Raw genomic sequence first — 55357 nt, forward strand, 5'->3', positions numbered from 1 at the left:
CGCGTGGTCGAGCCCCTGGGCTATCTGATCGAGATTATTGAGTGGTGGCAGGACGTGCCGGCCGGCGTACCGGGCACCTTCAAGCTCAAGGTCGGGGTGCTGGAGACCGGTATCACCGAAGAGATGTATCAGGAACTGACCTTCCTGATCGATGACGCCAAACCCCGTAGCCGTCACCTCACCGGCCTGGCCATCAGCCTGGAAACCACCGGCAGTTTCTATATCGGCGCCTGCGTCAGCGAAGGCGATGAACTCAGCGTTTACCCACCGACCCAACGCGACATCGAAGTCAGCGGCTATCTGCGCCTGGGCGGTCGCGAACATCACATTGATACGATGGACATCCTCCCATGATCGACCAGAACAGCCAGTTTCAAGCCATTCTCACGGCCGTCGGCGAGGCCAAGCAGGCAAACGCGGACGCCCTGGGCATCCCGTGGACGTTCGCGCAGATGGGCGTGGGTGATGCCAACGGCACAGACCCGTTCCCCGACCGCCTGCAAACCAAGCTGATCAACGAGCGCCGTAAAGCTCCGCTCAACCAGCTCAAACCCGACCCGAAGAACCCCGGTATCATCATTGCCGAGCAGGTCATCCCGGAAACCGTGGGCGGGTTCTGGATTCGGGAAATCGGACTGTATGACCAAGACGGCGATCTTGTGGCTGTCGCCAACTGCGCCCCGACGTTCAAGCCGTTACTAGGCCAGGGGTCTGGACGAACGCAGATCATTCGAATGAACCTGATCGTTTCCAGCATCGCCAACATTGTGTTGAAGATTGATCCTGCAGTTGTTTTGGCAACTCGGGAATACGTTGATCTATCCATAGATGCTGTGGTGCCAGCAAATAAGCCCGCTGGCAGCTATCGAAAAGTCACTATTAGCTCGAGAGGGATTGTCACCTCTGGAAGTAACCCGACCACCCTGGATGGATACGAAATTACCGATGCCATCAAAAAGGGCCAGTATGGATTAGGGGCCACGGATCTCATTGAGTCAGCAAGTGATGTTATAGGCCGGCCTGGTGGCTTTTACTTTTTCGGGGAAAGCGATAACACGTTTGTCCAATACGCAAGCGTACTTAATCTGCCTTACGGTGCCAGTAACTCGGCGCAGTTAGCAATCCGTCAAGGCGCTGCGAAAGCTTCTGCCGCGATACGATCCGTTAATGCCCAAGGGGGCTGGACAGGCCTAGCTGAGCTATGGACGGATGCTAACTTTACTCCAAGTACCAAAGCCGATAAGGCAACAACTCTTGGTGGGTATGGAATTTCCGACGCCTACACCAAAACTCAGACTGACTCAGCGATCAACTCTGCCATCAGCGGAAAGGCTGATAAAGCAACAACACTCGTCGGATATGGAATTTCAGACGCATACACCAAGAGCCAGACGGACTCAGCAATTAACTCTGCAACCAGCGGAAAGGCTGATAAAGCAACAACACTTGTCGGATACGGAATTTCAGACGCATACACCAAAGGCCAGACGGACTCAGCAATTAACTCTGCCACCAGCGGAAAGGCTAATAAAGCTACAACACTCGGCGGCTATGGCATTACAGACGCGTACACACGAACAGAGGTGAATTCAGCGCTCGGTGGAAAACTTGATAAGTCGGGCGGCACCATCGCCGGATCAATCTACGTGGTCTCGGGGCAGAGCTTGTCTGCCCCTGCGCTGAGCATAAACACCGATATCGCTGGTAACTCTTTGACCTTGCTTAGGCTTCTTTGCCCGGACAGCGGCGTATTGCTGGGCCATGCAAACGGGACAAGCACGCTATCTGTGTTAACCGCTGCAGGCGGCGCAGCAACCATATCGGCTGGAGAGGTTTTGTCTGCGGGCTCGCCTTGCCATACCGCCGCGAGCTTCATGAAGCCTGTTGCCGGTCAGTGGATTTCGCTAACAGGCGGAGCAATGCTTCCTGCGGGTGGGACGTGGGCCTATCAGGTTTTAACCTTCAATAACACCGGCACTCTCATCGCCGGCAGCACTGCCGGACTGGTGCCTGGCGGCACACAATTAGGTCACGCCACCTCTATAGGCTTTGCATGGAGAGTCCAATAATGATTGCGAAAGTTAGCGATTTAATCGAGCAAGAAAATCCGGACGCGTATCTGCCTAAGATTGAAAACATCCAACGACGTGCGGACGGTACATACGTTATCGCTTTTGGCGGGGCGCCGTACCATGTCACGAAAGATGTAACGCCAGATGTTTATGATCGAGTGCTGGTCAAAATCGAAGGAGGGGCTGTTGTCACTGATTACGTCGAGGCCGAAGTTTCAAAACCTGATCCTTTGGCGGAGGCGGTAGATGAATCCAACCGTCTACGCAAGGCCGCTGACTTCACGATAGCCCCGCTTCAAGATGCAGCCGACCTGGGAGCAGCCACCCAATCGGAGTTGCATTCGTTGTCAGCGTGGAAAATGTACCGTATCGCGCTGAGTCGCGTGCAGACCCAACAAGGGTATCCCCAAAGCATCGAGTGGCCCGTCGCTCCGGCGTGACCCAAGCGTATTTGTATACCGCCCCTCTACAACCCGCCGCGCTAGCCCAACCGGCGCGCGCGCGGCAGCCTGTGCACTGTCATTCCATCACAGCGCAGGCAACCACCCATGGCCGGTTCAGACTATCTCCACGGCGTGCGGGTCATCGAACTCAACGACGGCACCCGCCCCATTCGCACCATCTCCACCGCAGTCATCGGCCTGGTTTGCACGGCTGAGGATGCAGACCCCCTGATGTTTCCGCTGGACACCCCAGTCCTGCTGACCAATGTGCAAAGCGCCATTGCCAAAGCCGGTGTCAAAGGCACCCTGGCGAGCAGCCTGCAAGCCATCGCCGACCAGACCAAGCCCTACACCATCGTGGTGCGGGTCAAGGAAGGCGCCGACGAAGCCGCCACCACCAGCGCCCTGATCGGCACCACCACCGCCGATGGCAAGTACACCGGCATGAAAGCCTTGCTCGCTGCCAAAGCCCGTGTGGGCATGACTCCGCGCATTCTCGGCGTGCCAGGCCTCGACAGCCAGCCGGTAGCCACTGCATTGGTATCGATTGCCAAGGACCTGCGCGCCTTCGCCTACGTCAGTGCTTGGGACTGCAAAACCAAGGAAGAGGTGGTCGCCTACCGCGAAAACTTCGGCGCCCGTGAGCTTATGGTGATCTGGCCGGAGTTCCAGCACTGGAGCACCGTCACCAATGCGACCGTCACCGCCTCGGCAGTGGCGCGCGCCCTGGGCCTGCGGGCCAAGATCGATCAGGAAACCGGCTGGCACAAGACCCTGTCCAACGTCGCCGTCAATGGCGTGACCGGCATCAGCGCCGACGTGTTCTGGGATCTGCAAAACCCGGCCACCGATGCCAACTACCTCAACAGCAACGAAGTCACCACGCTGATCAACGAGGGCGGCTTCCGCTTCTGGGGCAGCCGTACGTGCAGCGACGATCCGCTGTTCGCCTTCGAAAACTACACCCGTACCGCGCAGATCCTCGCCGACACCATGGCCGAGGCGCACATGTGGGCGGTCGACAAGCCCATGCACGCCTCCCTGGTGCGGGACATCATCGAAGGTATCAACGCCAAGTTCCGCGAGCTGATTGCCCAGGGCTACCTGATCGGCGGCAGTTGCTGGTACGCCGAAGACATCAACGACAAGGACACCCTCAAGGCCGGCAAGCTGACCCTGGACTACGACTACACCCCAGTGCCGCCCCTGGAAGACCTCACGCTTCGCCAGCGCATCACCGACCGTTACCTGATGCAGTTCGCCAGCCAGATCAACAGCTAAACCGGGCCTCCCCGCAAGGGGAGTTAACCCTGTGCCATACCCCCGGAGAACACCGCCATGGCCCTGCCCCACAAGCTCAAAAACCTCATGTTGTTCAACGACGCCAACATCTACCGTGGCTTGGTGAAGTCCGTCACCTTGCCCGCCCTCGGCCGCAAGATGGAAGCCTATCGCGGCGGCGGCATGAACGGCCCGGTCAAGGCAGACCTGGGCTTTTCCGATGACGGCATCCAGTTGGAATGGAAAACCGGCGGCCTCGATCTGATCAGCCTCAAACAGTTCGGCGCAGTCAACGCCTCGGGTGTGGCCCTGCGCTTTTCCGGCGCCTATGAGCAGGACGACACTGGCGAAGTCAGCGCCGTGGAAATCGTGGTGCGCGGCCGTCACGAAACCATCGAAATGGGTGACGCGCAGCCAGGCGAGGACACCGAGCATTCCATCACCACCACCTGCACCTACTACAAGCTGACAGTCGACAACGAAGAAATCATCGAAATCGACCTGCTCAACTTCATCGAGAATGTCGGTGGCAAGGACATGCTGGAGAAACAGCGCAAGGCCATCGGGGTCTGATCCCCGCCCTCGATCGACAACCCCACACGTTCATCACCAGGAGCTTTTCCAATGAAACCAGCAGCCACCGAACAACCCGACGTCCAGCCACTGGCCGACGAAAACACCGTCGTCCTCGACTCCCCGATCCGTCGCGGCGTCACCACCATCGACAGCATCACCTTGCGCAAACCCAGCTCGGGCGAGCTGCGCGGCGTGAGCCTGGTGGAACTGCTGCAAATGGACGTCGCCAGCCTGATCAAGGTCGTACCGCGCATCAGCAGCCCAACCCTCACCGCTATTGAGGTCTCCGGCATGGACCCGGCCGATCTGCTCGCCCTCAGCAGCAAGATCAGCGGTTTTTTGTTGCAGAAGTCGGCGAAGACGGATGCATCCCTCGTCGCGTAGAGGACGCCATGGCCGATCTGGCCGTGGTTTTTCACTGGGCACCGGCTGATATGGATCAGTTGCGCCTGCAAGACCTGATGGACTGGCGCGAGCGTGCCAGGGTGCGGAGCTCCACCGATGGCAAATGATCTGAAACTTCAGGTGCTGCTCAGTGCCATCGACAAAGCCACCCGCCCGCTGAAGCAAATCAACAACGGCAGCCTGGAGACCGCCCGCGCGCTCAAGGCTGCCCGCGACCGCCTGAAGGAACTCAACACCCAGCAGAAAGACGTCACCGCCTGGCGGTCGCAGCGTGCAGCTGTCGAGCAGACCAACGAGGCGTTGAATGCAGCGCAGGCCAAAGTCAAAGCCCTCAGCCAGCAGTTTGCCGCGACCGGCGTGCCGACCAGGGCAATGGCGAAGGATTTTCGAACGGCCGTGCGCGAGGCCCAGCGCCTGAAACAGCAGCACCAACAGCAGAGCGAGCAGCTCCAGGGGCTGCGCTCACGACTGTATGACGCGGGGATCAGCACCAAGAACCTGGGCACACACGAACGCCAGCTGCGCGAGCAAATCAGCGCCACCAACGCCAGCATCAGCGCGCAGGGTAAGCGGATGGCCGAGCTGACCGCCCAGCACAAGCGCGCAGCGACGGCCCGCAGTGCGTATGACAAGGGGCAGCAGTTCGCCGGCAGCGCGGCTGTCGCAGGTGGTGCCAGCCTGGGTGTGGCCTACGCGGCCAGCCGCCCAGTCATCGGCGTGGTCAAGGAATACGTCGACTTCGAAAGCGCCATGATGGGCGTCGCCAAACAGGTGGACGGCGCGCGGGACGACAACGGCAAACTCACCAGCACCTACTACGAATTTGCAGACGCGATCAAAGCGGCCAGCAACGAAATGCCCATCGCCACGACCGAATTTGCCGCCCTGGTCGAAGCCCAGGCCCGGGCCGGTATCCAGGGCAAAGAAAACCTCCTGACCATGGCAAAGGTTTCGGCGACCGCAGCCGTGGCCTTCGATTTGCCCGCCGAACAGGTCGGCGAAGACATGGGCCGGATCGCCGGTTTGTACAAAGTGCCGATCAAGAACATCGCCGAGCTGGGTGACGCACTCAACTACCTGGACGACAACACCCGCTCCAAGGGTGGCGACATCATCGAGACGTTGACTCGTATGAGCGACGTGGCCGACAAACTCGACTACCGCAAGGCAGCAGCGCTGGGGAGTACGTTCTTGTCCCTGGGCTCTGCGCCCGAGGTCGCCGCCAGCGCCTCCCGGGCAATGGTGCGTGAGCTGGCTATCGCCACCATGCAGGGCAAAAAGTTCCAAGAAGGCATGGCAATGGTCGGTCTCGACTCAAAAGCTGTGCAGACCGGCATGACCAAAGACGCCATGGGCACGATGATGGGCGTACTTGAACGCATCAAAAAGCTGTCTCCGGAGCAGCAAACTGAAGCATCCACACGGCTATTCGGTAAAGAGTTCGGCAAGGACGCAGGCAAGTTGGTCAACAACCTGGAAGAACTGCGGCGCCAACTCACACTGGTGAATGACGCTGCGGCCAACGGCTCCATGCAAAAAGAAATGGACATCCGCGCCGACGCTATCGAAGGTCGTTGGCAGGTGTTACAGAACAAGCTGTTCAACACCAAGAGCGGCGCAGGCGGAGCGGTACGGGCCACGATGGTCGATGTCATGGATGCAATCGGCGGTGTGCTGGACAAAGTCAATGGATGGGTCAAGGAAAACCCCGTCCTAACCGCATCCCTGTTGAAGATTGTCGCCAGCGTGGCTGTACTGTCCGCAGTGTTCGGCGGTCTCGCCCTAACGCTCGCGGGCATTCTCGGGCCGTTCCTGATGCTGCGTTTCGGCCTGGCAATGTTCGGTATCAAACTGCCAGGCATCATCGGGATCTTCAAAGTTTTTGGCACAGTCCTGCGCACGCTGGGCGGCATTCTGATAGGCCCACTTGTGACCGCCCTGCGCACCGTCGGCATCGCGCTATGGGGGCTTTCGGCCAACCCGATTGTCCTGGTCATCGCCGCCGTTGTCGCCGCCCTGGCCGCAGGCGCCTACCTGATCTACACCAACTGGGACGCGGTGAAGAACTACTTCGCCAGCGCCTGGACGGAGATCAAAGCAGGCTTCAGCGGTGGGATCGTCGGCATCATCAACACCCTGGCCAACTTCAGCCCCATCGGCCTGATTTACCAGGCCTTCGCCGGCGTGCTGAGTTACCTGGGCGTGGACTTGCCCAGCCGCTTTACCGAGTTCGGCAACATGATCGTCAATGGCCTGGTCAACGGGCTACTGGCCGGACTGGGCAGCGTCAAAACTGCCATCAGTTCAATCGGCGACGCCAGCATCGGTTGGTTCAAGGAAAAGCTCGGCATCCACAGCCCGTCGCGGGTGTTCGCCGAGTTGGGAGGGTTCACCATGGCGGGCCTTACCAAAGGTCTGGAGGGCGGACAGAAAGGCCCGCTCGACGCACTGAGTAGCATGGGCAAGCAACTCACAGCGGCCGGCACCCTGGCCCTGAGCGCCACCGCTCTGCCGGCGCTGGCCGTGGATGACCGCCCGCCCATCAGCAGTTCACCGGCAGCGACCACGTACGACAGCCATGACGTGTATCAAATCACCCTGCCAGCGTCGCCAAGCATGGACCTGCAAAACCTAGAAAAGAGCCTGCGCGCCATGCTCAACAAGATCGAAAACGAAAAAAAGGCGCGTCAGCGCAGCAAACTTTCTGACCGGGAATAATCACCATGATGTGTGCCCTCGGCATGTTCGTGTTCAGCCTCTCCACCGCCGCTTACCAGGAGCTGCAGCGCCAAACTGATTGGCGCCACGCCAGCAACAACCGCGTCGGCGCCGCTCCTGCGCGGCAGTTCGTTGGCCGTGGTGACGACTCCATCACCCTCCCCGGCATCATTTTCCCGGAGCTGGCCGGCAGTGCCCTCAGCCTGGACGCCCTGCGCCTGATGGCAAACACCGGCAAGGCCTGGCCCATGGTCGAAGGCAGTGGCCGGATCTACGGCCTGTGGGTGATCGAAAGTCTCAGCGAAACCAAAACCATTTTCTTCAGCAACGGCACGCCACGGCGCATTGAGTTCACCCTGAGCCTTAAACGCACCGACGATGACCGTATCGATCTGCTCGGCGCTGCCACCAACATCGGTGTCAACATCCTGCGGGGGCTGCTGTGATCGAGGCCGCTCTGTCCAAGGTCACCGGCTACCTCAAGGAGACCGCACAGCGCTTCATCCGCGACGCGGCCTACCCGGTGCCGGCGTTCCGTCTGTCCGTGGACGGCCTCGATATCGCCCAGAAGATCAGCCCGCGGCTGATGAGCATGGAGCTGACCGACAACCGCGGCGTCGAGGCCGATCAACTCACGATCACCCTCAGCGACCACGACGGCCTGCTGACCATCCCGCCCAAAGGCGCAGTGTTGCGGCTGTGGCTGGGTTGGAGTGACACAGGCCTGGTAGACAAAGGCACCTACACCGTCGACGAAACCGAACACAGCGGCGCGCCGGACGTCCTGAGCATCCGCGCCCGCTCGGCGGACCTGCGCAAGGGCCTGAAGACCAAACGCGAACGCAGCTGGAGCAACACCACCCTCGGCGAGGTCCTGGGCGATATCGCCATGGGCAACAACCTCACCGCCACCATTGCCGGCACCCTGGACGGGTTGCCCATCCTGCAGCTCGACCAGGCCAACGAGTCCGACGCCAACCTGATCAGCCGCCTGGGCGAAGAATTCGACGCGGTAGCCAGCGTCAAAGCCGGCTGCCTGCTATGCCTGCCGGCCGGTGGCGGCAAGACCGCCAGCGGCCTGGATCTGCCACACATCACCCTGACCCGCATCGACGGTGACCAGCATCGCTACCTGCAAGCCGACCGCGACAGCTACGACGGCGTGCGCGCCTATTACTACGACGTCAACAGTGCAAAGAAACAGGAAGCCATTGCCGGCGGCGGCGACAACCTCAAAGACCTGCGCCACACCTACAGCGACCAACAATCAGCCCTGCGTGCTGCCCGTGCCGAATTCCGGCGCCTACAACGCGGCAGCGCCACCCTCAGCTATACCCTCGCCATGGGCCGGCCGGACCTGATTCCCGAATTGACCTACACGCTCCAGGGCGTGAAGGCGGAAATCGACGAGATCATCTGGTACGGCGGGAATGTGCAACACAGCCTCACTGCTGACGGAGGCTATACCGTGAGCCTGGAGCTGGAGAGCAAGTTGCCCGAGGACAATGTGGAGGATCTGGCAGAGGACAACGCAGGGGATTACACGGGGATCATTGCGTACTACCGGGATGAAAAAAGCGGTAAGGAGAAGACGATAACGGCGGGCGATCAGGCAAAGCCGAGACGCTTAAGGTGGTTGTATGCCAGTGAGAAGACGGCCAAGCGGGCTGTGGATCGGGAGTGGAAAAAGGCACAAGCCGACAAGTTGGCTTAAACCCCGGCACTCGGCCGGGGTCCGTGGGCACTATTCAGGAGCTTGCAAGAACACTTCCAAAAGTCGCATCACATCATTTTGCCGCTGGACACTTATGGCCCGAAACAGCGCCAACAACATGACTTCTTGCTCACTCAGGCAGTCCGAATTTACGACTGACGACTGATTGTTCGAGACGCTATTGTTCCCCATCATGCGATTACTCCTTTCACATGCAACGGGAGCCCGGTGCCAACACGGCACCGTTAAGGTCTCCCGGAGAACAACGGATGTTCATCACAAAGTTGGTGTGTCATCAGCCCACGATCAAAAAAACTGTGAACCTCTGTTACAGCTCGGACTTGTGGGGTTGCAACGTCATGTACATACCGTTCTCGCCCCACCCTTGCAAATTGCCCTTCGCGTCGACAACGTAGTACTCGCCAAAGTCTTGCTCAGGATCTTCCAGACGCAATCCGCCATCAGGGAGCTTTTTGGCGGTGAAGGTCTCTGTGTTTTTGCCACCGCTGGGGAACACAGAGTCAATGAAGTACTTACCATCCCGCTTGTACAACACCATCACATGGCCCAGCGCCCCATCCTGCAACCAACTACCAATCATGTCCGGGTAGGCCTTGAGGTCCATCGTTTTCAGGGTTTGGTAGTCCTGAGCGCTAGTACCGATGAGAGACGCTCTGTAGTCAGGATCGAAACTAGCGTTGGCCCAATATGCTTTGTCGATCTGCCCTTCCACCCGGAATCCGATGAAGGTTTTTTCGGCCTTAACATTGGTATCAGCGCGAACAGCTTTGGCTACTTCGGCAAGCTCTGCGTCACTCAGACGCTGGGGCAGCATGACCTCAACTTTTCGAGGCCTGCCCTCTCGATAATCGTCTTTGGTAATTGAGTAAGACGGCAAAGCAGCGCTTTGTGCAGCCTTCTCAACGGCTTTTTCCTTGCCGCCACCCGAACACATTGAAAATGTCACAGCGATGATGACCAGGAGAATCACAAGTCCGAACACCTGCTGCCCTGCCGTAACACCAGGGTTTTTAACGCCACAGCTTGGGCAGATTTTTGCCGTGGTATCCACGGTGTGCTTACAAGACTTACAAGGCTTCAGCGCCATTTAAATAGCTCCTTTCTATTACACGAAAAAAACCGACCCTCTTGGTCGGCATGTTATTTCCTGTCTCCAACTGCACCTTGCTTAGTTGTGCCCGTTCGCCCCCTCCAAACTGGCTGCACCCGCAAATGCCGATGCGGTACGTAATAGGACATTACGGTCTGCTTCAGCCATTTGCCGAAGATGCCCCAATACCGCCACCTCGACATCGCTGAGGTTGTTGAGATCTGTGTCAACCCGAGAACCGGTCAGCACGTAATGCACATCAACTCCAAGCTCTTGGAGCCCAGAGAGATAGCGTACATCGGGGGAACTGGTCTCAAGTTCATAGGCCTTTTGAGTCCCACGACTCACCCCTGCGGAAACACCAAAGTCGGTCTGATTTTTACCCAGCCGCTCGCGTTCCTCTCTCAGGCGCTCGCCTACCCCTAAAGAAATGAGCATTTTTTTGATCAAAATAAGTTGACTTGAGCAGAAATCTGACCAAGAATCCTTGTCGTCGAACACGATTAAACACGGACGAACACTATGCATGCCCTACAGACCCCCGAGCAAGCCCGCGCGGTTCTTGATCGCGAGGGTAAAAGCATTGCCGAATTTAGCCGCCAGCATGGGTTGAACAAAAATCTGGTCAGCGACCTGCTGAACGGCCGTAAGAAGGGCCGTCGTGGGGAAGCACATCGAGCAGCTGTGCTGCTCGGTATCAAAGACGGCCAGATCACAAACTAGGGCCTCTGGCTCCAAGGGGAAACCAGAAAATGAAACGCCCAGTTCTAGCGACCAAGCGGCAAGTCATGAGCGCTGTCATCAACGACTACAAAGGTGGCCGTGAATGCGCTTCGGCGCGCCTCGGTTACGAACTCAAAAAGTTCGATAACCACATCTACGAAAACGCCGGCAGCCGGCCTTTGAGTGATGAGCAGATCCACATGCTGGAGCAGGACGCCGGCACTACACATCTGCCTGAATACATTGCAGCCATGTACGGAGGCATGTTTGTGCCCCTGGCCAAACCTGAAACGCTCGACAACGTCGACCTATACAGCCGGTCAGTAAACGCTGCCGCCAAGCGCGGTGTAGTCGACCAGATCATCGCCAAGGCATTGGACGACGGGGTCATTGAGCAGGACGAGGCTGAGGCCATTCTGAGCGCTCATAGCCAATACCAGGCGGCGCGCCACTCCGAGGTTCTGGCAACGATCATGCTGCACGGCCGGGGGCAAAAGCATTGAGCACTTACAAGCTGGTTTGCCCTGCCTGCTACGGCCCGCTGCGCATTCGGACGTCTGAGGGGCAGACGCCATGTTTCCGCTCTTTGTACTACCAGTGCATGAACGTCGTGTGCGGGGCAACGTTTACCGGTAGCCAAACCATAGATTTTCAGCTCAGTCCGTCGGGTGTTGAGCGACCGCTGACCATAGTCCCAATCGCCCCATATGTGGCGCGCCAAAAGGCGATACGCGACAGCCGTGCCGATACCAACCAACCCGATTTGCTGGACCAACTGGACGTGGAGACTGCATCCGTATGAACGCCATCAACTTGACCGCCAACCCCACCAGCGACTACCGCGTAGCGATACAGCAAGCGGCCGTGGCCTATCTGTACCGCCACCGTTCCCAACACCTGGCCGGTGACACCCAACTGCTGGATAACTGCGCCCGATACCTGACGCTGTCATTGGAAGTACCGCCACACCTGGTGCAACGCATTGCTGAATTGGCCGTGGCCGAGTTCGAAAGCATGACGTGCAACCGCATTGCCTGGCTCGGGATCTACCCCAACAGCGGCCCATACCGCCCGGTTATCTGGCTACTGGACACCTGCACCCAACAGCGACGCCCTGTGTCAGCACGATTGCTTCCCACGCATCTGCTGAATCACAACCTCCCGCACTAAACCCCAACCTCCCCCTCCTGTATGCCCGCACCGCGTGGGTAAGGGGAAACTGCAACTTACTGGTGGCCGAAATGAGCAAAATCACCATAAAACTGGAGCTGGACGAACAGCAGGCGCAGCACTACCTGCTGTGGCTGACCAGTCAGTACGAAGTCACCATGGCTGATATTTGGTACTCCGACCGCTACCGGAATGTGCCAAGCGGCCAGCGGGCGCCGAAGGTGCTTGAGGACTTGCCTTACCTGGCCGGCATCTGCAAGACACGCACCGAGCTGAAAAAGCAGCTCGTCCCCGCCACGGGGAACGCGCAGTGAATCGCAAGCCCATGGAACACCAGATCCGCGCTGATGTTATTCAACGCCTGGAATCTGACTACGGCCTTCAGCACATGAAGGGCACGCATTACATGCGCAAGGGCACTTGTCCGCAGTGCAACCAGAAACGCCTGTTTTCTCGCCATGACGAACCTTGGTTCATTCGCTGTGGCCGTGAACAAAACTGTAAGTACATGGCTCCGACAAAAGAGCTGTACCCCGACCTGTTTGACGACTGGAGCAAACGCGCACCTGCCTCCCGTGACGAGCCAGCCGCCAGTGCCAAGGCGTATCTATCGTTTGCGCGGGGCTTTCGCACTGAACTGGTTGAGGGTTGGTATACCCAGGAAAGCTACTTTGATCGGGAGCTAGAAATCGGCTCTGCCACCGTCCGCTTTCCCCTAGAACACGGCGGGTACTGGGAACGCCTGATTGACCAGCCTTCGCGCTTTGGCAAGAAAAAGGCCCGCTTCCAGCCCCTCAAGAGCTACAAGGGGCACTGGTGGTGCCCTCCCTGCCTGGATCTGCTTGAAGTCAATGAGTTGTGGATCGTTGAAGGCATCTTCGACGCCATCGCGCTCATTCACAACGGCCTATCTGCAGTTGCAGCCTTGTCTTCAAATGCCTTTCCAGAGGAGTCACTGAAGACGCTGATCACCGCTCGCGGCGGCAAAACACCTAAGTTGATCTGGGCTCTGGACAACGAGCCGGGTGCTCATAAGTACACACGAACTTGGGTGAAACGTGCCCGCGAACTCGGTTTCACCTGCGAAGCCGCACAGGTTCCGCAACCGGACGCCCGCAAAGTTGACTGGAACGACTTGCACCAGCGCTGGGCGTTTATGGACGACGACGAAGCGCGTGCCCATCGCATCGACAAAGATTTGGCAGAAGCCAAGCACCACGGTGCCCTGCTGATTGCAGAGAGCGCCAGTGACAAGGCCCTGCTCATGTACCAATGGCGCGAGCGGGAAGAATTTCACTTCTGTTTCGACTCCCGGCTGTACTGGTGGAAGTTGGACATCTCCAAGTTCAACAGCGCCAAACAGGCACTGGAAGGTAGCGACAAGCAGGAAGACCAAATCCTGAACGATAAGGCCATCAGAGAGAAAGCCCTGCGCATGTCCGGCTGTGTCGTCGAGATCGCCAACTGCTACCCCAGAGCCCTCTATTTCCAGCGCAACGAGATTACCGACGAGTCCTGGTACTTCTTCCGTGTCGACTTTCCCCACGACGGCGGCTCAGTGAAAAACACCTTTACCGGCGGCCAGGTCGCCGCCGCCAGCGAATTCAAAAAAAGACTTCTCGGCATGGGTGCCGGAGCCGTGTTCACCGGCAGTGGACAGCAGTTGGACAAACTTATGAAAGACCAGCTTTTTGGGATCAAAACCGTTCAGACCATCGACTACGTGGGCTACAGCAAGGAATACCACTGCTACGTGTTTAACGACGTCGCCATCCGCGAAGGCCAGGTCATCAATATCAACGAAGAAGAATTCTTCGAAATGGGCAAGCTCAAGCTCAAAACCCTGCAAAAGGGGGTCAAGATCGATCTGGAGAAAGACAGCAAAAAATACGATCCGCAGTGGCTTGCCCTTCTCTGGCAGTGCTTCGGCGCCCAGGGCGTCGTGGCGCTGACCTTCTGGTTTGGCTCCCTGTTCGCCGAGCAGATCCGTGGCCGGTACCAGTCGTTTCCGTTCCTTGAAGCCACGGGCGAGGCCGGCGCCGGCAAGACCACTTTGCTCACACTGCTCTGGAAACTCGCGGGCCGTGATGGTTACGAAGGGTTCGACCCCTCCAAATCCACCAAGGCCGGCCGCAGCCGCTTGATGGGCCAGGTATCCGGCATGCCCATCGTGTTGCTGGAGTCAGACCGCAGCGGCGACGATAAGGCCCACGCTAAAACCTTCGAATGGGACGAACTCAAGGACTACTTCGGCGGCGGCACCCTGGCAACCAAGGGCGTTAAAACCGCTGGTAACGAAACCTACGAACCTCCGTTTCGCGGCACCATTGCCATCAGCCAGAACGCCCCAGTGGTGGCTTCTGAGGCGATCATGACCCGGATCGTCAAACTGCACTTTGTGCGACCGAACGTGACGCCTGAAAGCCGTGCGGCGGCGGATCGGCTCAATGCGCTGGACGGTTCGACACTCAGCAACTTTGTTTTGCAGGCCGTGCGCAAAGAGCTGGAGGTAATGGAGCTTTTCGGCCAGCGGATACCGGGCTATGAGGCAAAGCTGCGCAACCTGCACTCCCATTGCTTCGCTTGTGATACCCGATTCAAGGACGAACACAGCGACTGTAACCACTGCGGCAACAAGCTACGTGGCTACATTCGCGTGGAGCGGATCAACAAGAACCACGCCCAGATGCTCGCGCTGCTCGACTGCCTGCGCATGGTGGTGCCGCTCACTGACGCACAGGTCGAGCACACCCGCTCGCAGATCATCCGCATGGCGATAGAGCGTCAGGCCTCGATCAGCTCTGACCATCCGGTGGTGGCTGAATTCTGGGAGGTTTACGAGTACCTGGAAGGCCTCGACGCCGAAGGCCCGGTGGTCAACCACAGCAAAAAAGACCACGTCATCGCCATCAACCTCAACGACTTCGTGAAATGTGCGGCAGAGAACCGGCAAAAAATCGCCGACGTCGGTGAGCTGCGCGAACGCCTGAAGGACTCCCGCTCCCACAAGCTATTGGACGTAAACAAGGCGACCGACAGCGCTGTACGCGCTTACCACGCCACCAAAACCAACGCCGTCGTCACGAAACAACCCATTGTGAAGTGCTGGCACTTCCAGGCCTGACACACCACCGGTTTTACCCGTCAGGCGCTGCAACGTCTGCTACCACCCAAAGGAGAAGCACCATGCACGTACAAGTCATCACAGGGGAAGGCAAAGAGGGGGAAACCAACCGCCTCCGGCACCTGAAAGAGCTGAAGGACTGGTTTAAAGAATCGGGAAAAATTGTTCACGCCGAAGCCTACGACCCAGCCGGCCTAGTCGCGATCCTGGATGTTCGTGCGGTAAGCGATAAAGAGATCCTGGTGCTGGAGTGCAGCCGGGATCAGATCCAGGCAGTTCTGGAGTGGCAATCCGAGACAGATGAAGTTGTCGAGCTTGAAAACCTGCTGGTGCACCTGGTGCGCAAGCAAAACCCAATCGGCGAAAGCCAGTAAGAAGGTGGTGCCGAGGGGCTGCAACCCCCCGACACCGACCACCCAAAGGAGAAGCACCATGCAAGTGAATCAACCCAAAGGCGGCACCGTAGAGGCTACCACAACCGTGCTGGCTGTCGGCGACAAGGTCAGCTACACGGCACTTAGAGCCCAGGGCACGGGCTACAGGCTCAGTGCCCGAAAGGGCGTGATAGTCGAGATCAATGGTCTCCTCGCAGTAGTTCGGATAGGCAACGGCCACCGCACCACTCTGCCGCTGACCAAGCTCACTCCGGAAGGTCAGCCCAACGAACTGACCCGCATGCTTATGGGAGGACAGTGATCATGGCCGACTTTTTCTACAGGTCCCACGAGCCAGCAACCGTCGCCATTGTTCGGAGCTTTTACGTCCAGAAAGACGCTTTCAACGCTCTATTGATGGCTCTGGGTGTGCACTTCGGCGGCAAAGTCGCACCAATGCGGGACCTCACTTCCCACTTTGCTGGTGGAGTGAAACTTACAGGCGGTACTGAGCTGGACGTGCACTGGTGCCGCCCTGATGACCATGGCTACCGCTCACTGCGCACCGCTGCCAAGCCTGGCAAGGGCTTATCCAAGGAAGATCGAGCAGCAATTCGGTCTGAGCACGAGCGCCTCATTGGTTTGTGGAAAGAGCACTGCCCACAACGCCTCAGCACCCACAAATATTGGGGGCTGTTGGGAGTGAACACGGGCAGCGTCCTGATGAGCGGCGGAATCAAGTTTGAACTCGACGGCACCGCCTATTTCCACCTGGGCTTTCAAATCAATGAAGCGGAACACCTGGCCGCCATCGCAGCAAGCAAGCCAACGAACGGCTGGATCGTCGGCGCGGTTGAGATTCTGGCCAGCGAGTACGAAGCCGCCCGGGAGGCAAGAAATGCCCAAACAGCCAAGCCCTGAACGCGAACGCCCAACCATGGCAAGCCACCGGCTTGACCTGCCCAGCCGCTGCGACATTTGCGGCAAGGCGCGCTCCACCCGCAAGCACCAAGCCTGTAGCCGCATCCGCCAGCAGAGCAAAACGGCGGAATGGGCTGCCTTCATGGCCGAGCGTGAAGCGGCCAAACAAAACAAACCGCGTCGATACGCGCACTGATACCCAACACAGACGGCATACCGGGGAGCTGCAACTCCCCCACCGTCTCAAAGGAGAAGCACCATGCAAACCCAGCACCCAGCCACTGACAGCACACAGGCTCCCACTGACAATTGGTCAATCGACGACATCGTGTCTAGCGCAATGGCCCGCCTCGACAAAGCTGAACCCCCAGCCCTACATATCGTTTACGTCGACATCAATCGGGCGGACTACCGCTCCACGAAACTGTTCGAGATTGAGCAGCAACTCAAAGCCAACGGGCGTAGCGTTGCGACGGTTCCGTACGGTGCGATGAAATATTGTGAGCTGGTGAATCTGCTCATGTGTGCGTCAAAACTGAATCTCGTAGTGCTCAGTGACGATTACGGGCCAGAAAGAGCGCAACAGCTCAAACGGATCAAACGCAACCTGCGTAATAGCCCCAACCTGAAACACAGCGTCACCGTCTTCGCATTGCGGGAGGTGCAACATGCATAAGCGTGTTTTTAAGCACTTTCACTTCTGCTGCGGCCTCGGCGGCGGCGCCAAAGGGTTCAACAACGCCAAGCCCGTGGTGGGCAACATGCAAGCGGAATGGCAATGCATTGGCGGCATTGACGTTGACCCGGCCGGGTTGCGTGACTTCCAACGGCTGTCTGGTGTTTCTGGCACGCTGATGGACCTGTTCACCCTCAGCATGTACACCGCGTTTCACGGCAAGCCACCACCGCCTGGCTGGGTTGAGGCTGGCCCCGACGATGTACGCAAGGCTGCCGGCTACCAGCGTCCTGACGCGGTGTTTATCTCCAGCCCGTGCAAAGGCGCCTCGGGTTTGCTGTCCGAAACCATGAGCCTGACCCCGAAGTACCAGGCCCTCAACGAATTGACGCTGCGCTGCGTGTGGTTGATGTGCGAAGCCTGGAAGGATGACCCGGTATCGTTGATTGTTTTCGAGAACGTACCGCGCCTAGCCACCCGCGGCCGACATCTGCTGGACCAGATCAACAAGCTGTTGAACCACTACGGTTATGCAGTTGCAGAAACCACGCACGACTGTGGCGTCATTGGCGGCCTGGCCCAGAGCCGCAAGCGTTTCTTGCTGGTGGCCAGGCACATCGAAAAGGTGCCGCCCTTCCTGTATGAGCCAGAGAAAAAGTCGCTCAAGTCTGTGGGTTCGATCCTGGGCCGCATGCCAATGGCTGGTGATGTTGCCGCCGCTGGACCAATGCACCGGGTGCCGGCGCTGCAATGGAAAACGTGGGTTCGCCTCGCCCTTGTCGAAGCTGGAAAGGACTGGCGCTGCCTGAATGATTTAGCGATCGAGGACGGTTACCTGCGCGACCTGGTCATTGTTCCCCAGTTCCGGGATGGCTTCCTTGGTGTTCACGATTGGAGCGAAACCGCCGGTACCGTCGCCGCACGCAGCGGCCCAACCAACGGCAAGTTTTCGGTAGCGGATCCACGAGCCAGGGCCGGCGCCCTGCAATACCAGCAGTACGGCGTCCGCCGTTGGGATGAGACGAGCGGTGCAGTGATCGGCGTCAAGTCACCCGGGCAAGGGACATTCAGCGTTGCTGACCCCCGCGACCCTGGCATTGGGCACGCCAAGTACAACGTGGCCCAGTGGGACGGCACCTCGCGGACGGTAATTTCTGGAAGCACCACCGGCCAGGGCGCTTTCGCTGTTCAAGACCCACGCCCAGGCATGAAGCGCACCAAGGGCGATGCCTACCTAACCGGCGGCCATTACGGCGTTGTGGGTTGGAGCGACCAGTGCGGCGCGGTTTCAGCCAGTGCCCGCCAGGACAATGGGCGGTGGTCCGTCGCTGACCCACGCATGCCGGAAGCCAACGAGCGGCTGACCTGCGTTATCGAAAGCCTCGACGGCACCTGGCACCGGCCATTCACCACGCTGGAGCTGGCCGCGCTGCAAAGTCTGGTTGATCCTGAGGAGTGGTTTGAACTGGACGGCCTGAGTGATCAGGCATGGCGAGAGCGGATCGGGAACGCAGTTCCACCGGCAGCTGCCGAAGCAATCGCCCATGTGATGGGCATCACCCTGTTGCTGGCCGGGGCCGGCGAAACTTTCATGCTCAACAGCATGCCGGTGTGGGTGCAGCCGGTAGCGATTGCCCTGAGCGTGGCACAGCGGGAGGTAGCGCTATGACCGCCCTTCTCCTGCTGTACCTGTGCTCAGACGCAACCCGCACAGATTGCCAGGTGTTGCCGGCTCAACTCTGGCAGGGACCAGATGCATACGAGCAATGCATCGGTGCAGTGCCAGGCCTGACCGAGGCCCTGACGGCGCCCAACCGTAATCGACACCGATTTGTGTGCGAGGTCCAGTCGGACAGCGAGCAAAGCGTTAGGCAACAAGCCAAGCCGGCGTTCATTCATCAATCGTTTCGGATGTGAGGGGATAGCAATGACACATAAATGCTACCGGCGTGACCCAGCTGTTAACGCCATCACCGACCTTGTGACTGATGAACAGATGCTGGGGACATTCCAGGGTACCAACTTCGGGCACAACGACTACCGTGGCCTATTGGCCCAGGGGTGCATTAAAGCACTGGCCGGCTGGCACCAGGGGCACACGCTTACCACAATTCTGCAAGAGCTTCGCTTGATCAACTGGAACAAGCAGTCGGGAAAAATCAAGGTTACCGCCAAAGGTCGCCACTACATTTGGCTCGCCTTCAAAGGCCGTCCGGGAGTTTAGATATGAATACAGCCTTCATTCTTATGGCCCAATACGACGGCCAAGCGATTATCTCGCTGGAGTTGGTGTGTCGGGATTACTTCACACATCTGACACCGGACATGTTCCAGCGCAAGGTGATGAGTGGTCAGATCAAGCTGCCAATTACCCGCCTGGAGCCGAGCCAGAAGTCTGCCAAGGGCGTCCACATCACCGACCTGGCCGTCTACCTCGACCTGCAGCGCGCCGCCGCGGTTAAAGAGCACAACCAACTCAACGGGTTAAAACCCGCCGTTTGAGCCACTTCATTGATGCGGCGCCCAGTTGGACGGGCGCCCTCAATATCTTTTCATGCCACTCCCACCCCACATATCGGTCACCCTTGCCACGCAGGTGGGTGTATCGCCGCATAGAGTTCCAATCCCGGTGCCCGGAAACACTCGCGACCCGCGGAATGTCCCAATCCATTTCAAACAGACGACTGACACCTTCATGCCGAAGGTCGTGAAAGTGCAGATCTGCAATTTCCAGGAATTTGCAGGCTTTCGCCCAGGACGTCGAGATTGATTCAGGGCTGTAGGGGAATATGTCGTCGCCAGCTTTTGGCATTGTCTGGAGGATCTGCCACGCCTCGTCCGGCAGGAAACACCAAACATCGTTGCCAATCTTCTGGCCGGGGTTCTTCATATCGCGCACCAGCACCCGCTGACCAGGCTCGTCGACGTCCGCCCAGCGAATACGGGTTATTTCATCCAGGCGGCGTGTGGAAAACAGGGCAAACCCCACGACTTTCAACATATTGATGGCGGTCGGGCGCCTGGCCTGCATGGCCTGGTAGTGCGTCAGCACCTTTCCCAACTCGTCCAAGGTCGGCCGGCGGTCACGCTCCCGGCTTTTCAGGTTGTAACCCAGCTTGCGCAGCACACGCCTGGCACCGCCCATGGCGAGCGGATCGACCTGGTAGCCCCAAGCATCTTTGGCGATGGCCAGGACAGCGCCGAGGTGCGCCAAGTCGTTGCCGGCGGTTTGTGGCTGAACCCCGCCACCCTCTCGGCTCATTCGCCAGAGTGCGAAGTCGACCAGGCATTGGGTGGTAACGTCGGTATCGTTCAGTTTGCCGATATCCATCTTACCGATGGCTTCGAGCGTGGCCTTCTTGGTTTTGCCCAACGGCCGGGCCTTTTCCACTTCCCGCAGGTACTGCTCGATCATTTCTTTGACGGTGACGCCCTGCCGACTCGCCCGCTCGATAGCACCAGGCTGGTCCAGCTCCGATTCGCGCTTGCGCGTCCACGCCTGGGCTGCCTGTTTCCGGGCGAATGTCTGGCTCTCTTGGTAGACTTGCACTCCGTCGCGCTTGATGCGGATCTGAGCCGTATAGCTCACAGTCCCATCCGCCAGTTTTCTTGCCCTGATAGTCGCCATATCGAAAGTGGTACGCGTCAATTTTGAGGTGGTACATCGTACCACCGAGCCCTGAAAAACGCCTGAAAACGCCCTAAAACACGCCAAGAACACGTTGAGTAAAATGCTAGATAAACAGAGCTTTAGCCCAGCAAAATCAAGCCCCGCACTGTCTCGGTGCTTTAGCGTTGCACCTATGATGGATTGGACCGACCGCCACTGCCGGTTCTTCCTACGCCTGCTCTCCAAGCACGCCCTGCTCTACACCGAGATGGTCACCACCGGTGCGATCCTGCATGGCGATCACGAGCGCTTCCTGCGCCACAACGAAGCCGAGCACCCGCTGGCGCTTCAACTGGGCGGCAGTGTTCCCGCCGATTTGGCGGCCTGTGCGCGCATGGCCGAGGCGGCTGGTTACGATGAGGTGAATCTGAACGTCGGCTGCCCCAGCGACCGTGTGCAGAACAATATGATCGGCGCGATCCTGATGGCGCATCCGGCGCTGGTGGCCGATTGTGTGAAGGCGATGCGTGATGCAGTGTCGATTCCGGTGACGGTCAAGCATCGCATCGGTATCAACGGCCGCGACAGCTATGCCCAGTTGTGTGATTTCGTCGGGACCGTGAACGAGGCAGGCTGCACCAGTTTTACGGTGCATGCGCGGATTGCGATTCTTGAAGGCTTGTCGCCGAAGGAAAACCGCGACATTCCACCGTTACGCTATGACGTGGCGGCGCAGTTGAAGCAGGATTTTCCGGCGTTGGAGATCGTGCTCAATGGTGGGATCAAGACGCTTGAGCAGTGCCAGGAGCATTTGCAGACGTTCGATGGGGTGATGCTCGGACGTGAGGCATATCACAATCCCTATCTGCTCGCGGAGGTGGATCAGCAGTTGTTTGGCAGCGAGGTGCCGGTGATTAGTCGTGCCCAGGCGCTAGCGCAGTTGCGCCCCTATATTGCTGAGCATCTGGCGAGTGGTGGGACGATGCATCACATTACTCGGCATGTGCTGGGCTTGGGCACCGGTTTCCCTGGGGCACGCAAGTTCAGGCAGTTGTTGTCGGTGGATATTCATAAGGCGGCGGATCCGCTGGCGTTGCTGGATCAGGCTGGGGCTCTGCTGGAAGGGCGTTGATGGGATTGCTTGCAGGGGGCAGCCAAGCGTGGATTGGCTGGCGCTGCTATAGGGGGCAAGCCCCCTCCCACATTTTGACCTGGTTTCGTCAGCAGGTATTCGGGCAGTTGGGTTGAACCTGCGAGCGCTTTTGTCCTCCTATTGATCACCACGGCCGGTAATTCAAACGGCTGTTTTCAGGTTGTTGCCCTCGCAAACGATCGAACGCATTTGCGCCCTTGAGCGCTTGTTGGCGCTCGGGTAATGTCATCAGACCCATAGGACAGAGCACGCCCATGACTTCCAAGCTGGAACAACTCAAGCAGTTCACCACCGTCGTAGCCGATACCGGCGATTTTTCCACGCTCGCCAAGCTCAAGCCGCAGGATGCCACCACCAACCCTTCCCTGCTGCTCAAGGCCGCATCGATTCCAGGCTATGCCAAGCTGTTGGATGAATGTGTGCAGGACTGCAACGGCGACGTAGGCCTGGCCAGCGACCGGTTTGCGGTGGCGGTGGGTCAAGAGATTCTCAAAGTGGTACCGGGCCGTATTTCCACCGAGGTGGACGCCCGTTTGTCGTTCGACGAAGGCGCGATACTCAAGCGTGCGCACCGTCTGATCGACCTGTACGAAAAAGCCGGCGTTGGCCGTGACCGTGTGCTGATCAAAATCGCCTCCACCTGGGAAGGCATTCGCGCTGCGGAAAAGCTGGAAAAAGAAGGCATCCAGACCAACCTGACGCTGCTGTTCTCCTTCGCTCAGGCTGTGGCCTGTGCCGAAGCCGGTGTGTTCCTGATTTCGCCGTTCGTGGGCCGCATCTACGACTGGTACAAGAAAGCCAATGGCAATGACTACACCGGCGCCGACGATCCAGGTGTGCAGTCGGTGACGCGCATCTACAACTACTACAAGGCCAATGGCTACAAAACCGTGGTCATGGGCGCGAGCTTCCGCAATCTGAGCCAGATCGAAGAACTGGCCGGCTGTGATCGCCTGACCATCAGCCCGGACTTGTTGGAAAAGTTGGCGGCGGATGAAGGCAAGTTGGAGCGTAAGTTGTCGCCAGGCCATGCGGGCGAGGCGCGCGTGCATATGACTGAAGCGCAGTTCCGTTGGGAGTCCAACGAGGATGCGATGGCAACCGAGAAACTGGCCGAAGGTATTCGCCAGTTTGCGCGGGACCAGGAGAAGCTGGAGGCGCTGCTGTCCGCTAAGCTGTAAACGGCGGAGGCGACAAAAAGGGCGGTACCTGTGAGGGTACCGCCTTTTTTTGTGTCGATGTCTCAGGCCGATGTCATTTCAACAGTGGAAGATACATTGATTGGCACTGCGTTATCGGGGGCAAGCCCCCTCCCACAATGGGGCGAATGTTAGGCAGAGGCTCAGTGGCGCTCTAGGGCGTTGACCAGATCGTGGAAGGCTTCGCGATTGGATTCGTTGAGACCCATCAGGATCTTGTGCGCCTCCAGCACCTTGACCCGCACCACTTCCTCGGACTGGTCCTGAGAGGGCAGGTCAGTCAGGCATTCCGGGCAAGGTATCGGGCGATCGACGATGTTGAACACCTGATCGAAGCCCATGGATTGCAATAGACGGGTGATGTCCTCGTGGGTCGTCACCACCGTCGGCAACAGGCCGACCTTCTGGCGCGACAGAATGGACAGCTTGGCCAGCAGCCCCAGCGTGGTGCTATCGATACTGCGGGTTTCGGTCAGATCGATCACGATCGCCGAGAAATTCAGCGCAGTGAAGATCCGCTCAATCGTCGCATCCAGCGCCGAACACAAGGTCAGGCGCACTTCACCGACAAACTTCAGGACAAACGTCCCGTCTTGCTCGGCGAATTGGATTCTTCCGGTACTCATCAAAGATTCCTGCTCAACACCAGTAGGGCGATATCATCCGGCATCTCCCCCAGCGTGGCCAATCCAAAAACCTGCCGCAAGCCATCCAGGCTGCCGCCCGCCGACTTGACCCGTTGGGGCAAGGCAGCTTCTTTCTCTTTGAGTGTAGGCTCTGGAAGAAGATCCAAAATGCCGTCGGACATCAGCGTAAGACTGAACGTCGGCGGCAGTTCCAGAATATGGTCTTCGTAGGTGGCTTCATTGAACAAGCCTACGGGCAGGCCACGGCCTTCCAGGTAACGCACACTGTCGGGAGTGTATAAAACAGGCATCGGCAGGTGACCGCCGATACTGTAGGTCAAAAGACCAGTTTCTTCGTCAATTACGCCGCCGACCATCGTCACATGCTTGCCCAGCTTGCAGCTGATCAGGCCTCGATTGATGTGGCCCAGTACCTGTGACGGAGTGAACTCCGGCAAGGTGCCATTGCGTTTGGATTCAAACAACAGTCGTGTGGTCATGAACTTCAACAGCACGGTCACAAAGGCGGATGAAGCACCGTGGCCGGACACGTCCGCCAGGTAGAACGCAACGCGGCGCTCATCGACGCGGAAATAGTCGACAAAATCTCCCGACAGGTACAGCGACGGGATGATCTGGTGGGCAAACCGGAACTCATCGATCGTCCACGGGCTTACCGGCAGCATGTTCATCTGTACCTGACGACCGGCGTTCTGGTCTTCCTGCAGCAGATTCAGGCTGGCTTCCAGCTCGCGGTTGGCGGTTTCGAGCTTTTCACGGTAGCGCTGGTTTTCCAGCAGCAGACGCGCACGGTCCAAGGCACGGCGTACCGAGTGCTCCAGCACCGCCAGGTCTTCCAGGGGTTTGATCAGGTAATCGGCGGCGCCCAAGCGCAAGGCTTCGACGGCATCATTCATCACGCCAGCGCCGGACACCACAATCACCGGCGTCTGCGGCGCCAGCTCGGTGACTTGGCGAATCAGCTCAAGGCCACCCATCTGGGGCATGCGCAGGTCGCAGATCACGAGGTCGGGCTTATCGCGCTCGAACACCTGGAGACCCTGTTGGCCATTACTGGCCTGCAGGACGCTGAAGCCACTGTCTTCCAAATAGGCCGCGAGGCTCGCGCGCACTACTTCGTCGTCATCGATTATCAGCAGCGTGGCACTGGTTTTTTGCATGTGGGCAAACGGCGCCAGAATTAGGTTGGCGTAGGCGGCGCGGCAATGGCCGGGCTCATACTACTGGATTCGCTTTCTAGCCTCTCTGTCCTACAAAGCATAGGCCTTTGGCCCACGCACAACTGTAAAGCAGAGGTGCCCTTCTAAGGCGCAGACGGTACTCCCATCCGCCAGGTGTTTCAAGCTCATGCCGATGGTCGCCGGGCGTCTTTACACCGCAAATCACCGGGAGTTATAAGAACAACCAAGACCACAACACAAAGTAAGGATGAAACCGATGAGCGACCGAGAGCGCGACTACGCCGAAAAACGCGATTTCATCCGCATGCGGGTGGATACCAATGTGTCTTTGATCCACGCAGGCCAGGAAATTGAAGGTGTTTGCCTGGACCTTTCCAGCTCCGGTATGCAGGTGCAGGCGCCTCGTCAATTCAGCGTCGGTGACCTGCTGAGCGTGCGCATTGACTCCGAGCACGCAGCACTCAAGGGTCTTGAAGCCGATACCGAGGTGGTTTGGATCAACGCGCAAGACGAGCAACAGAAACTGGGGCTCAAAATCTTGAAAATGAGCTGAAAAGCGCGCACAAAAAAGGCGACCCTATAGAGGTCGCCTTTTTCATTTCAATATGTCACAGCTTAAAAGTCGTCAACCACCTTGCCATCTCGAACCTTGAACTCGCGGTTCTGCAGGTAAGCATTGCGGATGAAGGTGTACTTGTCACCGGTGATCAGCTTCTCGCTGTCGAGCAAGCTGGCACGGGTGTCGATGATGTTCAGGCCCATGGTGCTGTTGCGCCAGTCGATATCGTTCATATAGCGATACGGCTGGGTGTAGCTATCGACATACTTGGACGGTGCATCACGCAGCGTACTAGGCCCCAACAGCGGCAGCATCACGTACGGACCGCTGCCCACGCCCCAGTAACCCAAGGTTTGGCCGAAGTCTTCGTCACTGCGTTGCAGCCCCATTTTGGTGCCGACATCAATAAAACCCAGCACGCCAAATGTGGTGTTGACCAGCAAACGGGCCGTATCCACACCTGCGTTATGGGGCTTGAGTTGCAGCACGTTGTTGGCCAGGTTGCCGACATCGCCGATGTTGCGGAAGAAGTTATGGATGCCGTCTTCGACAAATTGCGGGGTGATCCACTGATAGCCTTGAGCCAAAGGCTTGAGGGCGTAGGTATCAACCGTGTCGTTGAATGTGAAGATCGGGCGGTTGATGCTTTCCCATGGATCGTCTTCCGATGCAGCCTGTACGGCGAACGGCGCCAGCATCACAGTGGCACACACCGACAGCTGAGCGAAATAATGGCTCCAGCGCATAGCTTTAGCTCCTTGAATGGTCTGTCATGGGCGCTATGCCCTGAATAAGGCCGTTAGTATATGACGGAAGTATCCAATTAGGCAGCCGCTAGGAAACGACATACGCAAAATGGACAAAATTCCTACAATTAAATAAAGCTGTCATCGCCTTGTCATCCCGTCTCGATAGCGTTTGAGCTATTTCAGGGACGTCGACATGCCACACGCCGAAATTGCCAACGCCAGCGCTCCTACCCTGACTGCCGTGTTGTTCGGCCTGAGTGGCTGCCTGGTGGACTTTGGTTCCCAGGCGCGCACCGATTCATCGTCGCCACACTCCCAAGCCACCCCAGGCGCTCTGAACGTCCTACGCAGCCTGAAGGAACAAGGCGTGCCGTGCGCCTGGTTGGATGAGCTGCCTCCTACCGTGACCACGCCATTGGCAGCCGTACTGCCGCGCTGGCTCAAGGCCGCGACGCCCTCCCCGATCCGCTGGCCGGCGCCCCATGCCTGCTGGCAAGCCTTGATGGAGTTGAATATCGAGCGCTTGGAAGGCTGCGTACTGGTCAGCGGCGAGCCGCGCCTGTTGCAGTCAGGCTTGAATGCCGGACTGTGGACCATCGGCCTGGCCTCCTGCGGCTCGCTGTGCGGCCTGGCGCCCGAGCAATGGCAAGCGCTCAGCGAACAGGAACGCGAGTACAAGCGCGGTAAAGCCACCGTGGCGTTGTATGGGCTGGGCGTGCACTCGGTGATCGATCACCTCGGCGAACTCGGCACCTGCCTGGCGGACATCAGCCTGCGCCAACTCAAAGGCGAGAAGCCCTGATCGAGATCATGCACAGTCGCCGCCAGTGAATTAATCTACGAGTAAGTCCGTAGACCTTTCCCGGCGTGCCGCGGTCTATGCCAGTGCCTATCGATAAAAGGAAGAATGTGATGCCTGATCGCGAGAAGTTAAAACAGCAGGCCGATATTGTGAGCAAACAACTGGAAGAGCATCCAGATTTGCCCCTCGAAAAGCGCCAAGCACTGGAAAAACTGGTTGCCGATTTGAATTTTCAACTTCAAATGGAACCGGGCGCCCAGTCACCCAGCATTGCCGACGATTTCAACAAAGCGGCGATCGAGTTTGAATCCAGTCATCCCGGGCTGGCTGGAGCGTTTCGCAATATAGTCACTACCCTGGGCAGCATGGGCATCTAACCCGAGCCCAAGCCGAACCCAAAACCAAGTGTGGGAGCTGGCTTGCCTGCGATACCGACGTATCAGTCACTGGATAAATGACTGAAAGATCGCAATCGCAGGCAAGCCAGCTCCCACAGTATTTTTGGATAAAGGCTTACTGACGCGCGAGCCTCATGTTTAAGAACTGGGTATTCTCGGTGCTTCGATATGGGTTGATGTCCAACCCACCCCGCCGCACATACCGTGCATACACCGTTAGCTTCTCCGGCTTCAGCAAACGCTGCACATCCAGGAAAATCCGCTCCACGCACTGCTCATGGAAGTCCGAGTGCTGGCGGAAGCTCACCAGGTATTCCAGCAAACTGGCGTGATCCAGCGCCGCCCCCCGGTACTCCACCACCACGCTGCCCCAGTCCGGCTGACTGGTGACCGGGCAATTGGACTTGAGCAAATGGCTATGCACGCTCTCCTCGACGATGCGCGATGCATCGCAGCGCAGCAGCTCTGGGCGCGGATGCTCGTAACTGCTGACCTTGATATCCAGATCGTCGATGCATACACCCGGCAGCGCCTGTACGCCTTCGGCTTCAACATCGGCCAGGCTGCGGATGCGCACGCCCACCGGTTTGCCGGCCGCCGCGCTGAGGTCGGTGCGCAGGGTCGCTTCCAGGCTCTGGCTGTCGGCAAAAGCACTCTGGTTCAACGAGTTGAGGTACAGCTTGAAAGACTTGGATTCGATGATGTTCGGCGAATCGGCGGGGATGCTGAATTCACCGATGGCCACCACCGGTTTGCCCGATGGCAACAGCCACGACAGCTCGAAGCAGTTCCAGAAATCCACGCCTTGGTACGGCAGGGTTTCGGCGCTCAGGCCCAGCTCGGCCCACTTGGCGGCGCGGGGAATCGGGAACAGCAACGACGGAGTGTAAGTGGAGATGTATTCACTGGACTTGCCCAGCGGCGAATGTTCGGCTGCGGGATGCATGGCGGAAACCTGGCTAAATAAACCGCGCCAGTCTAACAGCCTTGCCCCCGCCTTTGCGCCTCAGCCGCTCACTGGCTGACGTTGACCTTACCCACCATGCCGGCCTGATAGTGGCCCGGTAGGTTACACGCGAACTCCAGGCCAGTGGCTTGCTTGAAGGTCCACGTCAGTTCAGCCGTCTTGCCCGGCTCCACCAGCACGCTGTTGGGATCGTCATGTTTCATCATCCCACCGTGCCCCATGGCGCTGTGGTCCATTTTTCCCATGCCGGTGGCGGTGAGCATGCCGCTGGCCTGCATCTGCAACATTTCCTTCTGGTGCTGTGCATGCATCGCCGCGTCGCCCAGGTTGAATTCGTGCAGCAGGTTGCCTTTGTTGACCAGTACGAAACGCACCGTCTCACCGGCCTTTACATCGATGGATACTGGCGAGTAGGCAATGTCCTGCATCGTCACTTCCACGGTACGCGTGGCTTTGTCGGCCGGCGCCGGCTGGCCGAACGCATAGGTGGAAGCACCATCGGCCAGCGCATTGAAGCTCAACGCCAACAGGCAGCCCGCCAATAGCAGGGGTGTACGCAATGCCATCGCTATTCTCCAAAAAAATGTAATCCGCTTGAGACACACTCTAAGATGGCGCCGCTGCCAGCCAGCTGACTGCTAGATTACAACTTTGTCAGGTTGCGCCTTTGCCCTGGCGCCCACGGTATAAAGCCCTTCGTTACTCGTTGCCTAGAGCCGCCCATGAAACTGCTGATCGTCGAAGACCAACCGAAAACCGGCCACTACCTGCGCCAGGGCCTGGCCGAGGCAGGTTTCACCACCGAATTGGCGATCGATGGTACTACCGGGCAGCACCTGGCATTGTCCGGTGACTACGACCTGTTGATCCTCGACGTCATGCTGCCGGACCGCGACGGCTGGCAAATCCTGCAAGCGGTGCGTGCCGCCGGCCTGGAAGTGCCGGTACTGTTCCTCACCGCGCGTGACGCCGTGGAAGACCGCGTGCATGGCCTGGAACTGGGCGCCGATGATTATTTGGTCAAACCGTTCGCCTTCTCCGAACTGCTGGCCCGCGTGCGCAGCCTGTTACGACGCGGTAGCAGCACGCCCCAGGAGACTGCGCTGCAGTTGGCCGACCTGCGCCTGGACCTGATCCGCCGCCGCGTCGAACGCGACGGCCAACGTATCGACCTCACGGCCAAGGAATTCTCCCTGCTCGAATTGCTGCTGCGGCGCCAGGGCGAAGTGCTGCCCAAGTCGCTGATTGCCTCCCAGGTGTGGGACATGAATTTCGACAGCGATACCAACATCATCGAAGTGGCGATCCGCCGTCTGCGCCTGAAAGTCGATGACAACTTCCCCAATAAACTGATCCACACCGTGCGCGGCATGGGCTATGTGCTGGAGGAGCGAAGCAATTGATCCGACGCCTGTCCCTGGCCAGTCGCCTGGCGCTGTTGTTTGCCGCCTGTACTGCGGTGGTCTCGTTGTTGGCCGGCGTGCTGTTCAATCGAGCCAGCGAGGCGCATTTCCTGGAGTTGGACCAGCAACTGCTAGACAGCAAACTGATTGCGCTACGCGGCACCCTGCAAGGCGTCGATTCCCCGCAGGCGTTCGCCCAACACCAAGCCCCTTTACAGGCCGAACTCAGCCGCCAACCGGACCTGGCGCTGCGCATCACGGCCGCCGGCCAGCGCTGGTTTGACAGCACAGCGAACCTGACCCTGCCGGAATCGCCCGGCCTGCATAGCCTGCGACTGGCCGGCACGGACTATCGGGTGCTCAACACACCGCTGATTGTGGGCCAGGCCGATTCGCCGCAACTGAGCCTGCTGCTGGATATCACCCACCATCAGCATTTCCTGCAACGCATGCAACAGTTGATCTGGCTTACCGTCGGCCTCTCGGCACTGGCCACCGCCCTGCTCGGCGCCTGGGCTGCGCGCAGCGGGTTGCGGCCTCTGCGGCGCATGGGCGAAGTCGCGGCCAGTGTGTCGGCCAACTCCCTTACCCAACGCCTGCCCCAGCAACATATGCCCGCCGAACTGGCGGAACTGGCCCAGGCCTTCAATGCCATGCTCGGTCGCCTGGATGACGCATTCCAGCGCCTCTCGGCGTTCTCCGCCGACATCGCCCATGAACTGCGCACGCCGCTGTCGAACCTGCTGACCCACACCCAGGTCATCCTCACCCAGCCGCGCCCGCTGGAAGATTATCGCGAGGCGCTGCACAGCAACCTGGAAGAACTGCAATGGATGGCGCAGTTGGTCAACGACATGTTGTACCTGGCCAAGGCCGACCATGGGTTGCTCACGCCCAAGCGCGAGCCCCTGGCGCTGGCGGATGAAGTGGAGGCGCTGCTGGAGTTTTTTGCGCTGCTGGCCGAAGACGCCAATGTGCGCCTGGTGCGTGAGGGCGCTGCCCAAACGCGCGGCGATCGCGGCATGTTGCGCCGGGCGTTGTCGAACCTGCTGGACAACGCGCTGCGCTTCACCCCGGCCGGGGGCGAAGTGCGGGTGACGATGCTTGAGGATGCGCACGGGGTGAGGTTGGCGGTGGAAAACACTGGCGATGGCATCCCGGCGCCGTTACTGCCGAGGTTGTTCGACCGCTTCTACCGGGCAGATCCAGCGCGGCGCGAAGGCAGCAGCGAGCATGCCGGCTTGGGCTTGGCGATTACCCAGTCGATCGTGCGAGCCCATGGGGGGCGGATTTTTTGTGAATCCGCGGCTGGAGTGACAAGGTTTGTGATTGAGTTGCCCAGGGTAAATTGATGCAAGACGGGCCGGCTCTATCGGAGGCAAGCCCCCTCCCACACCTTGAACGCCGTTCTTATGTGGGAGGGGGCTTGCCCCCGATAGCGGTCCAAATAATTACGAATATCTCAGCGCATGTGCCGGCTCGATCTTCGCCGCGCGATACGCCGGGTAGATCGTCGCCAGAAAGCTCAGCACAAAACCGGCCGAGCAGATCAGCAGCACGTCGCCGCCCTGCAGCTCGGAGGGCAGGTTACTGACAAAATACACATCCGAACTGAAGATATGCTGTCCGGTCACGCGCTCCAGCCAGCCCACCAGTTCGCTCACGTTCAGTGCCGCGATCACGCCGAGTACGCCGCCGATCAAGGTGCCGACGATGCCGATCACGGTGCCCTGCACCATGAAAATCGCCATGATCTGCCGCGGCGTGGCGCCGATAGTGCGCAGGATCGCGATGTCCGCGCCCTTGTCGTTCACCACCATGATCAACGTGGCGATGATGTTGAACGCGGCCACGGCGACAATCATCAGCAGCAACAGGCCGATCATGGTTTTTTCCATTTTCATGGCGCTGAACAGGCTGCCCTGGGTGTGGGTCCAATCATCGGCCTTGTAGGCCGCGCCCAGCCCGGCGGCGATATCCGCCGAAACCTTGGGTGCCGCGTACAAGTCTTTCACCGCCAGACGCACGCTTTGCACCTGGTTCGGCTGCCAATGCTGTATCTCGGCAGCGTCGGCCATGTTGATCAGCGCCATGGAACCATCCAGCTCGGCGCCTACCTTGAAGATCCCCACCACATTCAACCGCTGCATGCGCGGGGTGATGCCGCCCGGCGCGCTACTGAGTTCCGGCACGATCAGGGTCAGCTTGTCGCCCACATTGAGGCGGAAACGCCGCGCGGTGATCTCACCGACCACCACGCCGAACTCGCCGGGCCTCAAGTCTTCCAGTTTGCCGCGCACGATATGCTGGGCCACGATCGACACCTTGCCTTCCTGGGCCGGGTCGACGCCGCTGATTTCAATCGGCTGCATGGCACCCTTATAGGAAAACATGCCGTCCATTTGCGTGAAAGGCACTGCGGCGGTGACCTGCGGGTTCTTCATCGCCGCGGCGGCCACTGGCTGCCAATCGTCAATGGGCTTGACGCCGACAATGGTCGCATGGGGCACCATGCCGAGAATGCGCGAACTCATTTCGCGCTGAAAGCCGTTCATCACCGACAGCACCACGATCATCGCCAGTACGCCGAGGGCGAGGCCGATCATCGAGGTCATCGAGATAAACGAGACAAAACGGTTGCGGCGCTTGGCGCGGGTATAGCGCGTGCCGATAAAAATCGATAACGGTCTGAACATTCGCGGGCACCGTTGGAAAAATAGAAAACCCGGCATCATGCGCCGGGCTTGAAACAGGTCAGATGGCGACCAGATGACCTTCCTGCAAGTACAACACGCGGTCCATCTGCCGGGCCATGCTCATGTCATGGGTCACCACCAGGAACGCGGTGCGCATCTGGGTGCTCAGTTCCAGCATCAGGTCCTTGATGCCCTGGGCAGTGTGCGAATCAAGGTTGCCGGTGGGCTCGTCGAGCATCACCAGGCCCGGGTTGTTCACCAGGGCACGGGCAATGGCCACACGCTGACGCTCGCCGCCGGACAACTCCGCGGGTTTGTGCTCCAGGCGATGGCCGAGGCCGACACGCTCCAGCAGCGCCGTCGCACGTTGACGGGCCTCGGGGATCGCGGTTTTGCCGATCAGCAATGGCATGCACACGTTTTCCAGAGCGGTGAACTCCGGCAACAGGTGGTGAAACTGATACACAAAGCCCAGCGAGCGGTTGCGCAACTGGCCACGGGCTTTCTCACCCAGGGCCGACAACTCTTCACCTGCCAACCAGACGCTGCCCTGGGACGGCGTATCGAGGCCGCCCAACAGGTTGAGCAAGGTACTTTTGCCGGAACCGGAACTGCCGACGATCGCCACGCGCTCGCCCGGATGCAGTTCAAGCTGCAGGTTGGACAGCACCACCACGGACTCCGGGCCTTCCTCGTAGGATTTGCCCAGGTTGCGGCAGCTCAGGATTGCTTTTTCACTCATGCCCGATTCACTCATAACGTAAGGCCTGTGCTGGCTGGGTACGTGCCGCGCGCCAGGCTGGATACAGGGTGGCAAGGAAACTCAAGACCAACGCCGCGCCGCCTACCATCAACACGTCCTGGGTCTGGACCTGGGACGGCAGATAGTCGATGAAGTAGACGTCGGCGTTAAGAAACTTGTGGCCGATCAGGGTTTCCAGAGCGGCGATGGCCGCGCTGACGTTCAACGCAGCAAGGATCCCGACGGCGGTGCCGATCAAGGTACCGACCACGCCGATCACGGTGCCCTGCACCATAAAGATCGCCATGATCTGACCCGGCGTGGCGCCGAGGGTGCGCAGGATGGCGATGTCGCCTTTTTTGTCGTTCACCACCATCACCAGAGTGGAGATGATGTTGAACGCCGCCACGGCAACGATCAGCAGCAACAGCAGACCGATCATGGCTTTTTCCATGCGGATGGCCTGGTACAGGTTGCCGTGGGTGCGGGTCCAGTCGCGGGCGTAATACTCGGACTCGCCCAGGTGCTGGGCAATTTCCCAGGCGCCGCGCGGGGCGTCGAACAAGTCACTGAATTTCAGGCGCAGGCCCTGCACCTGGTCCGGCTGCCAGCGATGCAGGCGCGCCAGGTCGGTGAGATTGGTCAGACCGAGGTAGCCGTCGATCTCGCCAGCGCCGACGTGGAAGGTGCCGACCACGGTAAAACGCTTCATGCGCGGAAACATGCCGGCCGGGGTCACGGTGACTTCCGGGGCGACGAAGGTGAGCTTGTCACCGATACCCACGCCGAGCTTGGCCGCGGCCTTGTCACCGATAACGATGCCAAAACTGCCCGGGGCCAGGTCGTCGAGCCGGCCCTGCAGCATAAACTGGTCGATGATCGAGACCTTGCGTTCCTGGGCCGGGTCGATGGCGTTAAGCAGGATCTTCTGCACCTTGCCGTCGTTGGTCAGCAACCCCTGCATCTGGGTGAACGGCGCAACGGCCACGACCTTGGGGTTCTGCTTGACCTTATCGGCCAGGCTTTGCCAGTCGCTGATGGGCTCGCTGGCTTCGATGGTCGCGTGGGGCACCATGCCCAGCACGCGGGTGCGCATCTCATGATCGAAACCGTTCATCACCGACAGCACCACAATCATCACGACCACGCCCAAGGCGAGCCCGATCATCGAGGTCAAGGAAATGAACGACACAAAATGATTGCGACGCTTTGCACGGGTATAACGCGTGCCGATAAATACGAAGAGAGGTCTGAACATGTCGGGGCTTGTTCGGAGGAAAAGAAGACGTCCCGGTGGCGGGGTCTGGTAAGCAGCTTTACACTCAGACCATTACCGCCAGCAGGGGTTCGCCATGACGACATTAGATGAAGAAGAGCGCCGCGAATACTACCGTATCGACGACATGATCGCACTTCAAATCAAAAGCCTGTCTGCCCCTGAAGCAGCGGGCAAGGAAGTATTGCTGGATGATTCACCGCTGTTCAACCTGCTCAGTGAATTGCACCTGAGCGAATTCGAAGCTCAGCACCTGTTGCGCCAGATCAGCGAGAAAGATCGAAGCCTGGCGGCGTTCCTCAAAGTCCAGAACAAACGCCTGGACCTGCTCAGCCAAGTCATGGCGCTCGGCCTGCTGGACGAAGTGGGCGCGCCGCAGCCCGTGATCATCTCCGAAGGCGGCATCGACTTCCAATACCCCTCATCCTTGACTGTGGGTGCCCACCTGGCGGTCAAGCTGGTGCTGATGCCCCAGGCGCTGGGCCTGTTGCTGCGCGCCAAGGTCACCCATTGCGAAGCCAAGGGCGACGGCTTCGACGTCGGCACGGAATTCGAATCCATGACCGATGCCCAACGCCAGTTGCTGGCGCGCTACATCCTGCAAAAACAAGCCCAGGAGCGGCGCCTGGCGCGGGAAAAAAGCGACGCCCAGGCCACCTGAATTCGTATACACCCGCCGGACGACCTGGCGAAAAGGAGCAACTGTGACCCTGATTTACGGCCATCGCGGCGCCAAAGGCGAAGCACCGGAAAACACCCTGACCAGCTTTCAGCAATGCCTCAAGCACGGCGTACGCCGCTGCGAACTGGACCTGCACCTGTCCATGGATGGCGAGCTGATGGTCATCCACGACCCGACCCTCAAGCGCACCGCCGACCGGCGCGGCAAGGTGGTCGAGTATTCGGCGGCCGACCTGGTGAAAATGGACGCGCGCAAGGGCGGCCCGGGCTGGGTCTCGCCCTGCCCTATCCCGCGCCTGGAAGAACTGTTCGAACAATGCGATTTCGATCACTGGCAACTGGAAGTCAAAAGCGCTTCGCGCACCCGCGCCGCGACCACTGTGTTGGCGATCCGCGAGATGGCGGTGCGCTTCGGCCTGATGGACAAGGTCACCGTTACGTCCAGCTCAAGGGAAGTGCTCAAGGCGGCGGTGGAACTCACCCCGGACCTGTCACGCGGGCTGGTGGCAGAATACGCCTGGCTCGACCCGCTGAAGGTCGCGCAGAACTATGGTTGTGAGTACTTGGCATTGAATTGGACGTTGTGCACACCCGAGCGCCTGGCCAAAGCCCAGCGCCAGGGTTTGCACGTATCCGTGTGGACGGTCAACGAACCCGCGCTGATGCGCAGGCTCGCCGACTTCGGCGTAGATAGCCTGATTACAGACTTTCCCGGTTTGGCCACTGCCACCCTCGGGAATTACTGAAATCGGTCTCCCCGGCCGGCTCAGGCCACCGGCCGGAGCCGCTCAAAAAAGCCGGTTGAGGCCGTCGTAGGCCGCTACCCGATAGGCTTCGGCCATGGTCGGGTAGTTGAAGGTGGTGTTCACAAAATACTTGAGGGTATTTTGCTCTCCCGGCTGGTTCATGATGGCCTGACCGATGTGCACGATCTCCGACGCCTGATAGCCGAAGCAATGCACGCCGAGGACCTCCAGGGTTTCACGGTGGAACAGAATCTTCAGCATGCCTTGCGGCTCACCGGCGATCTGCGCACGCGCCATGCTCTTGAAGAACGCCTTGCCCACTTCGTAGGGCACCTTGGCCTTGGTCAGCTCGTGCTCATTCTTACCAATGGAGCTGATTTCCGGAATCGTGTAGATGCCGGTGGGCACGTCGTTCACGTAGCGCCAGCTGCCGTTATCGACGATGCTGCCGGCGGCCGAACGGCCCTGGTCATGGGCGGCACTGGCCAGGCTCGGCCAGCCGATCACGTCACCGGCGCCATAGATGTTGGCCACGCAGGTACGGTAATTCTCGTCCACTTCGATCTGGCCACGGTTGTTGACCTTGACCCCGATGTTTTCCATGCCCAGCTTATCGGTGTTGCCGGTACGCCCGTTGCACCACAGCAAGGCGTCGGCCTTGATCTTCTTGCCGGACTTGAGGTGCAGGATCACCCCGTTGTCCAGGCCTTCGACCCGCTCGTACTCTTCGTTATGGCGCACGGTGATGTTGTTGTTGCTGAAGTGGTAACTCAACGCCTGGGAAATTTCCGAGTCGAGGAAACTCAGCAACTGATCGCGGTTGTCCACCAGCTCCACCAGTACACCCAGGCCACTGAAGATCGACGCGTATTCACAGCCGATCACGCCGGCACCGTAGATGATCAGTTTGCGCGGGGTGTGGCCCAGGCTCAGGATGGTGTCGCTATCGTAGATACGCGGGTGATGGAAATCGATATCCGCCGGGCGATACGGGCGAGACCCGGTGGCGATGATGATGTGCTTGGCCACCAGTTTCTCGACCACGCCGTTGGAACACACCACTTCAATGGTCTGCTCGTCAGCGAAGCTGCCGGTGCCGAAGAACAGGTCGACACGGTTACGGGCGTAGTAACCGGTGCGCGAGGCCACCTGCTTGGAGATGACTTTCTCGGCGCTTTTCAACACATCCGGAAACGAAAACCAACGCGGCTCACCAATAGCCCGGAACATCGGGTTGGTGTTGAACTGCATGATCTGGCGCACCGAGTGACGCAAGGCCTTGGACGGGATGGTACCCAGGTGGGTGCAGTTACCGCCGACTTGGCGACGGCTATCGACCATCGCCACCTTGCGCCCTGCCTTCGCGGCGTTCATCGCCGCACCTTCTCCAGCTGGGCCGGAACCCAGTACCACCACGTCGTAGTTGTAGACAGCCATGCGTACTCCTCAGAACAGGCCAGGCGTACGGTAGGACGCCGGGCTAAATCATGCCGCGGCCAGCGGTCATGAAGGACAATTTGGCTCAAGTGTGTGAACCGGGGCACAGTCTATATAAGGCTCAACGCCGCGCACATTAACCCTTGGTCGCGTCATAGGCCAGTCTTGCCATACTACAGGACGCAAATCAGCGCCGATTTCAGGATGAGCCCATTATGCGACAACTATTGTTTTGTTTAATGCTGATGGTGTCGATCACGGCGCACGCCAGCGATGCGCAGCGCCTTAAGCAAGCTGGCTTCCCGGCACAGGTCGAAGGACTGACGCGAAAAAACCAGGCGGTGCTCAATTATCTGTGGGCAGACGTGTATGCCGCAGCGCTGTATGCCCCGGCAGGGCTCAGCGCAAGGCACGCCTGGGACCAGCAGAAAGCCCTGCGCCTGACGCTGTATTACTTTCGCGACATCGACCGCAGTGACGTGATCAAGGCCGCCACGACCACCCTGGCGCGCCAACACGCCAACGCTCGATTAAAGCCGGAACTGGATAAATTGCACGCCAGTTTTCGCGACATCCGCAACGGTGATCGTTATGCCCTGGATTTTCATCCCGGTCGCGGTTTGAAGCTGGAGATCAATGGGCAGGTGGTGTTCAGCAGTGTTGATGATGAACTGGCGAGGGCCTACCTAGGCATCTGGCTCGCGCCTGGGGGGTTGTCGGACAGTTTGCGGGATCGATTGCTGAATTGATGTGTCGGCTGCACCACCACTATCGGGGGCAAGCTCCCTCCCACCTTTGAATATATTCACAAATCAAACTGTGGGAGGGGGCCCCCGATCAGGCACCCCAGGCCACACAAAACCCAGCCACAAAAAAGCCCCGAACCAGTCGGGGCTTTTTTTCATTCAGCGCAGAGGCTTAGCGCGGAAACGCAGGCGGGTTGACCCCGGCCATGTCTTCCATCACACGCACCACCTGGCAGCTGTAACCGAACTCGTTGTCGTACCACACGTACAGCACAACGCGGTTGTCCTGGGTGATGGTCGCTTCTGCGTCCACCACACCGGCGTGGCGCGAGCCGACGAAGTCGGTGGACACCACTTCCTGAGAATTGACGAAGTCGATTTGCTTGTGCAGATCGGAGTGCAGCGCCATGTAGCGCAGGTACTCGTTCATCTCTTCGCGGGTAGCGGCTTTCTCAAGGTTCAGGTTGAGAATAGCCATCGACACGTTAGGCGTAGGAACACGGATCGCGTTGCCGGTCAGCTTGCCGGCCAATTCAGGCAGGGCCTTGGCAGCGGCGGTGGCGGCACCGGTCTCGGTGATCACCATGTTCAACGCGGCGCTACGACCACGGCGATCGCCTTTGTGGAAGTTGTCGATCAGGTTCTGGTCGTTGGTGTACGAGTGAACGGTTTCAACGTGACCATTCACGATGCCGAACTTGTCGTTGACGGCCTTGAGCACCGGCACGATGGCGTTGGTGGTGCAGGACGCGGCAGACACGATCTTATCGTCAGCGGTGATTTCAGCGTGGTTGATGCCGTGCACGATGTTCTTGAGCTTGCCCTTGCCAGGCGCGGTCAGAACAACGCGAGCGATACCTGGGCACTGCAAGTGCTGGCCCAGGCCCTCGGCATCACGCCATACACCGGTGTTATCCACCAGCAGGGCGTCCTTGATGCCGTACTGGGTGTAGTCCACCTCAGTCGGGTTCTTCGCGTAGATCACCTGGATCAGGTTACCGTTGGCGGTAATGGTGTTGTTTTCTTCGTCGATGACGATGGTGCCGTTGAACGGGCCGTGGACCGAATCGCGACGCAGCAGGCTGGCGCGCTTGGTCAGGTCGTTCTCGGCGCCTTTGCGCACCACGATGGCACGCAGACGCAGGCCGTCGCCGCCACCGGTTTTTTCGATCAGGATGCGCGCCAGCAGGCGGCCGATACGGCCAAAGCCATACAGCACGACGTCGGTGCCCTTGCGAGCGGCGGCGTTTTGCTGGCCAACCACATCGGCCATTTCCTCACGCACGAACTGCTCGGCGCTACGGCCGTTGGCTTCGGTACGGAATTTGTAGGCCAATTTGCCCAGGTCTACCGAAGCCGCGCCGAGCTTGAGCTCGCTCATGGCCTTGAGCAGGGGGAATGTTTCGTGGACGGAGAGTTCGCTGTCGTCGGCAGAACGATGGCGAGCAAAGCGATGTGCCTTGAGAATCGCGATGACTGACTGGTTGATCAGGCTGCGGCCATAGATCGAACTCACCACATTGTTATTGCGGTAGAGCTGACCGATGAGCGGGATCATCGCTTCTGCGAGTGCTTCACGATCGATCCATTCACCAAGACACTGGTCGGGCTTCTGAGTCACGGGAACCTTCCACATGTAGGGGCTGAAAAAAGGGGCTACATTATGACGCCCGACCGCCCTCGGAGCAATGCGCCGACCACAACAAAAAGGCCTTGCGAAAAAAAGCGACCCCGCTGCAGCCCAGTAAATACGCGGCTTCCAGAAGGCCACCATTGGAACGCCTTGGGCGACTTGTCCGTAACCCTCCGAAAACCCCACGCGTTTTGGCACTACATATTGAGTCAAAACACCGCTTTGTTTGTCTTAGCCACTACATTTCCTACAAACCGTAATAGGCTCAGTCAGCAACTGACAGGCGGCACCTGGGGCCGTTACAATTACCGACTTTGTCGCAACGCTTGGAGCTCAACCTTCCGTGCCCGTTCTGCGTCTACCGCAACTCCCTGCCGCGGCAGGTAAACAGCACTGGGGCAACCTGCCCGGTGCCGCCCTGAGCCTGGCCATCGCCGAGGCTGCCAGCGCAGCCAAGCGCTTTACCCTGCTGCTTACCGCCGATAGCCAAAGCGCCGAACGGTTGGAGCAGGAGCTGAGCTTCTTCGCCCCCGATTTGCCGGTGCTGCATTTTCCCGATTGGGAAACCCTGCCTTACGACCTGTTCTCACCGCATCAGGACATCATTTCCCAGCGCATCGCCAGCCTGTACCGTCTGCCGGAACTGGCCCACGGCGTGCTCGTGGTGCCGATCACCACGGCGCTGCACCGCCTGGCGCCGACCAAGTTTCTGCTGGGCAGCAGTCTGGTGCTGGATGTCGGCCAGAAGCTCGATGTCGAACAGATGCGCACGCGCCTGGAAGCCAGTGGCTACCGCTGTGTGGACACCGTGTACGAGCACGGCGAGTTCGCGGTGCGCGGCGCGCTGATCGACCTGTTCCCGATGGGCAGCAAGCTGCCTTATCGCATCGATCTGTTCGACGACGAAATCGAAACCCTGCGCACCTTTGATCCGGAAAACCAGCGCTCCATCGACAAGGTCGAATCGATCAAACTGCTGCCGGCGCGGGAATTTCCGTTGCAAAAAGATGCGGTGACCCGCTTCAAAGCGCGTTTCCGTGAACGCTTCGACGTCGACTTCCGCCGCTGCCCGATCTTCCAAGACCTGAGCAGCGGGATTACACCCGCCGGTATTGAGTACTACCTGCCGCTGTTTTTCGACGAAACCTCCACCCTGTTCGACTACCTGCCCCAGGACACCCAAGTGTTCTCGCTGCCGGGCATCGAGCAGGCCGCGGAAAACTTCTGGAACGACGTGCGCAACCGCTATGAAGAGCGCCGCGTCGACCCTTCCCGTCCTTTATTACCGCCCGCCGAGCTGTTCCTGCCGGTGGAAGATTGTTTCGCGCGCCTGAAAAACTGGCCGCGGGTCGTCGCCAGCCAGCAGGACGTGGACGCCGGCAGTGGCCGCGAGCGCTTCCCCGCGCAAGCGCTGCCTGACTTGGCGATTGAAGCCAAGGCCAACCAGCCGCTGGAAGCGCTGTCCACCTTCCTTGGCGACTTCCCGGGCCGCGTGTTGTTTACCGCCGAATCCGCCGGGCGCCGCGAGGTCCTGCTGGAGTTGCTCGAACGCCTCAAACTGCGCCCGAAGAACGTCGACAGTTGGCCGGACTTCGTCGCGAGCAAGGATCGCCTGGCGATCACCATCGCCCCCCTGGACGAAGGTTTGCTGCTGAATGACCCAGCCCTGGCGTTGATTGCCGAGAGCCCACTGTTCGGTCAACGCGTGATGCAGCGTCGGCGCCGGGAAAAACGCGCGGACGCCAACAATGACGCGGTGATCAAAAACCTCACCGAACTGCGCGAAGGCGCGCCGGTGGTGCATATCGATCACGGTGTCGGCCGCTACCTGGGCCTGCAGACCCTGGAGATCGACAACCAGGCCGCCGAATTCCTCACCATGGCATACGCCGAGGGTGCCAAGCTCTATGTGCCGGTGGCCAACCTGCACCTGATTGCGCGTTACACCGGCAGCGACGACGCCCTGGCGCCGCTGCATCGCCTGGGTTCCGAGACCTGGCAAAAAGCCAAGCGCAAGGCCGCCGAGCAGGTGCGCGATGTGGCCGCCGAGCTGCTGGACATCTACGCCCGGCGCGCGGCGCGCGAAGGTTATGCATTCGCCGACCCGAAAGCCGACTACGCCACCTTCAGCGCCGGTTTCGCCTTTGAAGAAACCCCGGATCAGCAGACCACCATCGAAGCCGTGCGCGCCGACATGCTTGCGCCCAAGCCAATGGACCGCCTGGTGTGTGGCGACGTGGGCTTCGGCAAGACCGAAGTGGCCATGCGCGCCGCCTTCATCGCGGTGCACGGCGGCAAGCAAGTGGCAATTCTGGTGCCCACCACCCTGCTCGCCCAGCAGCACTACAACAGCTTTCGCGATCGCTTTGCCGATTGGCCGGTGACCGTGGAAGTGATGAGCCGCTTCAAGTCCGCCAAAGAAGTGAACGCCGCCGTCGCCGACCTGGCCGAAGGCAAGATCGATATCGTGATCGGCACTCACAAGCTGCTGTCGGACGATGTGAAGATCAAAAACCTGGGCCTGGTGATCATCGACGAAGAACACCGTTTCGGCGTGCGCCAGAAAGAACAGCTCAAGGCCCTGCGCAGCGAAGTCGATATCCTCACCCTGACCGCCACGCCGATTCCGCGCACGCTGAACATGGCGGTGTCGGGCATGCGTGATCTGTCCATCATCGCCACGCCACCGGCGCGGCGCCTGTCAGTGCGCACGTTCGTGATGGAGCAGAACAAAAGCACGGTCAAGGAAGCGCTGCTGCGGGAGTTGCTGCGCGGCGGCCAGGTGTATTACCTGCACAACGACGTCAAGACTATCGAGAAATGCGCTGCCGACCTCGCCGAACTGGTGCCCGAAGCGCGGATCGCCATCGGCCACGGCCAGATGCGCGAGCGCGAACTCGAACAGGTAATGAGCGACTTCTACCACAAGCGCTTCAACGTGCTGATCGCCTCGACCATCATCGAGACCGGCATCGACGTGCCGAGCGCCAACACCATCATCATCGAGCGCGCCGACAAGTTCGGCCTGGCGCAACTGCACCAGTTGCGCGGCCGGGTCGGACGCAGCCATCACCAGGCCTACGCGTACTTGCTCACCCCGCCACGCCAGCAGATCACTGGCGACGCGGAGAAACGCCTGGAAGCCATCGCCAACACCCAAGACCTCGGCGCCGGCTTTGTGCTGGCCACCAACGACCTGGAAATCCGTGGCGCCGGCGAACTGCTGGGTGACGGCCAGAGCGGGCAGATCCAGGCCGTGGGTTTCACCTTATATATGGAAATGCTCGAACGGGCAGTCAAAGCCATCCGCAAGGGCGAACAGCCGAACCTCGATCAGCCTTTGGGCGGCGGTCCGGAAATCAACCTGCGCCTGCCGGCGTTGATTCCCGAGGACTACCTGCCGGATGTGCACGCGCGACTCATCCTGTACAAACGCATCGCCTCGGCCACCGATGAAGAGGGGCTCAAGGACCTGCAAGTGGAGATGATCGACCGCTTCGGCTTGCTGCCGGAGCCGACCAAGAACCTGGTACGCCTGACCCTACTCAAATTGCAGGCCGAGCAACTGGGGATCAAGAAGGTCGACGCCGGGCCCCAGGGCGGGCGTATCGAATTCGAAGCGCAGACGCCGGTCGACCCGCTGGTACTGATCAAACTGATCCAGGGCCAGCCCAACCGCTACAAGTTCGAAGGGGCTACGCTGTTCAAATTCATGGTGCCGATGGAACGCGCCGACGAACGCTTCAATACCCTGGAGGCGCTGTTCGAGCGCCTTATCCCGAAATCTGTTTGAAGGACGCCCCAATGCGCCTGTCCCGCATTCTGAGCCTGTTGTTAGTGATACTTGCGCCCCCGGCGTTTGCCGACAGCCCGTACCAGGTGGAAATGATCCTGGTGCGTCAGAACGCCGAACCGGTGATCTACAGTCGCGCCGCGCCGGAAACCTGGGATGACGGCGCTGAGCGCCTGGGCGACAAAATGAGCCCACCGCGCCTGAGCGCTATCGTCGACAAACTGCGTGGCGACGCCAACTACACGGTGTTGGCCCATAAGGCCTGGGAGCAGAACCTCGGCGAACAACCGGTGAAAATCGCCATCGCCGAGGGTAAGGAGCAGTTCGGCCAATTCCCCATCGAGGGCGTGCTGAACCTGCAACTGGGCCGTTTCACCGATATCGATGCGGATTTCTGGATCAACCAATTCGACAGCAACGGCAGCGTGGTCGCCAGCGAACACCTGGCGCAGAAAGACGTGCGCACCAAGAACAACCAGCTCAATTACCTGGATGGCGGCCATTTGGCGCTGCTGATCAAAATCACCTCACTGACCGCCAAACCGCCCAGCGCACCACCGCCCGACCTGCAGGACTGATCCAGCGCCATGCCCCTCACCCCGCCGTTGACCAAGCCCCTGGCCCCTTCGTGGGCCAATCGCTTCAAAGAACAAAGCCTGGAGCGTGGGCGGCGTTATGCGTTGGAAAACCGCGTGCGGATTGTCGAGTCCGGCGACAGCACCATTATCGCCAGTTGCGAAGGCTCGGGCGGCAATGTGTACCGGCAGACCATTTCGCTGCGCGAGTCGGCCAAAGGCGCGCTGCTCCTGGTGGACAGCCGCTGCACCTGCCCCGTACACAGCAACTGCAAACATATCGCGGCTGTGCTGCTCAAGGTTCAGGAAACCCTGGCCTACCCGGCGGCGGCTCAAGATGCCGAGTTGCTGGAAAAACTCCAGGCCGTGCTGGATAACCGCGTGGTCCTGCCGCAAGTGCTGATGGAGGACGTGCAACCGGTGCCGCGCCTGTGGCTGGCCAGCGCCGAGTTCAGCGCATTCGAACCGCGCAACGGCAAGATGCAACGCTATATCCAGCACCGCGCGGCACTGGCGTTCAACTACCTGGGTAACTACGTCAGCGGGCAAAAACACGCTGACATCATCGTGCGTCAAGAAACCCAAAGCCTGCGGATCAAGCGACACCCGGAGGTGGAACAGGCCTACCGCGAACAGCTGCGCCTGCTGGGTTTCAAGATCGCCACGCGTCAGAGCAAAGCCTTGCCGGAAAGCGCCGGCGAGCTGTTCGAGATGATCAACGACAGCGCCTGGCTGAATTTCACCCTCAACGACTCGCCGACCCTGCGCGCCGAGGGCTGGGAATTGCTGCTCGACGACGATTTCGGCTTCGACCTCAGCGCGGTGGACGACTGGTACGCCACCGTCGATGAAGGCCCGGAACGTGATTGGTTCGACCTTGAGTTGGGGATTATCGTCAATGGCCAGCGACTGAGCCTGTTGCCGATCCTGCTGAACCTGATGCGCTCTCACACCGAAATCCTCAACCCGGAGAAGCTCGCACGGCGCCGCGACGATGAACTGATCCTGGTGAACATCCCCGCCGCGCCCAACGGTGACCATGGGCCCGTGCAGGTGGCGCTGCCCTACGGTCGCTTGAAACCGGTGCTGGCCACCCTTGGTGAGTTCTACCTGCAGGAACCGGGCAGTACTGCGCTGCGCTTGGCCAAGGCCGATGCGGTCCGACTCAACCCGCTGGAAGACCTGCCTCTGCAATGGGAGGGCGGTGACAAAATCCGCAACTTCGCCCAACGCCTGCGGGACATCAAGGACTTCACCTGCGCGGCCCCCGATGGCTTGAACGCGACGTTGCGCCCTTACCAGTTGGAAGGCTTGAGCTGGATGCAATCGCTGCGGCAATTAGAGGTGGGCGGCATTCTGGCGGATGACATGGGCCTGGGCAAAACCCTACAAACCCTGGCGCATATTCTCAGCGAAAAAAACGCCGGGCGCTTGGACCGGCCCTGCATGGTGGTGATGCCCACCAGTCTGATCCCTAACTGGCTTGATGAAGCAGCGCACTTCACCCCGCAACTGAAAGTACTGGCACTGTACGGTGCCGGACGTAAGAAACATCTCCCAAATTTGCAGGACTATGACCTGCTGCTCACCACCTATGCACTGCTGCCCAAGGACATCGAGCATCTGGCCACCCTGCCCTTGCATGTGCTGATCCTCGACGAAGCGCAGTACATCAAGAACCCGACCAGCAAGGCCGCCCAGGCGGCACGCGAGCTGAACGCACGGCAGCGCCTGTGCCTGAGCGGCACGCCGCTGGAAAACCACTTGGGCGAGCTGTGGTCGCTGTTTCACTTTCTGCTGCCGGGCTGGCTGGGCGATGTGAAGAGCTTTAATCGCGACTACCGCGTGCCCATCGAAAAGCGCGCCAGCGATGTGCGATTGCAGCACCTGAACGGTCGGATCAAGCCGTTTCTACTACGTCGCACCAAGGAACAGGTGGCTACCGAACTGCCGCCGAAGACCGAGATCATCCACTGGGTCGACCTCAACGAAGCCCAGCGCGACGTGTACGAGACCATGCGCCTGGCCATGGACAAGAAGGTCCGCGACGAGATCACCCGCAAAGGCGTGGCACGCAGCCAGATCATCATCCTTGAGGCGCTGCTCAAGCTGCGCCAAGTGTGCTGCGACCTGCGCCTGATCAACGATGCCACCCTGCCCGCTCGCGGCAGCAGCTCGGGCAAGCTCGACAGTTTGATGGACATGCTCGACGAGCTGTTTGCCGAAGGTCGGCGGATCCTGTTGTTTTCCCAATTCACCTCGATGCTGAGCCTGATCGAAGCCGAGCTGAAAAAACGCGGCATTGCCTACGCACTACTGACCGGGCAGACCCGTGATCGGCGCACGCCGGTCAAGGACTTCCAGAGCGGCAAGCTGCAGATATTTCTGATCAGCCTGAAGGCCGGCGGTGTGGGCCTGAACCTGACAGAAGCCGACACCGTGATCCACTACGATCCCTGGTGGAACCCGGCCACGGAAAACCAGGCCACTGACCGTGCCTATCGCATCGGCCAGGAGAAACCGGTATTCGTCTACAAGATGATTGCGCGCGGCACGGTGGAAGAGAAAATCCAGCACCTGCAAAAGGAGAAATCCGATCTGGCGGCGGGGGTGCTGGATGGACGAACCACGGGTGATTGGCAGTTGGGCAATGAGGATATCGAGGCGTTGTTCGCGCCGTTGCCCAATAAGCAGGAGAAGCGGTGACGGAGCGAGGTATCAGTCGATCAACTGGGCTTCGCGTAACGCCGTAAGCGCCGCCAACCAGCGCGGGTCTTGCTTGTACTCCGTTGAAGCCATTGCCTGACCGCGCATGCGCGCGATGCGAGGCGACGGCGTGACCTTCATACGCTGCGCAGCACTCAACGCCAACTCCGCCGCCGCGCGATCATTGCACACCAAGCCCATGTCGCAACCGGCGGTCAACGCGGCCTCGATACGGCTGGCCGCGTCACCGACCACATGGGCACCGGCCATGGACAAGTCGTCACTGAAAATCATCCCATCGAATTGCAACTCGCCGCGCAGAATGTCTTGCAACCAGCGACGCGAAAAACCGGCAGGCTGGGCGTCCACCTGCGGGTAGATCACGTGGGCCGGCATCACCGCCGCCAACTGCTGGCTCAGACGTGCGAAAGGCACCAGATCATTGGCGCGAATCTGCTCCAGGCTGCGCTCGTCATTAGGAATTGCGACGTGGGAATCGGCCTCAGCCCAGCCGTGGCCTGGGAAATGTTTACCGGTGGCAGCCATACCGGCGCTGTTCATGCCACGGATAAAGGCACCGGCGAGTAAGGCGGCACGCTCCGGGTCGCCCTCGAAGGATCGGGTGCCGACCACAGCGCTGCGTTGGTAATCAAGGTCCAGTACCGGGGCAAAACTCAGGTCAAGGCCAACCGCCAGCACTTCCGTAGCCATGATCCAGCCGCATTGCTCGGCCAGGTATTCAGCGTTGGGGTTGTCCGCGAGCGCTCGCATGGCCGGCAGGCGCACAAAGCCCTGGCGCAGGCGCTGCACGCGGCCGCCTTCTTGGTCGACGGCCAGCAACAGGTCGGGGCGCACCGCGCGAATGGCCGCGCTCAGTTCACGCACCTGGCGCGGATGTTCGATATTGCGCGCGAAAATAATCAGCCCACCCACTTCAGGCTGGCGCAACAAGTGGCGATCCTCAGCCGTGAGCCAGGTACCGGCCACGTCGACCATCAAAGAACCTTGCAGGGCAGCAGTCATAAACCTTCCTTATATAACGCACACAACCCGTTGCGCTCACGGCGCACGAAGGGCGCGGCGAGCACAACGGGTTGCGAATAAATAGCTGAAATCGGCATGGCGGCTAGCTTAGCGGATGCCAATGGCCGCGCACACCCAGGGCAATCAAACCTTGGCGGGAATGGGCACTGTTTTGCTGCGTGGGCGCAGTTGCGCGGCGGCCATGGTTGGGTCGGTCACGCCGGTTTCGGCACGCATGCCGGCGGCGAGGAAAGGCACCATCAAACGCATCACTTGCTCAATGGAAGTGTTAACGCCGAAGTCGGTCTCGGCAATCGCGCGCAATGCCTTGATCCCGGACATACTGAACGCCGCCGCGCCGAGCATAAAGTGGACGCGCCAGAACAGTTCGATCGGTGGAATACGTGGGGCAGCTTCGTTGACCAGCAACATATAGCGACGAAATACCTTGCCGTACATGTCTTCCAGGTAACGCCGCAGGTGGCCTTGACTCTGACTGAACGCCAGGCCGAGCAAACGCATAAAGATCGACAGGTCGTTACCGCTACGCGGTTGCACTACCAGCGCCTGCTCAACGAGAATTTCCAGCAATTCTTCAAGGCTGGGCTTGTTGTCGGCCTTGGCCTGGCGACGTTCAAGCTCGCGGTCGAGGCTGGCGCAGAAAGGCCCCAGAAAGCGTGAAAAAACGGCCTGGATAAGGGCTTTCTTCGAGCCGAAATGGTAATTCACCGCCGCGAGGTTGACCCCGGCTTTGCTGGTAATCAGCCGCAATGAAGTTTCAGCAAATCCTTTTTCCGCGAACAATTGCTCAGCAGCATCGAGAATGCGCTCAACGGTTTCCGACTGGGCCATGGCTACTCCGCCTGACAAACACTTGTTTGAAACATACGTTTCAGGGTGTGTCTTGTCAAGCCTGAGGAGCCGTTTTCCGGCCGGGCAGTCATGCGTGTGCGTGCTATTTAATCACATCCGTATCCGTCTGTAGGTAGCGCTATCCGTGACTTGTAGGACGGATACCGAATGACCGTCCAGCGGAGTGCCGAAAAAGGATGATTGCCAAGCGCAGTTCACTGTATATAATCCCAGTCACTGTATAAAAAGACAGAGCGATCAACATGCTAAAACTGACGCCACGCCAAGCTGAGATTCTGGCTTTTATCAAGCGCTGCCTCGACGACAACGGCTACCCGCCGACACGAGCCGAAATTGCGCTGGAACTGGGGTTCAAGTCCCCTAACGCCGCCGAAGAACACCTCAAGGCCCTCGCACGCAAAGGCGCTATCGAGATGACCCCCGGTGCTTCGCGGGGCATTCGCATCCCTGGCTTCGAGGCCAAGGCCGACGAGTCGACGCTGCCCATCATCGGCCGTGTCGCCGCCGGTGCGCCGATCCTGGCGCAGCAGCACGTCGAGGAATCCTGCAACATTAATCCGACCTTCTTCCACCCTCGCGCTGATTACCTCTTGCGGGTACACGGCATGAGTATGAAGGACGTCGGTATCTTCGACGGTGATCTGCTGGCCGTCCATACCACCCGCGACGCCCGTAATGGTCAGATCGTCGTGGCCCGTATCGGCGATGAAGTCACCGTCAAACGCTTCAAGCGCGAAGGCAGCAAGGTCTGGCTACTGGCCGAGAACCCTGAGTTCGCCCCGATTGAAGTGAACCTGAAAGATCAGGATCTGGTGATCGAAGGCTTGAGCGTCGGCGTCATTCGCCGCTAGAGGAGGCACCATGCAGCTCGTACACACCCCACAACACACCCAACTGTCGCTGTTCGAGGCCTTTATGGCCCATCCTCTCGCGCCTATCCTCAAGGAAACGGTCGAAGCGCCCTGGAGCGCCGAACCCGAGGTGTTCAGTGAGCTGTCGTTGCGCGGTGCTGCCGGGAGCTGCCTGAGCCTGCTGGCGCCAATTCTTCGCGAATTGAGTGAGGAACAGGACGCCCGCTGGCTAACGCTGATCGCTCCGCCTGCCAGTCTTACCCAGGCTTGGCTGCGGGACGCCGGCCTTAACCGCGAACGCATCCTGTTGCTGCAACCGCGCGGTACGCAAAGCGCACAACAGCTGACTTGCGAGGCCTTACGCTTGGGCCGAAGCCACACCGTGGTCAGCTGGCTCAACCCATTGAACGCGGCCGCTAAGCAACAACTGGTGAGCGCTGCGCGTGTTGGGGATGCACAGAGCTTGAATATTCGATTGGGATGAAGGTTTCGCTACGCGGAGGGCCTCAGCAGGGCTCGCTGGGGTGAAGATGCTCTTTGTGGTCAGCGGGCGTGTCCCATATTGGAGCGCTGCTTCGCAGCCGGACGTGGGATAAGCCCGCCGACCACAACAATACCGAACAGCCTGAAATCAGTGAAGGACCCGCGGCCCGTCTTCTTTCTCCGGCTCGCCCTCGGCCAGGCGACCAGCCATCTGCACGCCAACGCTCAACATGGCTTTCGCCACTTCCACATGCTGACCTTGCAGAAATGCTTTGGCGTCCTCGGAAAAATCCAAGATAACCAGAGAACCTTCGTCCTCCGCCCGGCGCAGCTCAATTCGGCCGTCAGGCAGTTCAACAATTTCCAGAAAGGACGTCGGCATAAAAGTCTGTTCTCCACGAAAGGGCAGGATTATATCAGTCATCCGCCAAGCCTCGGTGCGGATCTCAACAGGTTTCTTTACGTCTTGATGAACGGCGTGGTTAGCGCCACGCCATTGCCCTGCGTTCTAGCACTCGCTCAACCCTTCCCGAAAACGCAGTGCCAGTTTTTTCAGTTCCTGGCGCCAGCTCTCCAGCTCTTTCCGGCTCAAAGGTTCAGGCTCCTCGTCTTCCACTGCAACCGCAACGATCAGCGGCTGGGTCACATCGCCCTTGGGCACATGAGGAATGCGCGGCGGCTGGAACATATCGGCATGGGCCTTGAGCAAGCGCGCCAACCAGCTTTCAGGGCTTTGGGCCATTTCCACCAGCTCGGCCAACTCGGGAATGGCCATGGCGTCCAATACTTCGCGGCTCATGATCATCTCTGCCCGAGGAGAACCCGCCTGCGGCAGGCGATAGAACCCTGCTATTTCATGGCACAGGCCCAGCAAAGCGCCGTACAGGTGGAATAACGCCGCTTCACGCCCGGCCTGCACCAGCGCGATCGCGTTCATCTCCTTACCTTCCTCGGCGCGGCCAAGGGCTTCCAGGGATAAACCCGCGAAGTAAATTTTCTGATTGGTACGGGTATAGAGTTCGTGGGCCATAACGGCAGTCTCCACAACGAATTAGGCGTGATGCTGGCTGAATAGTGTCACGGATCAGCCGAATCGACTGCAAGCGCAATCAAGCGCTGCTTATGCAGATCAAAACGCTACTTCAGGATCTAAAAGATCCAAATATGGGAGGGGCTTACCCCTCCGCTATTTGGATCTTCAGCGCATCCGACAGATCAGGCGCCCTGACGCTTGTCCTCGACCTTCCACTTGCCGCCTTCATAGAAGGCTTTCCAGCCGGTCGGCTTACCGTCGACCTCGGACTGCACGTACTGTTCCTTGGTCTTGCGGCTGTAGCGAATCACGGCTGGGCGACCATCCGGATCCTTCTTCGGCGCTTCACACAGGAAGTGGTACTTAGGATCGATCTCGTCCTTGTGCGGCACGATTTCCATTACTAGCGGCGCACGAGTCTCGCGGTTTTTCGGGAACTGGCTGGCTGCCAGGAACAAGCCAGAGGCACCGTCACGCAGGATGTAGGTGTCGTTGACCTTTTCGCACTTGAGCTCCGGCATCTTCACCGGGTCCATCTTCGGCGGCGCCGCATCGCCGCTCTTGAGCAGTTTGCGGGTGTTCTTGCACGTCGGGTTGGTGCAGCCAAAGAACTTACCGAAGCGGCCAGTCTTGAGCTGCATCTCGCTGCCGCACTTGTCGCATTCCAGGCTCGGACCTTCGTAGCCCTTGATGCGGTAGGTGCCTTCTTCGATCTCGTAGCCGTTGCAATCCGGGTTGTTACCGCAGATATGCAGCTTGTGCTTCTCATCCAACAGGTAGGCATCCATCGCCGTGCTGCAGATCGGGCAGCGGTGCTTGCCACGCAGCACCAACGACTCGGATTCACCCTCGTCGTCAGCCGCGATTTCATCGCCCGGCACCAGGTTGACCGTGGCCTTGCAGCGCTCTTTCGGCGGCAGGCTGTAGCCCGAGCAACCAAGGAACACACCGGTGGACGCCGTGCGAATCTGCATCGGCCGACCGCAGGTCTGGCACGGGATATCCGTCATCACCGGCTGGTTGGCGCGCATGCCGTTCTCGGGGCTCTCGGCCACCTCAAGCTTCTTCTTGAAGTCGCCGTAGAACTCGTCCAGCACGTTTTTCCAATCGCGCTCGCCCTGGGCCACGTCGTCGAGATTCTCTTCCATGCCGGCAGTGAAGCCGTAATCCATCAGGTTGGAGAAGCTCTCGGAGAGACGCTCGGTGACGATGTCACCCATCTTTTCCGAATAGAAACGACGATTATGCAGCGCCACATAGCCACGGTCCTGGATGGTGGAAATGATCGCCGCGTAGGTCGAAGGGCGACCGATACCGCGCTTTTCCATCTCCTTGACCAGGCTGGCTTCCGAATAACGCGCCGGCGGCTTGGTGAAGTGCTGGGACGGATCGAGCTTGATCAGCTTCAATGTATCGCCCTGAGCCATGTCCGGCAGCACATCGTCGTCACCAGGCTTGGCGATCTGCGGCATCACGCGGGTATAACCGTCGAATTTGAGAATGCGGCCCTTGGCACGCAGCTCGAAGTCGGAGGCCGCCACGGTAACCGTGGTGGACAGGTACTGCGCCGGCAGCATCTGGCAGGCCAGGAACTGGCGCCAGATCAGCTCGTAGAGACGCTCAGCGTCGCGCTCCATGCCGCTCAGCTTGCTTGGCTCGGTGTTGGCGTCGGAAGGACGAATCGCTTCGTGAGCCTCCTGTGCGCCTTCCTTGCTGCTATAGACGTTAGGCTTCTCCGGCAGGTACTTCTTGCCGAACTCGCTTTCGATGTAGGTTCGCGCCATGGCGACCGCGTCCACCGACAGGTTGGTGGAGTCGGTACGCATATAAGTGATGTAGCCGGCTTCATACAGACGCTGGGCCATCATCATGGTTTTTTTCACACCGAAGCCCAGGCGGTTGCTCGCGGCCTGTTGCAGGGTGGAGGTGATGAAAGGTGCCGACGGCTTGCTGCTGGTCGGTTTGTCTTCACGCTTGACGATGCTGTAGCTGGACGCCTTGAGCTTCTCCAGCGCAGCCATGGCCTGGGCTTCGTTCAGCGGCTTGAAGGCTTCGCCTTTCTCGCGGGCCACTTCAAAGCGCACATTGGCGCCCTTGGCGGTGCCCAGGTCGGCGTGGACTTCCCAGTACTCTTCAGGGATGAACGCACGAATCTCACGCTCACGCTCCACCACCAGCTTCACGGCAACCGACTGCACACGGCCGGCGGACAGGCCACGGGCGATCTTGGCCCACAGCAGCGGCGAGACCATATAACCCACCACGCGATCGAGGAAACGCCGTGCCTGCTGGGCATTGACGCGGTCGATATCCAACTCGCCCGGCTTGGAGAAGGCTTCCTGGATGGCTTTCTTGGTGATTTCGTTGAACACGACGCGCTTGTAGCGGCTGTCGTCACCGCCGATGGCTTCCCGCAGGTGCCAGGCAATGGCCTCCCCTTCGCGGTCCAAGTCCGTCGCGAGATAGATGGTGTCAGCATCCTTGGCGAGCCGGCGCAGCTCTTCGATGACCTTTTCCTTGCCAGGAAGGATCTCGTACTTGGCCTTCCAGCCATGGTCCGGGTCCACACCCATGCGCGAGACCAGCTGCTTGCGCGCTTTCTCCTTGGGTGTGAGCACCGGACCTTCGCCCGCAGCGGCCTTGCCGCGCTTAGCGGCTGGCTCCTTGCTGGCGCTAGCCGAACCGCTGGTGGGCAGGTCTCGGATATGGCCGATACTCGACTTCACCACGTACTCGTTGCCCAAGTACTTGTTGATGGTCTTGGCCTTAGCCGGGGATTCCACAATGACCAGCGATTTGCCCATGGATCGGAAAATTCCTGAATTCGAGAAGTGAAAGGCAGTTGGCGCCTGACGCGGCAACGCTATATATAGTGGCAACCGGGTGAGGTCAAGCGCAGCATTCTGCGCGGCCTGCGGTTATTGCCCTTTAAAAAGACTGGGTTCGGCCTGGACCAAAGCAAAGCGTGGGACCTGCTCGCCGTCAACCTCGACGCTCTCAAGGAACATGCTCAAGGGGCGCACCCAAAAGCCGTAATCTCCATACAGTGCTTGGTAAAACACGACTTGTTCTTCGGTCTCGGAATGGCGCGCCACGCTGAAAACCCGGTACTGCGGACCCTTGTAATGCTGATAGAGCCCTGGTGTGACATTCATGCTCTGGCTCCCTTACAAAATTTATTAAAAAAAATATTAAAAAATCCAAAAAACAAAAACCGGGGCACTGGGCCCCGGCTTCCGTCAACCCAACGCTTAGACGCGTTCGAAGACGGTGGAAATGCCTTGGCCGAGACCAATGCACATGGTGGCTACCCCGAGGTTGCCGCCATTTTGCTTCATCACGTTAAGCAGCGTGCCAGAGATCCGCGCACCGGAGCAACCGAATGGGTGGCCCAGGGCAATCGCGCCGCCGTGCAGGTTAACCTTCTCGTTCATCTTGTCGAGCACTTTCAAATCTTTCAACACCGGCAGGGCCTGTGCAGCGAAAGCTTCGTTGAGTTCGAAGAAGTCGATATCGGTGATGGAAAGGCCCGCGCGCTTCAAGGCTTTTTGCGTGGCCGGTACCGGACCGTAGCCCATGATAGCCGGGTCCACGCCGGCCACAGCCATCGAACGGATCACCGCCAAAGGCTGGATCCCGAGGTCTTGGGCGCGTTGCGCCGACATCACGATCATGCACGATGCGCCGTCGGTGATTTGCGACGAAGTACCCGCCGTCACTGTGCCGCCCTTGGGATTGAAGGCCGGCTTCAAGGCCGCCAGGCTTTCCAGGGTGGTATCCGGACGAATGGTTTCGTCGTAGTCGAACAGTTTCAGGAAACCGTTCTCGTCATAGCCGTTCATCGGGATGATTTCATCCTTGAACTTGCCTTCCACCGTCGCCTTATGGGCGAGCTGGTGGGAGCGCAGGCCGAATGCGTCCTGAGCTTCACGGGTAATGCCGTGCATCTTGCCGAGCATCTCCGCCGTCAGGCCCATCATGCCCGAGGCTTTGGCCGCGTACAGCGACATGTGCGGGTTCGGATCGACGCCGTGCATCATGCTGACGTGACCCATGTGCTCCACGCCACCGACCACGAACACATCAC

Annotated in this window: 58 protein-coding genes (2 of these 58 cut by a window edge); 38 read left to right on the top strand and 20 right to left on the bottom strand. The window is 59.5% G+C overall.

The window, feature by feature from the left end; all coding sequences use genetic code 11:
* From ACFZPT_RS03570 to ACFZPT_RS03615, 10 genes are all read left to right on the top strand, one after another.
* Positions 1-354, top strand: partial view of a phage tail protein I gene (locus ACFZPT_RS03570; RefSeq protein WP_379554957.1) — the 3' portion only. It extends 264 nt beyond the left edge of the window; 354 of the gene's 618 nt are visible here — the last part of the coding sequence; its start codon lies off the left edge, out of view; the stop codon is at positions 352-354.
* Positions 351-2069, top strand: a complete 1719-nt coding sequence (locus tag ACFZPT_RS03575; protein WP_379554958.1) for a phage tail protein — start codon at positions 351-353, stop codon at positions 2067-2069. The genes ACFZPT_RS03570 and ACFZPT_RS03575 overlap by 4 nt, the downstream gene beginning before the upstream one ends.
* Positions 2069-2512: a tail fiber assembly protein gene (locus tag ACFZPT_RS03580; protein ID WP_379554959.1), complete on the top strand. Its 444-nt coding sequence runs from the start codon at positions 2069-2071 to the stop codon at positions 2510-2512. The genes ACFZPT_RS03575 and ACFZPT_RS03580 overlap by 1 nt, the downstream gene beginning before the upstream one ends.
* Before the next feature lie 108 nt (positions 2513-2620).
* Complete coding sequence (locus ACFZPT_RS03585) at positions 2621-3796, top strand: phage tail sheath protein (protein ID WP_379554960.1); 1176 nt, start codon at positions 2621-2623, stop codon at positions 3794-3796.
* A gap of 57 nt (positions 3797-3853) precedes the next feature.
* Positions 3854-4369 (top strand): phage major tail tube protein, encoded by a 516-nt coding sequence (locus ACFZPT_RS03590; protein WP_379554961.1) that lies wholly within the window; start codon positions 3854-3856, stop codon positions 4367-4369.
* Between the two features lie 51 nt (positions 4370-4420).
* Entirely contained in the window at positions 4421-4756 is a 336-nt protein-coding gene (locus ACFZPT_RS03595) for a phage tail assembly protein (protein ID WP_379554962.1), read from the top strand.
* Between the two features lie 8 nt (positions 4757-4764).
* Entirely contained in the window at positions 4765-4884 is a 120-nt protein-coding gene (locus ACFZPT_RS03600; RefSeq protein WP_379554963.1) for a GpE family phage tail protein, read from the top strand.
* Complete coding sequence (locus ACFZPT_RS03605) at positions 4874-7495, top strand: phage tail tape measure protein (RefSeq protein ID WP_379554964.1); 2622 nt, start codon at positions 4874-4876, stop codon at positions 7493-7495. The genes ACFZPT_RS03600 and ACFZPT_RS03605 overlap by 11 nt, the downstream gene beginning before the upstream one ends.
* Positions 7496-7500: 5 nt before the next feature.
* Positions 7501-7941, top strand: coding sequence for a phage tail protein (locus ACFZPT_RS03610; RefSeq protein ID WP_029293881.1), 441 nt, complete (start codon positions 7501-7503; stop codon positions 7939-7941).
* Positions 7938-9209, top strand: a complete 1272-nt coding sequence (locus ACFZPT_RS03615; protein ID WP_379554965.1) for a phage late control D family protein — start codon at positions 7938-7940, stop codon at positions 9207-9209. The genes ACFZPT_RS03610 and ACFZPT_RS03615 overlap by 4 nt, the downstream gene beginning before the upstream one ends.
* A gap of 328 nt (positions 9210-9537) precedes the next feature.
* Here ACFZPT_RS03615 and ACFZPT_RS03620 read toward each other — a convergent pair whose 3' ends face one another.
* The gene (locus ACFZPT_RS03620; RefSeq protein WP_379554966.1) at positions 9538-10317 is read right to left on the bottom strand and encodes a zinc ribbon domain-containing protein; all 780 of its coding nucleotides are present in this window, start codon (positions 10315-10317) and stop codon (positions 9538-9540) included.
* Positions 10318-10398: 81 nt separating this feature from the next.
* The gene (locus ACFZPT_RS03625) at positions 10399-10821 is read right to left on the bottom strand and encodes an XRE family transcriptional regulator (protein ID WP_256324280.1); all 423 of its coding nucleotides are present in this window, start codon (positions 10819-10821) and stop codon (positions 10399-10401) included.
* A 21-nt stretch (positions 10822-10842) separates the two neighbouring features.
* Between ACFZPT_RS03625 and ACFZPT_RS03630 the strand changes: the two genes are divergently transcribed.
* The 13 genes from ACFZPT_RS03630 to ACFZPT_RS03690 all read left to right on the top strand — a co-directional run bounded on the left by ACFZPT_RS03630 (position 10843) and on the right by ACFZPT_RS03690 (position 19810).
* Positions 10843-11043: a DNA-binding protein gene (locus tag ACFZPT_RS03630; protein WP_017477234.1), complete on the top strand. Its 201-nt coding sequence runs from the start codon at positions 10843-10845 to the stop codon at positions 11041-11043.
* Between the two features lie 29 nt (positions 11044-11072).
* Positions 11073-11546, top strand: a complete 474-nt coding sequence (locus ACFZPT_RS03635; RefSeq protein WP_070994612.1) for a YmfL family putative regulatory protein — start codon at positions 11073-11075, stop codon at positions 11544-11546.
* A complete protein-coding gene (locus tag ACFZPT_RS03640) occupies positions 11543-11845 on the top strand; it encodes an ogr/Delta-like zinc finger family protein (protein ID WP_071610006.1) in 303 nt (100 codons plus the stop codon). Before ACFZPT_RS03635 ends, ACFZPT_RS03640 begins: the two co-directional genes overlap by 4 nt.
* Positions 11842-12213, top strand: coding sequence for a hypothetical protein (locus ACFZPT_RS03645; RefSeq protein ID WP_379554967.1), 372 nt, complete (start codon positions 11842-11844; stop codon positions 12211-12213). Before ACFZPT_RS03640 ends, ACFZPT_RS03645 begins: the two co-directional genes overlap by 4 nt.
* Positions 12214-12284: 71 nt before the next feature.
* The gene (locus tag ACFZPT_RS03650; RefSeq protein ID WP_070994614.1) at positions 12285-12527 is read left to right on the top strand and encodes a hypothetical protein; all 243 of its coding nucleotides are present in this window, start codon (positions 12285-12287) and stop codon (positions 12525-12527) included.
* Between the two features lie 11 nt (positions 12528-12538).
* On the top strand, positions 12539-15337 hold the full coding sequence (locus tag ACFZPT_RS03655; RefSeq protein WP_379554968.1) for a toprim domain-containing protein: 2799 nt from the start codon (positions 12539-12541) through the stop codon (positions 15335-15337).
* A 62-nt stretch (positions 15338-15399) separates the two neighbouring features.
* Positions 15400-15711: a hypothetical protein gene (locus tag ACFZPT_RS03660; protein ID WP_070994616.1), complete on the top strand. Its 312-nt coding sequence runs from the start codon at positions 15400-15402 to the stop codon at positions 15709-15711.
* A gap of 58 nt (positions 15712-15769) precedes the next feature.
* Positions 15770-16033: a hypothetical protein gene (locus tag ACFZPT_RS03665; RefSeq protein WP_070994617.1), complete on the top strand. Its 264-nt coding sequence runs from the start codon at positions 15770-15772 to the stop codon at positions 16031-16033.
* Positions 16034-16035: 2 nt separating this feature from the next.
* Positions 16036-16632 carry a hypothetical protein gene (locus ACFZPT_RS03670; protein WP_379554969.1) on the top strand — a complete coding sequence of 199 codons (597 nt, stop codon included), beginning with the start codon at positions 16036-16038 and terminating at the stop codon, positions 16630-16632.
* A complete protein-coding gene (locus ACFZPT_RS03675) occupies positions 16610-16828 on the top strand; it encodes a hypothetical protein (protein WP_070994619.1) in 219 nt (72 codons plus the stop codon). Before ACFZPT_RS03670 ends, ACFZPT_RS03675 begins: the two co-directional genes overlap by 23 nt.
* A 63-nt stretch (positions 16829-16891) precedes the next feature.
* Positions 16892-17308, top strand: a complete 417-nt coding sequence (locus ACFZPT_RS03680; RefSeq protein ID WP_379554970.1) for a hypothetical protein — start codon at positions 16892-16894, stop codon at positions 17306-17308.
* Positions 17301-18977: a DNA cytosine methyltransferase gene (locus ACFZPT_RS03685; protein ID WP_379554971.1), complete on the top strand. Its 1677-nt coding sequence runs from the start codon at positions 17301-17303 to the stop codon at positions 18975-18977. The genes ACFZPT_RS03680 and ACFZPT_RS03685 overlap by 8 nt, the downstream gene beginning before the upstream one ends.
* A 557-nt stretch (positions 18978-19534) precedes the next feature.
* The gene (locus tag ACFZPT_RS03690; protein ID WP_096143616.1) at positions 19535-19810 is read left to right on the top strand and encodes a pyocin activator PrtN family protein; all 276 of its coding nucleotides are present in this window, start codon (positions 19535-19537) and stop codon (positions 19808-19810) included.
* Here ACFZPT_RS03690 and ACFZPT_RS03695 read toward each other — a convergent pair.
* Positions 19785-20936, bottom strand: coding sequence for a tyrosine-type recombinase/integrase (locus ACFZPT_RS03695; protein ID WP_379554984.1), 1152 nt, complete (start codon positions 20934-20936; stop codon positions 19785-19787). The two genes, ACFZPT_RS03690 and ACFZPT_RS03695, sit on opposite strands and share 26 nt — an antisense overlap.
* 103 nt (positions 20937-21039) lie before the next feature.
* Here ACFZPT_RS03695 and dusA point away from each other — a divergent pair, with 103 nt between their 5' ends.
* A complete protein-coding gene (gene dusA / locus ACFZPT_RS03700; RefSeq protein WP_379554972.1) occupies positions 21040-22050 on the top strand; it encodes a tRNA dihydrouridine(20/20a) synthase DusA in 1011 nt (336 codons plus the stop codon).
* Between the two features lie 275 nt (positions 22051-22325).
* Positions 22326-23252, top strand: a complete 927-nt coding sequence (gene tal / locus ACFZPT_RS03705) for a transaldolase (protein WP_034096500.1) — start codon at positions 22326-22328, stop codon at positions 23250-23252.
* 161 nt (positions 23253-23413) lie between these two features.
* Here the strand turns inward: tal and rssC are convergent, their stop codons facing one another.
* Both rssC and rssB read right to left on the bottom strand, forming a co-directional pair.
* Complete coding sequence (gene rssC, locus ACFZPT_RS03710) at positions 23414-23896, bottom strand: anti-sigma factor antagonist RssC (protein ID WP_003172602.1); 483 nt, start codon at positions 23894-23896, stop codon at positions 23414-23416.
* Positions 23896-25077, bottom strand: coding sequence for a two-component system response regulator RssB (gene rssB, locus ACFZPT_RS03715; RefSeq protein WP_034096499.1), 1182 nt, complete (start codon positions 25075-25077; stop codon positions 23896-23898). Before rssB ends, rssC begins: the two co-directional genes overlap by 1 nt.
* A 277-nt stretch (positions 25078-25354) precedes the next feature.
* Between rssB and ACFZPT_RS03720 the strand changes: the two genes are divergently transcribed.
* The gene (locus ACFZPT_RS03720; RefSeq protein WP_047882761.1) at positions 25355-25651 is read left to right on the top strand and encodes a PilZ domain-containing protein; all 297 of its coding nucleotides are present in this window, start codon (positions 25355-25357) and stop codon (positions 25649-25651) included.
* 62 nt (positions 25652-25713) lie between these two features.
* On the opposite strand, the gene ACFZPT_RS03725 is transcribed toward ACFZPT_RS03720, so the two are convergent.
* Positions 25714-26403: a VacJ family lipoprotein gene (locus ACFZPT_RS03725; protein WP_034096497.1), complete on the bottom strand. Its 690-nt coding sequence runs from the start codon at positions 26401-26403 to the stop codon at positions 25714-25716.
* A gap of 196 nt (positions 26404-26599) precedes the next feature.
* On the opposite strand from ACFZPT_RS03725, the gene ACFZPT_RS03730 reads away from it, so the two are divergent.
* Together ACFZPT_RS03730 and ACFZPT_RS03735 are read left to right on the top strand one after the other, a co-directional pair.
* Positions 26600-27208, top strand: coding sequence for a hypothetical protein (locus ACFZPT_RS03730; protein ID WP_034096496.1), 609 nt, complete (start codon positions 26600-26602; stop codon positions 27206-27208).
* A 110-nt stretch (positions 27209-27318) separates the two neighbouring features.
* On the top strand, positions 27319-27585 hold the full coding sequence (locus tag ACFZPT_RS03735) for a DUF4404 family protein (protein WP_034096495.1): 267 nt from the start codon (positions 27319-27321) through the stop codon (positions 27583-27585).
* A gap of 136 nt (positions 27586-27721) precedes the next feature.
* Here ACFZPT_RS03735 and queF read toward each other — a convergent pair whose 3' ends face one another.
* Both queF and ACFZPT_RS03745 read right to left on the bottom strand, forming a co-directional pair.
* Positions 27722-28552 (bottom strand): NADPH-dependent 7-cyano-7-deazaguanine reductase QueF, encoded by an 831-nt coding sequence (gene queF / locus ACFZPT_RS03740; RefSeq protein ID WP_040267650.1) that lies wholly within the window; start codon positions 28550-28552, stop codon positions 27722-27724.
* Between the two features lie 68 nt (positions 28553-28620).
* Complete coding sequence (locus ACFZPT_RS03745) at positions 28621-29139, bottom strand: plastocyanin/azurin family copper-binding protein (protein ID WP_099312549.1); 519 nt, start codon at positions 29137-29139, stop codon at positions 28621-28623.
* A 156-nt stretch (positions 29140-29295) separates the two neighbouring features.
* On the opposite strand from ACFZPT_RS03745, the gene ACFZPT_RS03750 reads away from it, so the two are divergent.
* Both ACFZPT_RS03750 and ACFZPT_RS03755 read left to right on the top strand, forming a co-directional pair.
* Entirely contained in the window at positions 29296-29976 is a 681-nt protein-coding gene (locus tag ACFZPT_RS03750; RefSeq protein WP_034096492.1) for a heavy metal response regulator transcription factor, read from the top strand.
* Positions 29973-31328 (top strand): heavy metal sensor histidine kinase, encoded by a 1356-nt coding sequence (locus ACFZPT_RS03755; protein ID WP_034096491.1) that lies wholly within the window; start codon positions 29973-29975, stop codon positions 31326-31328. The genes ACFZPT_RS03750 and ACFZPT_RS03755 overlap by 4 nt, the downstream gene beginning before the upstream one ends.
* Before the next feature lie 99 nt (positions 31329-31427).
* Here the strand turns inward: ACFZPT_RS03755 and ACFZPT_RS03760 are convergent, their stop codons facing one another.
* The 3 genes from ACFZPT_RS03760 to ACFZPT_RS03770 are packed head-to-tail and all read right to left on the bottom strand — an operon-like array spanning position 31428 to position 34672.
* Complete coding sequence (locus tag ACFZPT_RS03760; protein ID WP_034096490.1) at positions 31428-32672, bottom strand: lipoprotein-releasing ABC transporter permease subunit; 1245 nt, start codon at positions 32670-32672, stop codon at positions 31428-31430.
* 58 nt (positions 32673-32730) lie between these two features.
* The gene (gene lolD, locus ACFZPT_RS03765) at positions 32731-33414 is read right to left on the bottom strand and encodes a lipoprotein-releasing ABC transporter ATP-binding protein LolD (RefSeq protein ID WP_379554973.1); all 684 of its coding nucleotides are present in this window, start codon (positions 33412-33414) and stop codon (positions 32731-32733) included.
* A 7-nt stretch (positions 33415-33421) separates the two neighbouring features.
* On the bottom strand, positions 33422-34672 hold the full coding sequence (locus ACFZPT_RS03770; RefSeq protein ID WP_034096489.1) for a lipoprotein-releasing ABC transporter permease subunit: 1251 nt from the start codon (positions 34670-34672) through the stop codon (positions 33422-33424).
* 94 nt (positions 34673-34766) lie between these two features.
* Between ACFZPT_RS03770 and ACFZPT_RS03775 the strand changes: the two genes are divergently transcribed.
* Both ACFZPT_RS03775 and ACFZPT_RS03780 read left to right on the top strand, forming a co-directional pair.
* On the top strand, positions 34767-35351 hold the full coding sequence (locus ACFZPT_RS03775; RefSeq protein ID WP_034112467.1) for a PilZ domain-containing protein: 585 nt from the start codon (positions 34767-34769) through the stop codon (positions 35349-35351).
* A gap of 43 nt (positions 35352-35394) precedes the next feature.
* Positions 35395-36117 carry a glycerophosphodiester phosphodiesterase family protein gene (locus tag ACFZPT_RS03780; protein WP_034096487.1) on the top strand — a complete coding sequence of 241 codons (723 nt, stop codon included), beginning with the start codon at positions 35395-35397 and terminating at the stop codon, positions 36115-36117.
* A gap of 42 nt (positions 36118-36159) precedes the next feature.
* Here ACFZPT_RS03780 and sthA read toward each other — a convergent pair whose 3' ends face one another.
* Entirely contained in the window at positions 36160-37554 is a 1395-nt protein-coding gene (sthA, locus tag ACFZPT_RS03785; RefSeq protein ID WP_034096486.1) for a Si-specific NAD(P)(+) transhydrogenase, read from the bottom strand.
* A gap of 215 nt (positions 37555-37769) precedes the next feature.
* Here sthA and ACFZPT_RS03790 point away from each other — a divergent pair, with 215 nt between their 5' ends.
* Positions 37770-38303 (top strand): chalcone isomerase family protein, encoded by a 534-nt coding sequence (locus ACFZPT_RS03790; protein ID WP_040267645.1) that lies wholly within the window; start codon positions 37770-37772, stop codon positions 38301-38303.
* A 169-nt stretch (positions 38304-38472) separates the two neighbouring features.
* On the opposite strand, the gene ACFZPT_RS03795 is transcribed toward ACFZPT_RS03790, so the two are convergent.
* Positions 38473-39936 carry a glyceraldehyde-3-phosphate dehydrogenase gene (locus ACFZPT_RS03795; RefSeq protein WP_034096484.1) on the bottom strand — a complete coding sequence of 488 codons (1464 nt, stop codon included), beginning with the start codon at positions 39934-39936 and terminating at the stop codon, positions 38473-38475.
* 340 nt (positions 39937-40276) lie between these two features.
* On the opposite strand from ACFZPT_RS03795, the gene mfd reads away from it, so the two are divergent.
* Genes mfd through ACFZPT_RS03810 form a run of 3 tightly spaced genes read left to right on the top strand, consistent with a single transcriptional unit; the run spans position 40277 to position 47007 of the window.
* Positions 40277-43726 (top strand): transcription-repair coupling factor, encoded by a 3450-nt coding sequence (mfd, locus tag ACFZPT_RS03800; protein WP_099312551.1) that lies wholly within the window; start codon positions 40277-40279, stop codon positions 43724-43726.
* Between the two features lie 11 nt (positions 43727-43737).
* A complete protein-coding gene (locus tag ACFZPT_RS03805) occupies positions 43738-44304 on the top strand; it encodes a CsiV family protein (RefSeq protein WP_034096482.1) in 567 nt (188 codons plus the stop codon).
* 9 nt (positions 44305-44313) lie between these two features.
* Positions 44314-47007: a DEAD/DEAH box helicase gene (locus ACFZPT_RS03810; RefSeq protein WP_099312553.1), complete on the top strand. Its 2694-nt coding sequence runs from the start codon at positions 44314-44316 to the stop codon at positions 47005-47007.
* Positions 47008-47019: 12 nt separating this feature from the next.
* On the opposite strand, the gene nagZ is transcribed toward ACFZPT_RS03810, so the two are convergent.
* Together nagZ and ACFZPT_RS03820 are read right to left on the bottom strand one after the other, a co-directional pair.
* A complete protein-coding gene (gene nagZ / locus ACFZPT_RS03815) occupies positions 47020-48030 on the bottom strand; it encodes a beta-N-acetylhexosaminidase (protein ID WP_099312555.1) in 1011 nt (336 codons plus the stop codon).
* A gap of 144 nt (positions 48031-48174) precedes the next feature.
* On the bottom strand, positions 48175-48882 hold the full coding sequence (locus ACFZPT_RS03820) for a TetR/AcrR family transcriptional regulator (RefSeq protein ID WP_034112458.1): 708 nt from the start codon (positions 48880-48882) through the stop codon (positions 48175-48177).
* A 263-nt stretch (positions 48883-49145) separates the two neighbouring features.
* On the opposite strand from ACFZPT_RS03820, the gene lexA reads away from it, so the two are divergent.
* The gene (gene lexA / locus ACFZPT_RS03825; RefSeq protein ID WP_099312559.1) at positions 49146-49754 is read left to right on the top strand and encodes a transcriptional repressor LexA; all 609 of its coding nucleotides are present in this window, start codon (positions 49146-49148) and stop codon (positions 49752-49754) included.
* 10 nt (positions 49755-49764) lie between these two features.
* A complete protein-coding gene (sulA, locus tag ACFZPT_RS03830) occupies positions 49765-50238 on the top strand; it encodes an SOS-induced cell division inhibitor SulA (RefSeq protein ID WP_034096478.1) in 474 nt (157 codons plus the stop codon).
* 147 nt (positions 50239-50385) lie between these two features.
* Here the strand turns inward: sulA and ACFZPT_RS03835 are convergent, their stop codons facing one another.
* The 5 genes from ACFZPT_RS03835 to fadA form a co-directional block, all read right to left on the bottom strand.
* On the bottom strand, positions 50386-50619 hold the full coding sequence (locus ACFZPT_RS03835; protein ID WP_017254451.1) for a hypothetical protein: 234 nt from the start codon (positions 50617-50619) through the stop codon (positions 50386-50388).
* A 126-nt stretch (positions 50620-50745) separates the two neighbouring features.
* Complete coding sequence (locus ACFZPT_RS03840) at positions 50746-51267, bottom strand: DUF6586 family protein (protein WP_034096477.1); 522 nt, start codon at positions 51265-51267, stop codon at positions 50746-50748.
* Between the two features lie 185 nt (positions 51268-51452).
* Positions 51453-54074, bottom strand: coding sequence for a type I DNA topoisomerase (gene topA / locus ACFZPT_RS03845; protein ID WP_034096476.1), 2622 nt, complete (start codon positions 54072-54074; stop codon positions 51453-51455).
* Positions 54075-54188: 114 nt separating this feature from the next.
* Positions 54189-54425, bottom strand: a complete 237-nt coding sequence (locus ACFZPT_RS03850; protein ID WP_034096475.1) for a DUF1653 domain-containing protein — start codon at positions 54423-54425, stop codon at positions 54189-54191.
* Positions 54426-54521: 96 nt separating this feature from the next.
* Positions 54522-55357, bottom strand: the 3' portion of a protein-coding gene (gene fadA / locus ACFZPT_RS03855) for an acetyl-CoA C-acyltransferase FadA (RefSeq protein WP_034096474.1). 340 nt of this gene lie beyond the right edge of the window; only the last 836 of its 1176 coding nucleotides appear in the window; the start codon falls outside the window, past its right edge; the stop codon is at positions 54522-54524.

It is taken from the genome of Pseudomonas sp. MD330_10 (assembly GCF_042610415.1).
Taxonomy (GTDB): domain Bacteria; phylum Pseudomonadota; class Gammaproteobacteria; order Pseudomonadales; family Pseudomonadaceae; genus Aquipseudomonas; species Aquipseudomonas rhodesiae.

What these genes read in the sequence shown, in the direction of transcription:
- ACFZPT_RS03790 (WP_040267645.1), top strand. Translation starts at nt 37,770, where the DNA reads ATGCGACAACTATTGTTTTGTTTAATGCTGATGGTGTCGATCACGGCG.
- ACFZPT_RS03675 (WP_070994619.1), top strand. Translation starts at nt 16,610, where the DNA reads ATGCCCAAACAGCCAAGCCCTGAACGCGAACGCCCAACCATGGCAAGC.
- ACFZPT_RS03695 (WP_379554984.1), bottom strand. Translation starts at nt 20,936, where the DNA reads ATGGCGACTATCAGGGCAAGAAAACTGGCGGATGGGACTGTGAGCTAT.
- ACFZPT_RS03585 (WP_379554960.1), top strand. Translation starts at nt 2,621, where the DNA reads ATGGCCGGTTCAGACTATCTCCACGGCGTGCGGGTCATCGAACTCAAC.
- ACFZPT_RS03730 (WP_034096496.1), top strand. Translation starts at nt 26,600, where the DNA reads ATGCCACACGCCGAAATTGCCAACGCCAGCGCTCCTACCCTGACTGCC.
- ACFZPT_RS03655 (WP_379554968.1), top strand. Translation starts at nt 12,539, where the DNA reads ATGGAACACCAGATCCGCGCTGATGTTATTCAACGCCTGGAATCTGAC.
- ACFZPT_RS03725 (WP_034096497.1), bottom strand. Translation starts at nt 26,403, where the DNA reads ATGCGCTGGAGCCATTATTTCGCTCAGCTGTCGGTGTGTGCCACTGTG.
- topA (WP_034096476.1), bottom strand. Translation starts at nt 54,074, where the DNA reads ATGGGCAAATCGCTGGTCATTGTGGAATCCCCGGCTAAGGCCAAGACC.
- ACFZPT_RS03810 (WP_099312553.1), top strand. Translation starts at nt 44,314, where the DNA reads ATGCCCCTCACCCCGCCGTTGACCAAGCCCCTGGCCCCTTCGTGGGCC.
- ACFZPT_RS03595 (WP_379554962.1), top strand. Translation starts at nt 4,421, where the DNA reads ATGAAACCAGCAGCCACCGAACAACCCGACGTCCAGCCACTGGCCGAC.
- ACFZPT_RS03775 (WP_034112467.1), top strand. Translation starts at nt 34,767, where the DNA reads ATGACGACATTAGATGAAGAAGAGCGCCGCGAATACTACCGTATCGAC.
- ACFZPT_RS03600 (WP_379554963.1), top strand. Translation starts at nt 4,765, where the DNA reads ATGGCCGATCTGGCCGTGGTTTTTCACTGGGCACCGGCTGATATGGAT.
- ACFZPT_RS03685 (WP_379554971.1), top strand. Translation starts at nt 17,301, where the DNA reads ATGCATAAGCGTGTTTTTAAGCACTTTCACTTCTGCTGCGGCCTCGGC.
- ACFZPT_RS03650 (WP_070994614.1), top strand. Translation starts at nt 12,285, where the DNA reads ATGAGCAAAATCACCATAAAACTGGAGCTGGACGAACAGCAGGCGCAG.
- sulA (WP_034096478.1), top strand. Translation starts at nt 49,765, where the DNA reads ATGCAGCTCGTACACACCCCACAACACACCCAACTGTCGCTGTTCGAG.
- ACFZPT_RS03575 (WP_379554958.1), top strand. Translation starts at nt 351, where the DNA reads ATGATCGACCAGAACAGCCAGTTTCAAGCCATTCTCACGGCCGTCGGC.
- ACFZPT_RS03820 (WP_034112458.1), bottom strand. Translation starts at nt 48,882, where the DNA reads ATGGCCCAGTCGGAAACCGTTGAGCGCATTCTCGATGCTGCTGAGCAA.
- lolD (WP_379554973.1), bottom strand. Translation starts at nt 33,414, where the DNA reads ATGAGTGAAAAAGCAATCCTGAGCTGCCGCAACCTGGGCAAATCCTAC.
- rssC (WP_003172602.1), bottom strand. Translation starts at nt 23,896, where the DNA reads ATGAGTACCGGAAGAATCCAATTCGCCGAGCAAGACGGGACGTTTGTC.
- ACFZPT_RS03750 (WP_034096492.1), top strand. Translation starts at nt 29,296, where the DNA reads ATGAAACTGCTGATCGTCGAAGACCAACCGAAAACCGGCCACTACCTG.
- ACFZPT_RS03720 (WP_047882761.1), top strand. Translation starts at nt 25,355, where the DNA reads ATGAGCGACCGAGAGCGCGACTACGCCGAAAAACGCGATTTCATCCGC.
- ACFZPT_RS03630 (WP_017477234.1), top strand. Translation starts at nt 10,843, where the DNA reads ATGCATGCCCTACAGACCCCCGAGCAAGCCCGCGCGGTTCTTGATCGC.
- ACFZPT_RS03690 (WP_096143616.1), top strand. Translation starts at nt 19,535, where the DNA reads ATGAATACAGCCTTCATTCTTATGGCCCAATACGACGGCCAAGCGATT.
- ACFZPT_RS03645 (WP_379554967.1), top strand. Translation starts at nt 11,842, where the DNA reads ATGAACGCCATCAACTTGACCGCCAACCCCACCAGCGACTACCGCGTA.
- lexA (WP_099312559.1), top strand. Translation starts at nt 49,146, where the DNA reads ATGCTAAAACTGACGCCACGCCAAGCTGAGATTCTGGCTTTTATCAAG.
- ACFZPT_RS03620 (WP_379554966.1), bottom strand. Translation starts at nt 10,317, where the DNA reads ATGGCGCTGAAGCCTTGTAAGTCTTGTAAGCACACCGTGGATACCACG.
- ACFZPT_RS03795 (WP_034096484.1), bottom strand. Translation starts at nt 39,936, where the DNA reads ATGTGGAAGGTTCCCGTGACTCAGAAGCCCGACCAGTGTCTTGGTGAA.
- ACFZPT_RS03590 (WP_379554961.1), top strand. Translation starts at nt 3,854, where the DNA reads ATGGCCCTGCCCCACAAGCTCAAAAACCTCATGTTGTTCAACGACGCC.
- ACFZPT_RS03605 (WP_379554964.1), top strand. Translation starts at nt 4,874, where the DNA reads ATGGCAAATGATCTGAAACTTCAGGTGCTGCTCAGTGCCATCGACAAA.
- ACFZPT_RS03680 (WP_379554970.1), top strand. Translation starts at nt 16,892, where the DNA reads ATGCAAACCCAGCACCCAGCCACTGACAGCACACAGGCTCCCACTGAC.
- ACFZPT_RS03760 (WP_034096490.1), bottom strand. Translation starts at nt 32,672, where the DNA reads ATGTTCAGACCGTTATCGATTTTTATCGGCACGCGCTATACCCGCGCC.
- ACFZPT_RS03635 (WP_070994612.1), top strand. Translation starts at nt 11,073, where the DNA reads ATGAAACGCCCAGTTCTAGCGACCAAGCGGCAAGTCATGAGCGCTGTC.
- tal (WP_034096500.1), top strand. Translation starts at nt 22,326, where the DNA reads ATGACTTCCAAGCTGGAACAACTCAAGCAGTTCACCACCGTCGTAGCC.
- nagZ (WP_099312555.1), bottom strand. Translation starts at nt 48,030, where the DNA reads ATGACTGCTGCCCTGCAAGGTTCTTTGATGGTCGACGTGGCCGGTACC.
- ACFZPT_RS03580 (WP_379554959.1), top strand. Translation starts at nt 2,069, where the DNA reads ATGATTGCGAAAGTTAGCGATTTAATCGAGCAAGAAAATCCGGACGCG.
- ACFZPT_RS03805 (WP_034096482.1), top strand. Translation starts at nt 43,738, where the DNA reads ATGCGCCTGTCCCGCATTCTGAGCCTGTTGTTAGTGATACTTGCGCCC.
- ACFZPT_RS03660 (WP_070994616.1), top strand. Translation starts at nt 15,400, where the DNA reads ATGCACGTACAAGTCATCACAGGGGAAGGCAAAGAGGGGGAAACCAAC.
- ACFZPT_RS03840 (WP_034096477.1), bottom strand. Translation starts at nt 51,267, where the DNA reads ATGGCCCACGAACTCTATACCCGTACCAATCAGAAAATTTACTTCGCG.
- sthA (WP_034096486.1), bottom strand. Translation starts at nt 37,554, where the DNA reads ATGGCTGTCTACAACTACGACGTGGTGGTACTGGGTTCCGGCCCAGCT.
- ACFZPT_RS03745 (WP_099312549.1), bottom strand. Translation starts at nt 29,139, where the DNA reads ATGGCATTGCGTACACCCCTGCTATTGGCGGGCTGCCTGTTGGCGTTG.
- ACFZPT_RS03850 (WP_034096475.1), bottom strand. Translation starts at nt 54,425, where the DNA reads ATGAATGTCACACCAGGGCTCTATCAGCATTACAAGGGTCCGCAGTAC.
- queF (WP_040267650.1), bottom strand. Translation starts at nt 28,552, where the DNA reads ATGCATCCCGCAGCCGAACATTCGCCGCTGGGCAAGTCCAGTGAATAC.
- dusA (WP_379554972.1), top strand. Translation starts at nt 21,040, where the DNA reads ATGCTAGATAAACAGAGCTTTAGCCCAGCAAAATCAAGCCCCGCACTG.
- ACFZPT_RS03610 (WP_029293881.1), top strand. Translation starts at nt 7,501, where the DNA reads ATGATGTGTGCCCTCGGCATGTTCGTGTTCAGCCTCTCCACCGCCGCT.
- ACFZPT_RS03835 (WP_017254451.1), bottom strand. Translation starts at nt 50,619, where the DNA reads ATGCCGACGTCCTTTCTGGAAATTGTTGAACTGCCTGACGGCCGAATT.
- ACFZPT_RS03665 (WP_070994617.1), top strand. Translation starts at nt 15,770, where the DNA reads ATGCAAGTGAATCAACCCAAAGGCGGCACCGTAGAGGCTACCACAACC.
- ACFZPT_RS03770 (WP_034096489.1), bottom strand. Translation starts at nt 34,672, where the DNA reads ATGTTCAGACCTCTCTTCGTATTTATCGGCACGCGTTATACCCGTGCA.
- ACFZPT_RS03670 (WP_379554969.1), top strand. Translation starts at nt 16,036, where the DNA reads ATGGCCGACTTTTTCTACAGGTCCCACGAGCCAGCAACCGTCGCCATT.
- ACFZPT_RS03735 (WP_034096495.1), top strand. Translation starts at nt 27,319, where the DNA reads ATGCCTGATCGCGAGAAGTTAAAACAGCAGGCCGATATTGTGAGCAAA.
- rssB (WP_034096499.1), bottom strand. Translation starts at nt 25,077, where the DNA reads ATGCAAAAAACCAGTGCCACGCTGCTGATAATCGATGACGACGAAGTA.